Annotated in this window: 50 protein-coding genes and 1 tRNA gene; 20 read left to right on the top strand and 31 right to left on the bottom strand. The window is 60.6% G+C overall.

The window, feature by feature from the left end:
• Positions 1-164: 164 nt before the first annotated feature.
• The 4 genes from VF629_RS21335 to VF629_RS21320 all read right to left on the bottom strand — a co-directional run bounded on the left by VF629_RS21335 (position 165) and on the right by VF629_RS21320 (position 4,428).
• On the bottom strand, positions 165-524 hold the full coding sequence (locus VF629_RS21335) for a PKD domain-containing protein (protein WP_331060534.1): 360 nt from the start codon (positions 522-524) through the stop codon (positions 165-167).
• 6 nt (positions 525-530) lie between these two features.
• On the bottom strand, positions 531-1,136 hold the full coding sequence (locus tag VF629_RS21330; RefSeq protein WP_331060533.1) for a hypothetical protein: 606 nt from the start codon (positions 1,134-1,136) through the stop codon (positions 531-533).
• A gap of 247 nt (positions 1,137-1,383) precedes the next feature.
• Positions 1,384-2,748, bottom strand: a complete 1,365-nt coding sequence (locus VF629_RS21325) for a hypothetical protein (protein ID WP_331060532.1) — start codon at positions 2,746-2,748, stop codon at positions 1,384-1,386.
• Between the two features lie 141 nt (positions 2,749-2,889).
• Positions 2,890-4,428 carry a rhamnogalacturonidase gene (locus tag VF629_RS21320; protein WP_331060531.1) on the bottom strand — a complete coding sequence of 513 codons (1,539 nt, stop codon included), beginning with the start codon at positions 4,426-4,428 and terminating at the stop codon, positions 2,890-2,892.
• A gap of 538 nt (positions 4,429-4,966) precedes the next feature.
• Here VF629_RS21320 and VF629_RS21315 point away from each other — a divergent pair.
• Positions 4,967-5,200: a hypothetical protein gene (locus VF629_RS21315; protein WP_331060530.1), complete on the top strand. Its 234-nt coding sequence runs from the start codon at positions 4,967-4,969 to the stop codon at positions 5,198-5,200.
• Between the two features lie 11 nt (positions 5,201-5,211).
• Here VF629_RS21315 and VF629_RS21310 read toward each other — a convergent pair whose 3' ends face one another.
• The 3 genes from VF629_RS21310 to VF629_RS21300 form a co-directional block, all read right to left on the bottom strand.
• Positions 5,212-5,799, bottom strand: a complete 588-nt coding sequence (locus VF629_RS21310; protein ID WP_331060529.1) for a hypothetical protein — start codon at positions 5,797-5,799, stop codon at positions 5,212-5,214.
• Positions 5,800-6,030: 231 nt separating this feature from the next.
• The gene (locus VF629_RS21305) at positions 6,031-7,041 is read right to left on the bottom strand and encodes a hypothetical protein (RefSeq protein WP_331060528.1); all 1,011 of its coding nucleotides are present in this window, start codon (positions 7,039-7,041) and stop codon (positions 6,031-6,033) included.
• 345 nt (positions 7,042-7,386) lie between these two features.
• Positions 7,387-8,403, bottom strand: coding sequence for a tetratricopeptide repeat protein (locus VF629_RS21300; protein ID WP_331060527.1), 1,017 nt, complete (start codon positions 8,401-8,403; stop codon positions 7,387-7,389).
• Positions 8,404-8,847: 444 nt separating this feature from the next.
• On the opposite strand from VF629_RS21300, the gene VF629_RS21295 reads away from it, so the two are divergent.
• Positions 8,848-9,564 carry a hypothetical protein gene (locus VF629_RS21295; protein WP_331060526.1) on the top strand — a complete coding sequence of 239 codons (717 nt, stop codon included), beginning with the start codon at positions 8,848-8,850 and terminating at the stop codon, positions 9,562-9,564.
• Positions 9,565-10,110: 546 nt separating this feature from the next.
• On the opposite strand, the gene VF629_RS21290 is transcribed toward VF629_RS21295, so the two are convergent.
• On the bottom strand, positions 10,111-10,464 hold the full coding sequence (locus VF629_RS21290; RefSeq protein WP_331060525.1) for a transposase: 354 nt from the start codon (positions 10,462-10,464) through the stop codon (positions 10,111-10,113).
• 443 nt (positions 10,465-10,907) lie between these two features.
• Here VF629_RS21290 and VF629_RS21285 point away from each other — a divergent pair, with 443 nt between their 5' ends.
• The gene (locus VF629_RS21285) at positions 10,908-11,234 is read left to right on the top strand and encodes a hypothetical protein (RefSeq protein ID WP_331060524.1); all 327 of its coding nucleotides are present in this window, start codon (positions 10,908-10,910) and stop codon (positions 11,232-11,234) included.
• Positions 11,235-11,399: 165 nt separating this feature from the next.
• Here the strand turns inward: VF629_RS21285 and VF629_RS21280 are convergent.
• A tRNA-Asp gene (locus VF629_RS21280) sits at positions 11,400-11,473 on the bottom strand.
• A gap of 294 nt (positions 11,474-11,767) precedes the next feature.
• Between VF629_RS21280 and VF629_RS21275 the strand changes: the two genes are divergently transcribed.
• The 5 genes from VF629_RS21275 (at position 11,768) to VF629_RS21255 (ending at position 15,834) form a co-directional block, all read left to right on the top strand.
• Entirely contained in the window at positions 11,768-12,715 is a 948-nt protein-coding gene (locus VF629_RS21275) for an acetyl-CoA carboxylase carboxyltransferase subunit alpha (protein WP_331060523.1), read from the top strand.
• Between the two features lie 106 nt (positions 12,716-12,821).
• On the top strand, positions 12,822-13,670 hold the full coding sequence (locus VF629_RS21270) for an MBL fold metallo-hydrolase (RefSeq protein WP_331060522.1): 849 nt from the start codon (positions 12,822-12,824) through the stop codon (positions 13,668-13,670).
• 58 nt (positions 13,671-13,728) lie between these two features.
• Positions 13,729-14,535: a patatin-like phospholipase family protein gene (locus VF629_RS21265; protein ID WP_331060521.1), complete on the top strand. Its 807-nt coding sequence runs from the start codon at positions 13,729-13,731 to the stop codon at positions 14,533-14,535.
• A gap of 147 nt (positions 14,536-14,682) precedes the next feature.
• Positions 14,683-15,219 (top strand): 1-acyl-sn-glycerol-3-phosphate acyltransferase, encoded by a 537-nt coding sequence (locus tag VF629_RS21260; protein ID WP_331060520.1) that lies wholly within the window; start codon positions 14,683-14,685, stop codon positions 15,217-15,219.
• A 39-nt stretch (positions 15,220-15,258) separates the two neighbouring features.
• Positions 15,259-15,834, top strand: a complete 576-nt coding sequence (locus VF629_RS21255; RefSeq protein WP_331060519.1) for a hypothetical protein — start codon at positions 15,259-15,261, stop codon at positions 15,832-15,834.
• 209 nt (positions 15,835-16,043) lie between these two features.
• Here the strand turns inward: VF629_RS21255 and VF629_RS21250 are convergent, their stop codons facing one another.
• From VF629_RS21250 to VF629_RS21240, 3 genes are all read right to left on the bottom strand, one after another.
• Positions 16,044-16,709 (bottom strand): DUF4159 domain-containing protein, encoded by a 666-nt coding sequence (locus VF629_RS21250; RefSeq protein ID WP_414653919.1) that lies wholly within the window; start codon positions 16,707-16,709, stop codon positions 16,044-16,046.
• Positions 16,710-16,898: 189 nt separating this feature from the next.
• Positions 16,899-17,285, bottom strand: coding sequence for a response regulator (locus tag VF629_RS21245; RefSeq protein WP_331060535.1), 387 nt, complete (start codon positions 17,283-17,285; stop codon positions 16,899-16,901).
• A 6-nt stretch (positions 17,286-17,291) separates the two neighbouring features.
• Complete coding sequence (locus VF629_RS21240) at positions 17,292-19,517, bottom strand: sensor histidine kinase (RefSeq protein ID WP_331060517.1); 2,226 nt, start codon at positions 19,515-19,517, stop codon at positions 17,292-17,294.
• A gap of 178 nt (positions 19,518-19,695) precedes the next feature.
• Between VF629_RS21240 and VF629_RS21235 the strand changes: the two genes are divergently transcribed.
• Positions 19,696-21,228: a sensor histidine kinase gene (locus VF629_RS21235; protein ID WP_331060516.1), complete on the top strand. Its 1,533-nt coding sequence runs from the start codon at positions 19,696-19,698 to the stop codon at positions 21,226-21,228.
• Positions 21,229-21,328: 100 nt separating this feature from the next.
• Positions 21,329-22,042, top strand: coding sequence for a hypothetical protein (locus VF629_RS21230; RefSeq protein ID WP_331060515.1), 714 nt, complete (start codon positions 21,329-21,331; stop codon positions 22,040-22,042).
• Between the two features lie 49 nt (positions 22,043-22,091).
• Here the strand turns inward: VF629_RS21230 and VF629_RS21225 are convergent, their stop codons facing one another.
• Positions 22,092-22,787: a 16S rRNA (uracil(1498)-N(3))-methyltransferase gene (locus VF629_RS21225; protein WP_331060514.1), complete on the bottom strand. Its 696-nt coding sequence runs from the start codon at positions 22,785-22,787 to the stop codon at positions 22,092-22,094.
• Between the two features lie 131 nt (positions 22,788-22,918).
• On the opposite strand from VF629_RS21225, the gene VF629_RS21220 reads away from it, so the two are divergent.
• Together VF629_RS21220 and VF629_RS21215 are read left to right on the top strand one after the other, a co-directional pair.
• Positions 22,919-23,959 (top strand): SDR family oxidoreductase, encoded by a 1,041-nt coding sequence (locus VF629_RS21220; protein WP_331060513.1) that lies wholly within the window; start codon positions 22,919-22,921, stop codon positions 23,957-23,959.
• Positions 23,960-24,302: 343 nt separating this feature from the next.
• A complete protein-coding gene (locus VF629_RS21215) occupies positions 24,303-25,835 on the top strand; it encodes an FAD-dependent oxidoreductase (RefSeq protein ID WP_331060512.1) in 1,533 nt (510 codons plus the stop codon).
• A 99-nt stretch (positions 25,836-25,934) separates the two neighbouring features.
• On the opposite strand, the gene pckA is transcribed toward VF629_RS21215, so the two are convergent.
• Positions 25,935-27,560 carry a phosphoenolpyruvate carboxykinase (ATP) gene (pckA, locus tag VF629_RS21210; protein ID WP_331060511.1) on the bottom strand — a complete coding sequence of 542 codons (1,626 nt, stop codon included), beginning with the start codon at positions 27,558-27,560 and terminating at the stop codon, positions 25,935-25,937.
• Between the two features lie 228 nt (positions 27,561-27,788).
• Here pckA and VF629_RS21205 point away from each other — a divergent pair, with 228 nt between their 5' ends.
• From VF629_RS21205 to VF629_RS21190, 4 genes are all read left to right on the top strand, one after another.
• On the top strand, positions 27,789-28,682 hold the full coding sequence (locus tag VF629_RS21205; RefSeq protein ID WP_331060510.1) for a helix-turn-helix transcriptional regulator: 894 nt from the start codon (positions 27,789-27,791) through the stop codon (positions 28,680-28,682).
• Between the two features lie 144 nt (positions 28,683-28,826).
• Positions 28,827-30,398, top strand: a complete 1,572-nt coding sequence (locus tag VF629_RS21200) for a peptide MFS transporter (protein WP_331060509.1) — start codon at positions 28,827-28,829, stop codon at positions 30,396-30,398.
• Between the two features lie 149 nt (positions 30,399-30,547).
• Positions 30,548-31,144 carry a Crp/Fnr family transcriptional regulator gene (locus VF629_RS21195; RefSeq protein ID WP_331060508.1) on the top strand — a complete coding sequence of 199 codons (597 nt, stop codon included), beginning with the start codon at positions 30,548-30,550 and terminating at the stop codon, positions 31,142-31,144.
• 109 nt (positions 31,145-31,253) lie between these two features.
• Positions 31,254-31,631 carry a DUF4260 domain-containing protein gene (locus VF629_RS21190; protein WP_331060507.1) on the top strand — a complete coding sequence of 126 codons (378 nt, stop codon included), beginning with the start codon at positions 31,254-31,256 and terminating at the stop codon, positions 31,629-31,631.
• A gap of 192 nt (positions 31,632-31,823) precedes the next feature.
• On the opposite strand, the gene groL is transcribed toward VF629_RS21190, so the two are convergent.
• The 16 genes from groL to VF629_RS21110 all read right to left on the bottom strand — a co-directional run bounded on the left by groL (position 31,824) and on the right by VF629_RS21110 (position 48,050).
• Positions 31,824-33,470, bottom strand: a complete 1,647-nt coding sequence (gene groL / locus VF629_RS21185) for a chaperonin GroEL (protein ID WP_331060506.1) — start codon at positions 33,468-33,470, stop codon at positions 31,824-31,826.
• Positions 33,471-33,533: 63 nt separating this feature from the next.
• Complete coding sequence (gene groES / locus VF629_RS21180) at positions 33,534-33,824, bottom strand: co-chaperone GroES (protein WP_035563022.1); 291 nt, start codon at positions 33,822-33,824, stop codon at positions 33,534-33,536.
• Between the two features lie 228 nt (positions 33,825-34,052).
• Positions 34,053-34,514 carry a preprotein translocase subunit SecG gene (gene secG, locus VF629_RS21175; protein ID WP_331060505.1) on the bottom strand — a complete coding sequence of 154 codons (462 nt, stop codon included), beginning with the start codon at positions 34,512-34,514 and terminating at the stop codon, positions 34,053-34,055.
• 200 nt (positions 34,515-34,714) lie between these two features.
• Positions 34,715-35,773, bottom strand: a complete 1,059-nt coding sequence (locus tag VF629_RS21170) for a LacI family DNA-binding transcriptional regulator (protein WP_331060504.1) — start codon at positions 35,771-35,773, stop codon at positions 34,715-34,717.
• A 297-nt stretch (positions 35,774-36,070) separates the two neighbouring features.
• Positions 36,071-37,498: a hypothetical protein gene (locus VF629_RS21165; RefSeq protein WP_331060503.1), complete on the bottom strand. Its 1,428-nt coding sequence runs from the start codon at positions 37,496-37,498 to the stop codon at positions 36,071-36,073.
• Between the two features lie 199 nt (positions 37,499-37,697).
• On the bottom strand, positions 37,698-38,231 hold the full coding sequence (locus VF629_RS21160) for an LptE family protein (protein ID WP_331060502.1): 534 nt from the start codon (positions 38,229-38,231) through the stop codon (positions 37,698-37,700).
• Positions 38,212-39,504 carry a sigma-54 dependent transcriptional regulator gene (locus tag VF629_RS21155; protein ID WP_331060501.1) on the bottom strand — a complete coding sequence of 431 codons (1,293 nt, stop codon included), beginning with the start codon at positions 39,502-39,504 and terminating at the stop codon, positions 38,212-38,214. The genes VF629_RS21160 and VF629_RS21155 overlap by 20 nt, the downstream gene beginning before the upstream one ends.
• Positions 39,505-39,521: 17 nt before the next feature.
• Positions 39,522-39,743 carry a type II toxin-antitoxin system HicB family antitoxin gene (locus VF629_RS21150; protein WP_331060500.1) on the bottom strand — a complete coding sequence of 74 codons (222 nt, stop codon included), beginning with the start codon at positions 39,741-39,743 and terminating at the stop codon, positions 39,522-39,524.
• A 20-nt stretch (positions 39,744-39,763) separates the two neighbouring features.
• Positions 39,764-40,030 carry a hypothetical protein gene (locus VF629_RS21145; protein WP_331060499.1) on the bottom strand — a complete coding sequence of 89 codons (267 nt, stop codon included), beginning with the start codon at positions 40,028-40,030 and terminating at the stop codon, positions 39,764-39,766.
• Positions 40,027-41,463 (bottom strand): tRNA (N6-isopentenyl adenosine(37)-C2)-methylthiotransferase MiaB, encoded by a 1,437-nt coding sequence (miaB, locus tag VF629_RS21140; RefSeq protein WP_331060498.1) that lies wholly within the window; start codon positions 41,461-41,463, stop codon positions 40,027-40,029. The genes VF629_RS21145 and miaB overlap by 4 nt, the downstream gene beginning before the upstream one ends.
• Before the next feature lie 152 nt (positions 41,464-41,615).
• Positions 41,616-42,911: an anthranilate synthase component I family protein gene (locus tag VF629_RS21135; protein WP_331060497.1), complete on the bottom strand. Its 1,296-nt coding sequence runs from the start codon at positions 42,909-42,911 to the stop codon at positions 41,616-41,618.
• A gap of 57 nt (positions 42,912-42,968) precedes the next feature.
• Complete coding sequence (locus VF629_RS21130) at positions 42,969-44,435, bottom strand: DUF3808 domain-containing protein (protein ID WP_331060496.1); 1,467 nt, start codon at positions 44,433-44,435, stop codon at positions 42,969-42,971.
• Between the two features lie 199 nt (positions 44,436-44,634).
• Positions 44,635-45,396 (bottom strand): zinc ribbon domain-containing protein, encoded by a 762-nt coding sequence (locus VF629_RS21125; protein ID WP_331060495.1) that lies wholly within the window; start codon positions 45,394-45,396, stop codon positions 44,635-44,637.
• Positions 45,386-46,513: a Nif3-like dinuclear metal center hexameric protein gene (locus VF629_RS21120; RefSeq protein WP_331060494.1), complete on the bottom strand. Its 1,128-nt coding sequence runs from the start codon at positions 46,511-46,513 to the stop codon at positions 45,386-45,388. The genes VF629_RS21125 and VF629_RS21120 overlap by 11 nt, the downstream gene beginning before the upstream one ends.
• Before the next feature lie 140 nt (positions 46,514-46,653).
• Positions 46,654-47,334, bottom strand: a complete 681-nt coding sequence (locus VF629_RS21115) for a uracil-DNA glycosylase family protein (RefSeq protein ID WP_331060493.1) — start codon at positions 47,332-47,334, stop codon at positions 46,654-46,656.
• Positions 47,335-47,372: 38 nt separating this feature from the next.
• A complete protein-coding gene (locus VF629_RS21110) occupies positions 47,373-48,050 on the bottom strand; it encodes a DUF6992 family protein (protein ID WP_331060492.1) in 678 nt (225 codons plus the stop codon).
• A 116-nt stretch (positions 48,051-48,166) separates the two neighbouring features.
• On the opposite strand from VF629_RS21110, the gene lpxK reads away from it, so the two are divergent.
• The 3 genes from lpxK (at position 48,167) to VF629_RS21095 (ending at position 51,951) form a co-directional block, all read left to right on the top strand.
• Positions 48,167-49,258 carry a tetraacyldisaccharide 4'-kinase gene (gene lpxK, locus VF629_RS21105; protein WP_331060491.1) on the top strand — a complete coding sequence of 364 codons (1,092 nt, stop codon included), beginning with the start codon at positions 48,167-48,169 and terminating at the stop codon, positions 49,256-49,258.
• A 132-nt stretch (positions 49,259-49,390) separates the two neighbouring features.
• Complete coding sequence (locus VF629_RS21100; protein ID WP_331060490.1) at positions 49,391-51,340, top strand: putative porin; 1,950 nt, start codon at positions 49,391-49,393, stop codon at positions 51,338-51,340.
• A 14-nt stretch (positions 51,341-51,354) separates the two neighbouring features.
• Complete coding sequence (locus VF629_RS21095; protein WP_331060489.1) at positions 51,355-51,951, top strand: tRNA-(ms[2]io[6]A)-hydroxylase; 597 nt, start codon at positions 51,355-51,357, stop codon at positions 51,949-51,951.
• 220 nt (positions 51,952-52,171) lie between these two features.
• Here the strand turns inward: VF629_RS21095 and fahA are convergent, their stop codons facing one another.
• Positions 52,172-53,458, bottom strand: coding sequence for a fumarylacetoacetase (gene fahA, locus VF629_RS21090; RefSeq protein ID WP_331060488.1), 1,287 nt, complete (start codon positions 53,456-53,458; stop codon positions 52,172-52,174).
• 122 nt (positions 53,459-53,580) lie between these two features.
• Here fahA and VF629_RS21085 point away from each other — a divergent pair, with 122 nt between their 5' ends.
• Complete coding sequence (locus VF629_RS21085; protein ID WP_331060487.1) at positions 53,581-54,177, top strand: SET domain-containing protein; 597 nt, start codon at positions 53,581-53,583, stop codon at positions 54,175-54,177.
• Positions 54,178-54,205: the final 28 nt, after the last annotated feature.

Raw genomic sequence — 54,205 nt, 5'->3', positions numbered from 1 at the left:
CCGCGCAACTAATCAATGTTAGTGCAGCAGTAGAGATACTTCGGCTGCGCTCAGCATGACCGTTTTTCGGGACTGTTTATTTATTCAGGACTATTTATTCAACTATCTACACAGCTTGGTTTACTCAAGATGCTGGGGCTGGAGAAAGCTGATTTGCCATTTTTTCACTTCACCGCCACGTCCCACACCTTGGCCATGCGGGCCTTGCCGGCCGGGCCTTCCACGTTCAGCACCACGATGTACTTGCCAGCGTCTTTGTAGCGGTGCACCGGGCTTTGCTCGGTGGAGGTGGTGCCGTCGCCAAAGTCCCAGTGCCAGCGCTTGATGGGGCCGCGGCTTTCGTCGAGGAAGGTGACTTGGCGGCGGGCCATATTGGTGACGCTGAAGGACCATTGCGCCGCCAGTTTCGGCAGGTACTTGTCGGCCAGCGGCAGGAGGGTGAAGACGGTGCCCAGGCTGGAATTACCGTACATCTTGTGGTTCTTCGACAGGTTCCAGAAGCCTTTTTTGGTTTCATCTTTCACGTCGTCTTAGTCAATCACGGCCCAGGTGAGGCCGATTTTTTTGCCATCCGTCAGCACCGATTCCACGGCGCGGGCGGGGCCTTCGGTGCCGGCGTAGTCGAAGGGCGTAATCCAGAACTCGGCCGTGAGCTTGCCGCGTTGGCCGGGCCGGAAGTCATAGGAATAGGCGATGTTGGCGTAGGGCAGGCGCTTTATCCAGGGCTGACTGCCCCAGGCCAGAGCCCAATCCTTGCCCTCGGCGGGCATGAAAATGTGGTAGTTCTGCGCGTGCACGCCGTGGAAGGCGAAATAGCGCTCCATCAGCGGCAAGTCCGGATTAGGGTGCTGCTCGGCAATGAGGGGGCCGCCGGAGAGGTCGCCGTCCACGATGATTTCGAAGGTGTCGTTGTGCAGGCCGGGCTGCCTGAAATCCCAGTAGTCGTCGGTGGCTTCGTAGAGAAAATACAGCCGGTTTAGGCCCGCCACCCAGGCCACGCGCACTTTCACGTCGAGGTTGGTGGAATCGGGCTTGGGGTAGCGCTTGGAGTCGTCCCACAGCTGGTTGGTGCCCACCACGTACTCGCGCGGAAAGCTGGCCCAGTCGTCGGCCTTGCCGTCGATGCGCGGAATCATATCGGCCGGGAATTGGTAGACTTTGAAGCCACGGTCTTCCTGGGCGTGAGCGGTGGAGGCTATTGAGATACAAAAGGCGGTTACGCAGAGTGCGGCGAAGCATTTTGCTTGCGCCACCTGACGCAGTGACCTCACCCCCGGCCCTACCAGGTACGACCCCTCTCCCGCGGAGAGGGGTCGTACCTGGTAGGGCCGGGGGTGAGGTTTCGCCCACGAGGGATGTTTCGCTGCGGTCTGCATGACCGTCCTAATACTTACGCTTCAGCCACGCCTCCGGCACCGGGATGATGCAGATGTTCATGCTCTTCCCATCGGTCGAAAGCATGGCCGACTGGATTTCAATCTTCGTTCCGTCGGGGCTCATGGTGGGGTGCGGGTGGTCGGCGGCGGTTTCCTTGTGGCCGGCGGAGAGCAAGAGCATCTCGCGGGTGTGCCGGTCAATCAGGTAAATGTTGCGCGCGAAGTCGTCGCCCACGGCCCAGCGCCCGTCCGGCGAGCCGCTCACGTGCCACAGGCCGCTGCCGCTGGGCGTCTGGCCCACAATAATCATCTCGCGGGTGCGGTGGTTGACGATGCCCAGGCCGGTGGGCTTTTCGCGGGTGCCCGACGGGCCCCAGGCGGCCTCCTGGCCAGGGTTGGGGCCGCTAACGGGCGTGCCGGCGGCTACTTCCTTATTTGAGCCCGGGATTTTGCGGTGGCCCATGATGGCAATGGCCGTTTCGTCTTTGGAGATTACGGCCTCGTGCGTCACCCACTCGGTTTCGGCTTCGGGGTAAAGGGGGCGCAGGCCGGTGCCGTCGGCCAGCACCGTCCAGGTGCGCTGAGGCGACTTGCCGCCGGTTTCCCAGCAAAACACGATTTCGCCGGGCACCCAGGGGTTCGTCTGAATGTGCCCAATCTGAAACGGCACCGACACCACGTGCTTGCTGGCGCTGGTTTTCAAGTTCATGGCCGCGATGCCGGCCGGGCCGGCGCCCATGTTGCGCGGGCCGTAGTTCTGCTCCAGCTTGGTACCGGGGGCCAGGTGGCGGGCGGCTTCCTCGCGGCCCACGCGGAAGTAGGCCCAGGTTTCGTCGCCGTCGAGGGCCATGTCGCCGCCGGCTTGTAGCTCGGGCGGGGTGGTGCCGCACACGCGCTGGTAGGTGCTGGCGGGCTTCATCTTGCCGGCCTTGCTGTCGGCGAAGAGCTGGGCCAGGTCCACTTCCACAATTTGCAGCGAAGCCGGCGGGCCTTGCCGGGGCGCATCGGGGCCGGCCGGGTTGCGCATGAAATACAGCTTCATGGCGTTGCGGGCCACGTTGAGCATGCCGGTGTAGCCGCCTTCGGTTACCTGCACCAGCTCGCCGGTTTTCTCGTTCACGGCCAAGGCCTCGTTCTTCACCCGGTTCGAGCGGAAAATCAGCCATTGCCCGTCCGACGTCCACTGGTTGTGGGTCTGGTAAATTTTATTGTCGCCGACCGGCGTGCTGGTCAGGAACGTGAGCATCGTGCCCGTCACCGGGTCTTTCACCACTTTGCGCTCGGAAGGGAAACGCCGCCCAATCTGGGCCTGGGCGGAACTGACAAGCAGTAAAGCGCCGCCAAGTACGGCTAGCGTGACACGTTTTCTCATGTGTTGGGCGGGGCAGCGTGGCGGTAATGGAAACAACAGGAACGTCATGTCGAGCGCAGCCGAGACATGCGTGCTGAACTAATTGGCTTTCCGAGGCGAGATGTCTCGGCTGCGCTCGACATGACAAAACTCTAGTAGGTGCTACAGAGACTTCGACTTGACTTGTCGAATCTCCTCATTCTTAAGAGGCGCACTGTCCTGCACTCTCAGGTCGCGCACGTCTTGCAGCTTCAGCAGCGGGGCACCGGTGGGGCGCTGGGCTTGCAAGTTGCGGAGGCGGGCGCCCTGCACGTCATCCAGCAGGAGAGCGGTGCGGGTTTCCTGGCCGAGGTAATGAATGTTCACGTCCGTCAATTCGATGTTGCGTACGTGCCGAATAAAAAAGCCGTAAGCGGGCAGCACGCCAAATTTCTGGGGCTCGGGGTAGTCTTTTTCGTGCTCGGGCACCACGGCCTGCACGGCCTGCAGCGAAGCCGCGTCCAGGGGCTTATACCAGATGTTGACGTTGCTCAGGCGCACGTCCTCGATGGGGTGGCCCGGCAGGCCCGCGATGAGCGTGGCAAACCGGGAGTCGGCGTTGTACACGTTCACGTTGCTGATAATCACGCGCCGCAGCGCCCCAATGGGCGTGCCAGCCGGGCCGCGCATCCGGCCGCCCAGGCGCAGGAAAATGGGCGAGTTGATGACGTCGCGCATGGTGATGTTGCTGATGACGATGTCTTCCAGCAGGCCCCCGTCCACGGTTTCCAGCGCCAGCCCGCGGCAGTACTCAAACACGCAGTTGCTGATGGCGATGTTCCGGAAGCCGCCGTTCGACTCGGTGCCGAACTTGATGCGGCCGGTGGGGCCTTCGTGGTCGGGCACCAGGACCGCCTCGTTGCGCAGGTAGGTGCCGTTGAGGAGGGTGCCGCGGTCGTAGCCGCTCACCTGGCAGTTGGCAATGGTCACGTTTTCGGTGGTCCGGGCGTAGCCGAGGGCAAACGAGCTTTTCAGGCAAATGGCGTCGTCCCACGGCGAGTTGACGGTGCAGTTGCTTACCCGCACGTTGCGGCAGCCGTCGATGTCCAGGCCGTCGCGGTTGGTGTCAATCTTCAGGTTGTCGATGGTCAGGTTGTCGACGCCCGTGGCCAGCAGGGCAAAATGGCCTCCGTAGAGCACCGTGAAATCCTTGAGCTGCACGTTGCGGCACAGCTTCAGGGCAATGGCTTTGTTGCCCACGGGCGCGCGGTGGGGCCCTTCCCGCGTCAGGCCCTTGCCGTGGATGGTGCCCGGCCCCAAAATGGAAATATCAACCAGGTTCTCGCCCCAAATCAAGCTGTTGTGCCAATGGCTGTGCCCGAAATCCTGGTATTTGTTGTCGGCCCCCGGCTCGGGCGCGTCGTAGCCCGTGTCGCCCACCGGGGCCGCGGCCAGCAACACGGCGCCCTGGTCGAGGTACAAGGAAATGTGGCTTTGCAGCCGGATGGAGTAGCTCAGGTACTGGCCGGCCGGAAAGTACACCGTGCCGCCGCCCGCCTTGGCCGCCGCCGCAATGGCCCGGTTGATGGCTGGGCCGTCGAGGTTGCTGCTGTCGCCTTTGGCCCCAAAGTCCCGAACGTTAAAACCGGCCGTTGGCGGGGCCGCAACCGCCGGGTGCAAGCGGCCGAGCAAGACAAGAAACAGAAATGCGTATCGAAGCATTGTGGCTGGGAAAAATAACGCCCGCGGCTGCCTCGGCGGCGGGCTGCGCTTCTGCGCGCCGGCCCGGCCGGCAGCCGCTTGGCGGCGCAAGGACCGTCGGCCTTCCGCCTTCACTCTCCTGTACTCTGCTGAAGGTGCCGCGGTATTTTCCGCCCGATTAAGAAACCCGGGCGCCCGCGAGGGGCAGTCAGTCTCAACGGGGCATTTCCCTCGTACATCAGTAGGCACTTACTGCGGTCAGCGGTCGAGGTACAGCGCCGTTTTCAGGTCGTCACTCGTTGCCAAGCCCAAGCGTAAGCCCTTGACTGTATGAACGAAAACTAAGTGAACCCGTACGAGGCAAATGGCACGGTCAGTGCTTGATGCCCTCGACCGTTGCTGGTTAAATTAGTGCAGTATACGATATAATTAAGCCAACCGTAGGCCCTCACAACCGCTCCATAGCAGCCGCGTGAGGCCCACAAAGCAACGGGAACAAGCTATTGAGTAGCAGCGCAGAGCGTCAGAGTTTATCTCCTATCCAAGTACTACTGAATCGATGAACACGCTAGATAATTTCCACCAAACCGCCGACTCCTCCCCGCTGGAGTTAGGCACGCGAATCTTAGAATCGAAAGCCTGGGTAGTTTTTCGGCAAGACGACGACCAGGCCCACCTGCACATGAGCGACGAGTCGGCCATGCTGCTGATTGGCGATTTATTTATTGCCTATCCGCAAATCGAGGCGCGCGTCCGGGAGTACGTCCGCGGCAGCCTGACGGGCAAAACCTAACGTAGCAACGCTCACTCAACCAGGTCGAACACCTCCCCGCTGGCCAGCTCGTAGCGCAGCAGGCCGGCCTGCGGGTCCCAGTACGCGGCCCGCAGCTGGCTGCCCCGCAAGTAGATGGCATTGGCCCCGTTGCGAATGGCGTAGGCGCCGGGATAGCGGCGGCCGCTGGCCAGCGTCAGCGGCGCCGGCAGCAGCTTGAACACGGGGCCGCCCGGCACGTCGCTCAGGTTGCCGAGCAGGCCAGCCAAATCGAACAACAGCGTGGCGGGCCGGGTAGGCGACGTTTTGTACACCACCAGGGAAAAGCTTTGGTGGTCGCCCCCGCCGTGGTCAACGGCCGACGTAAGCGCCACGATGGTGCGAAGGGGCTGATTTTTGCCCGACTCCATCCAGTTGCAGTCCTGGTTTTCGTAAAACTCTTTGCGGGGCAGCGCCGTCAGCACATTGCTGGCGCCCCGGTTGCTGCGAAACCGAACCTGCTGGCCCGCCTCGTAGACACTGGCCCAAACCTTCTCCGCGGGAGTCAGGACAACAGGAGTGCAGTTGATGCAGCCAGTGAGCGCGAGTAGGGGCGAGAGGAGCAGCAAGAGCCTGTGCATAAACCAGTAAAAAACAGTGAAGCAGGCACGCAATACCCGCGGTTAACGGCTGGGCGGTGGCCGCGTTGCCGCGCCGGCGCCCATTAGGCCATTCACTGAGTCAAAACACCCCTTGTTACTGCTCTTGAAGCAGGCCGTGGAAACCAATTGTGCGCACACGGGAAAGGCGAAGAAGTGGGTAAACGAGGTAAAAAACGACCGTTTCGCTGAATGCTGGTTCCTGACGGGGCCTTACAGCGGCCACTGCTGGCGCAGCTGCTGGTAGCCGGCGTGGCCCTCGAGCCCGGCAATCGACTCGAACATGCTCAGGAACGTGCGCACCAGCTCCGGGTCGGCCGTGTGCATGGCCCGGGCGTCGGACAGGCGGTTGAGGTTGTACTGCCCCACGAAAATGACCAAGGCGCGGAACGGCTCCGCCGCTTCCGCGTCGACGCGGAGAAAGAGTTGCAGCGGCAGCGCCGAGAGGGGTAGGAGTGGCTCGACCCCCGCCGCTTTCTGCGCCGCGTGGTCCGAAAACAGCGCAAAGGTTTCCTGCACCTGGCGCAGCGTGGCGCCGTGCCGGCGGCGGTGCTCTTCCCAGGTCGGCTCGGGCAGCGGCTCGCCGGGCCGCAGGTGCTGCCACGCGGGCTGGACAAACTGTGCGAAGAGGCGGTTGCCCTCCCGAGCGCCGTCGGGCTCGCCCTCGTCCGCCAAGCACGCGAGGTAAAACTCCCGGGAGTCCCGCACCCGCTCGAGCAGCAGCGCGTGGATGCGGTCGGTGAGGGCGTGCAGCTCGCGGGGGGCGGGGCCGGGCTGGCAGGCGAGAAAAAACGTGCCGATGGCGGCCGTGTCCGTCAGGACGGCCAGGTACTCGCTGCCGGCCGCTTTTTGCAAGAACTCGGCCACCTCGGCCAACACCGGCCGGTAGCCTTTGTGCAGCTCGCGGGTCGCGTCGCTGATGGTGGCGACGGCCTGCCGGATTTGCTGGTCAATCAGGTGGTTGGAATGGGCCAACGCCTGGGTTTCGCGGGTCATTTGCTGCATCTGGTTCAGGGCCTGGTCGGCGTTGCGCGAGGCCTCGTGCGCCGCTTTCCAGCTTTGGAAGGCCGTGAACAAGCCCAGGAAGGACGCCACGCTGCCGATGACGGCGTAATGCGCGTCGAAGGCGTGGTCGACGAACAGGGCGGCGGTGACGAGGGCAATGAAAAGCAGCAGGTAGAAAAGGCCGCTGCGGTCGGGGTCGAGAAGGAATCGGCGAAGCATGGCCGGTATACGCGAGGCGAAGCTCGACGTCGACCAACCCCGCACTTGGTGGGCAGCCAGGTGCTGCAGCGCCGGGCGAGTTTACGAAACTCGTCTCCGATTCAAGGTTTACTAAACGTGCTGAGGGGAACGGATTTTGTAAACTCTCAAGCCGAGCCGTGCGAGAGGCGATGCGGCGCTGGCGGGAGGTAGCGTATGGAATCTGCTGGCGTAGATATTTTGCCCGGGCATAGGGCATCCGGTGCGGTCTCGGCGCGGGGCTTGCGCGGCAAGCTTGCGTAAAGGGGCACGCGTTAAAATTCAATGAAAGGTTTAGGAAAACGGTCGGAATGGCAAGAGGAGCGTTTACCGGCAGGCGCTTTTCATCAGGCGCTTGATGTCTTTTTCCGCAGCGGGAGTATAGCTCCATTCCAGGGCTTGCCGCAACGCCTCACACGCCCCATGGGAGTCGTTGGTTTTTAGGTGGGCCTGCGCGAGGAGGTAGTAAAAGGGGCCTTTGTCGCGGGAGGGCACAAGCTTGAGGCATTGTAGCAAGTCTGCAATGGCCGCCGCGTGGTTACCGGCATCGGTGTGGGCCACGGCCCGGTTGGCGTAGGCGCTGAGGTAGTGCGCGTTGATGCGAATCGCCTGCGTGAAATCCGCCACGGCCTGGGGGTACTGCTTTTGCCCGTAGCGCAACCAGCCCCGATTCAGGTAGGAGACGGAATCCTGTGGGTTCAGCTGCACGGCGCGGCTCAGGTATTGGCCGGCGCGGGCCGTGTCCTGCTGCAGGAGGCACCAATAGCCGGTTCTCCCGTGCGCAAACGCATTGTCAGGAGCCAGCGCCAGCAGTTGTTCGTTCGTCGCAATGGCCCCGGCGTAATCCCGTCGCAACGACTGGTGGTAGGCTTGGCTGGCGTAGTATTTCAGCAAGGCTGCGTTGCCTGTGTCGAGGCGCTTGCCGATTTGCATAAACCGTTCGGCTTCCTCCGGCTGGCCTTGTTGCTGCAGGTAGGCACTGAAGCCGTAGTACACGTCGGCCGCCGTGGAATCGAGTAGCCAGGCTTGATTGAAGCGCTTGATGGCCGTGGGCGCGTGGTCCGTGGCCAAGTAGTGCCACCCGAAGTTGACGTGGGCCTGCATGGCGGCGTGGGCAGTGCCGTACTGGCGCAGGCTCTGCGCAAGAAACTGTGCGTCGGCTTCGAGTTGCGCCGCCGTCTTGGTCAGCCCACCGTAGCGCGGCCGCTCGTTGATTCGGTCTTTGGCCCGTAGCGCATCCGATTGGAGATATTTAGGAGTGGAGCGGGTAGTATTCTGCGCTTTTGCAGCCAGTTGCATCCCCAGCAAGGCGAGTACGGCCCCTATTACGATTCGGAACATCATGGTGTGCGAGAATCCCAACGGTGGAACCGTCGCAACCGCGACGTGCTGAAGGGAGCCCAAACCTACTTCCGCGCCCCTGCCGGCGCAATTAAATAAAGAGCGCTGCCAGACTTTTCACCGGTTCAAATCATTCATTAAACAACTGGAAACCAATTGCATACTTGCATGGCATGAGACATTGGTTACTTGGCTAGATGTAAAGTAATTAAGTTTAACAAAACGGTAGAATTGACGGGCATCAGTCTCTTTAGCAACCAACGCACCCGCAAGCATCTGCACGCCGCCCTTCCCCAAGAGCACGGCTGCCCCAAAGGGCTTAGCGCGGTCCTCTTTGTTGCCGCGGCGGTGCAACTAAGTGCCGCACCAACCGGTCAGGGCCACAGGAAGCGGTGGCCGGCTTCCCTGCTGCCTTCGCCTGGTTTCACCTTTAACCGTCGTACCCCGATGCAAAAACTTTTCCCCCACCTGCTCAGCTTTTTGCTCCTGACGCTGTTCTCCTGCACCCGCCCCGAAGAGCCGCAGCCTGAAGACGCCTACTATGACGCTTTCACCCCGCGGCTGGTGTCCCGCGCCGTGCTCGAGGCGTGGGTGCAGGCCCTGCCGCCCCGGGCCCTGCACGCCGCCGGCAAGATTTACCTGCAAGGTCAGTACCTGTTTGTCAATGAACCCTACGAAGGCATCCACGTCATCGACAACCGCAACCCGGCGCGGCCTCGGCCGGTGAGTTTCCTGCGCATTCCGGGCAATATCGACCTGGCCTTGAAAGGCAGCCTGCTCTACGCCGACAACGGCCCCGACCTGGTCACCCTCGACGTGAGCAACCCCGGGGCAGCCGTGGTAAAAAGCCGCGTGCGCGATGCGTTCCGGGAACTGCCCATGCCGGAATGGGGACCGTTGGCCCCATCGGCCACGCCGGATAAACGCCCGGCGAATACCGTGGTCGTGGGCTGGAAGAAGATAAAAGTAGCCTATCCCGCAGGTAACAATCCCAGCGGCTGGGGGGGTGGAGGGGTGGGAACCTGCCCATGGCGTTTGCCAACACGTCGTCGGCGAGCCCGGGCACGGGCGCGGCGGGCAAGGGCGGCTCGCTGGCGCGGTTCGCGGTCCTGGGCGACCACCTCTATACGGTCGACACCAACAGCCTGCGCCTGTTCAGCCTGACCAATCCGACCACGCCCACGGCGGGCCCCAAGCTGGGCTTGATGTTTGGCGTCGAAACGATTTTTCCGAAAGACCATTACCTGTTCCTGGGCACCCAGCGCGGCATGTACATCTTCGACGTGGCCCAGGCCGCGGCGCCGCGGCAGGTCGCCTACTACCAGCACGTCGTGAGCTGCGACCCGGTAGTGGTCGACGACCAGTATGCCTACGTGACGCTGCGCGCGGGCCAAAGCTGCGGCGGCGGCGTCAACCAACTCCAGGTCATCGACCTGACCACCCTGAGCGCCCCGCGCCTGGCAAAGTCCTACCCCATGACCGGCCCCCGTGGCCTGGGCGTCGACGGCCACACGCTTTTCGTGTGCGACAAGGGCGGCCTGAAGGTGTTCAACACCGCGCAGTCGCCCGCGCTGACGCAGACGCAAGTGTTTCCCGTGAAGGTGTTTGACGTGATTCCAAACAACGGCACGTTGCTGGCCGTTGGCGCCGCCGGCCTCCACCAATTCGCTTACACCGGCACCACGCTCCAACCGCTGAGTCTGCTGCCCATCACGCCCACGCCGCGGCGATGAAGCCCGTCGGTTCTTTCGCGGGGCGTCGCGCGTGGCGGTTGGCCACGGCGGGCGCTCCCACGGACAGAAGATGCCTGTCCGCCGGGCGCTGGTGGTGAAGGTGCTGCCGGCGTGCCTCGTTGAGGCGCAACACCTGGCGCAAATCGTCGGTCAGGGCTTCAAAGACGCGGGAGTCGCGCCAACGCGCCCGCTGCTGGTAGCACGCGGCCCAGGGCGGCAAATCGTGGGGCAGGTAGCGCCCGGTGCAGCCCATGCGCACCACGTAGCGTAAGGCGTCAAACAACTCACGCAGCGGATATTGCCGCTGGCTGGCATCTTCTCGTACCAGCAAGTAGGTACAGCAGTAAAAACGCCCATTCCTCGTCCGTGACGTCGCTTAGGTAAGCGCGGCGGGTAACTTCCCTACCCGTTAATTTCGCTCACAAGTCCATGACACTCTGTATGTATAGGGCCTCAGCTTTGAACGCCTCATCTTGTCCACTTAAGAACGAAATAATTGAAGCAGAATAAGTGATGTCACAATCGTTCAATTGTTTCTGCTTTGTACTAAGATGAACAATTATCTGATGGTCAAACGAACAGATGAATTGCTGAGGCTTGGTCTTCAGACACAGTGCAATTAATATTATTCTTTATGGCAAATAAAATTAGATTATTTACAAAGCCAGATGTCCGCTTTTATCTCTTTTTGTCCTTTTTACCAAACTTTTAGCTTACGTTATTTGCGCTGTACTCACTGACCTGAGTATCTATTTCCACCTTTTCTTTACTCCTATGAAAAAAGTTAATGTAGTATTCTCCCTGGCGGTGTTGCTAGCGGGCGGACTTTCCCTAGATGCCAATGCGGTAAAAGCTAGCATGGCGTCCGCTACTTCTGCGAAAGCCCTGTACCCGGACAATGACTTCTTCTTCTACGGTTTAGCAGATGGTCGCGCTTTCGGAGAAGCTGCCGCTGCTCAATACGGTTACAGAACACCAAATTTTAATGCGATAATGGCCGCAGAAATCGAGCAGGCGCAAGCAAACGCGCAGGCCTCGACCGACGCCGATGACCAATACTACTGGTACGGTTATAAAACAGGCCTTCAGCAAAGACGATAGTTGTAGTATGCTCTTTGGCAACACTCTCGAGTTTTGATAGCCGTGCTCTAGCCGTAGGTTTTTTGCCCAGTAATTAATACTAATTCACTTACCCAAGTGAATTAGGGAGAGTTAACGAAAAAAGCCTCCCGTTTCTGGGAGGCTTTTTTCGTTTGCAAACGATAGCGGTCTGGACGGGACTCGAACCCGCGACCTCCGCCGTGACAGGGCGGCATTCTAACCAACTGAACTACCAAACCGTTTGCCGAGTGGAAAACTGTGTGTTTTCCGTTTTGGTGCTGCAAAGGTAGGGGAGAAAAATTGCGGGCTGCAAGCAATGGCTGAAGTTTTTTCTGGAAACAGCGCCCTTCTGAAGCTTGCGGGTTGTTTTTCAGGGGGATTAATTTTTCGCTAAGGCCGCAACGGTGGATGTTTTACCTTTGCCACCCGCTTTCGTGGCGGCAGGAGCGGCGCAGGTCGCGGGTTCGAGTCCCGTCTTGCCCGATGCCCTGGTATTTTCGCCTTTCCACTCCCGCAAATTCCCTCCGCAGCCCATGCTCCTTGATTTTGAACAACCCATTGCTTCCCTCGAAGGCAAGCTCATCGAAATGCAAAAGCTGGCCGCCGAGAGCGACGTCGACGTGCGCGAAGCCGTGGCGGCTCTCGAAGCCAGAATCAAGGCCCTCAAAAAAGAAACCTACGCCAATCTCACCCGCTGGCAGCGGGTGCAGCTGTCGCGTCACCCCGACCGGCCCTACACCCTGGACTACATCGAGGGCATGGCCTCCACATTTGTGGAGCTGCACGGCGACCGCACCGTGGGCGACGACAAAGCCATGGTAGGCGGTTTTGGCGAAATAGCCGGCCAGACCGTCATGTTTGTGGGCCAGCAAAAGGGGCACAACACCAAGCAGCGCCAGTACCGCAACTTCGGCATGCCCAACCCCGAGGGCTACCGCAAGGCCCTGCGTCTGATGAAGCTGGCCGAGAAGTTCAACGTGCCGGTGGTGACGCTCATCGACACGCCCGGCGCCTTTCCGGGGCTGGAAGCCGAGGAGCGGGGCCAGGGCGAAGCCATTGCCCGCAACCTGAAGGAGATGTTTATGCTGAAGGTGCCCGTGATTTGCGTCATCATCGGCGAGGGCGCCAGCGGCGGGGCCCTGGGCATTGCCATTGGCGACCGGGTGCTGATGCTGGAAAACACGTGGTATTCGGTGATTTCGCCGGAGTCGTGCAGCAGCATTCTGTGGCGCTCCTGGGATTACAAGGAGCAGGCTGCCGAGGCCCTCAAGCTCACCGCCACCGACATGCACAAAGCCGGCCTCGTGGATGGCATCGTGAAAGAACCGCTGGGTGGCGCCCACACCGCGCCCGAGCAAATGATTGAAACCCTGAAAAACACGCTGGTTAAAACGCTGAAAGAGCTGTCTGCCATTTCAGCCGAAGACCGCATCAGCCAGCGCATCGACAAGTTTTCGGCCATGGGCGTGGTGGTGGAATAGTATAGGGTATGAGGGCATGGGGGTAGGAGGGTTTGAGTTTTCGCGATGCCCTCTTTAAGCCTGCGTATGGCCGCCGTACACCCTCATGCCCTCTTACCCTAAAAAGATGACTCTTCACACCATCGATACCGGCTTGTTCAAACTTGACGGCGGCGCCATGTTTGGCGTGGTGCCGAAAAGCATGTGGCAGAAGCTGAATCCGCCCGATGCCAACAACATGTGCACTTGGGCCATGCGCTGTCTGCTGATTGAAGACGGCGGCCGCCTGCTGCTCATCGACAATGGCATTGGCGAAAAGCAGGACGAGAAGTTTCGGGGCCATTTTTACTTGCACGGCGACGACACCCTGGAAAAGTCGCTGCGGAAACTGGGCTTCTCGAGCGCCGACATCACCGACGTGTTTCTGACCCACCTGCACTTCGACCACTGCGGGGGCTCGGTGCAGCGCCGGCCCGATGGCGTGCTGGAAGTGGCCTTCCCCAACGCCACGTACTGGAGCAACGAGGCACACTGGAACTGGGCCGTAACGCCCAACCCGCGCGAAAAAGCGAGTTTTTTGAAAGAGAACATTCTGCCCATTCAGGAAAGCGGGCGCTTGCGGTTCGTGGGGTTGCAAGGTGGCGTGCCCGAGGCGCTGCCGCAGTTCCGCGAAATCATCATGGCCGACGGGCACACCGAGAAGATGATGGTGCCGGTGCTGGAGTACAAGGGCCGCACGTTGGCGTTTATGGCCGATTTGCTGCCCAGCGCGGGGCACATTCCGTTGCCTTACGTGATGGGCTACGACATGCGCCCGCTCGTGACCATGAGTGAAAAAGAAGCCGTGTTGCGCCGCGCGGCCGACGAAAACTGGGTGCTGCTGCTTGAGCACGACCCCATCCACGAAGCCTGCACCGTGCAGCACACCGACAAGGGCGTGCGCCTGAGCGAAACGCTGCAACTGGTGGATTTGTGAGGTAGTGAGGTGGCGGAATAGGTAGAAACTGTAAGAGCTTAAATTCGGTACAAGCAGCGTGCAGCCCTCACCTCAATCCACCAGCCCACCCATCCGCCAACCCGCCAAATTGGGATTGGCCTTGTCCGGGGGAGGAGCGCGCGGCATTGCGCACCTCGGCGTGTTGGCTGCCTTGGACGAATTGGAGCTGCCCGTGGCCCAACTGGCGGGGGTGAGCTCGGGGGCCATTGCGGGCGTGTTTTACGCCGCCGGCTTTCCGCCGCGGGAAATCCTGCAGCTGCTGACCACCACCAACCTGTTTCGGCTCACGCGGCCCGCATTCAGCCGCTTCGGGCTGCTGCACTTCGACGCGGTGGAGGCCCTGATAGCGCGGCACCTGGGGGCCAAGCTCACGTTCGAGGACCTGCGCTGCCCGCTCACGCTGGTGGCCACCGACCTGATGGCCGGCGAGTCGGTGTACTTCAAGACCGGGCCGCTGCTGCCGCCGCTGCTGGCCTCGTCGGCGGTGCCCATTGTGTACCGGCCGGTGGAGTACCAGGGGCGCCAGTTGGTGGACGGCGGCCTGCTCAACAACCTGCCCGTGGAGCCCCTGCTGGGCCAGAACGACTTGCGCGTGGTGGGCGTGCACTGCAACCCCGTGAACCGGGAGGCCCGCGTGTCCAACATGCGCCGCCTCGTGGAGCGCACCTTGCACCTGGCCATCAACGCCAACACGGCCTCGCGCAAGGCCCTGTGCCACCTGCTGCTGGAGCCGCCCGACCTCTGCCACTACCGCCCCCTGAGCTACAAGCGCGCCCCGGAACTGTTTGAGATTGGCTACCGCTACACCCTGAGCCAGGCCGCCGAATTGCGGGCGCTGCTCTAGCCGCCGCGGCGCATACTTTGCCCTAAAAGGCCATCTTTGTACCGCGGCCCGAACAGGAGATGGCCGGTTTTCACAGCACATCCGCACATTCTTTCATCAATTCATTACTCAATGCCCGCCCGTAAAAACTCTACTTTCTGGTATTACATGGCCAAATTCGTTTTCTGGGTTGCCGGCTGGAAATTGGGCGAAATCCACAACCCGGAAATCAAGAAAAGCATGATGATTGCGGCCCCGCACACCAGCAACTGGGACCTCATCCTGGCCCGGGCCGCCTTCTACCTCATGGACGTGGACGTGCGCTTCACCGTGAAAAAAGAGTGGACCGAGCACTGGCTGCTGGGCGGCATGGTGCGTACCGTGGGCGGCCTGCCCGTGGACCGCAGCAAGAACAACAGCCTCGTCGACGGCATGGTGAAGCTGTTCGACCAGCACGAGGAGCTGGTCATCCTCATCACCCCGGAAGGCACGCGCGCCTACCAGCCGCGCTGGCGCAAGGGCTACTACTTTGCGGCCCTGAGCGCCCACGTGCCCATTCGACTGGGGTACCTGGACTACCGCCTCAAGGAAGCCGGCATCGGCGAGGCCGTGTTCCCCACGGGCGATTACGAGGCGGACGAGGCCAAAATCAAGGCGTTTTACCGCACCAAAACCGGCCGCTTTCCGGAAAAGGGCGTCCGCTAGTTCACCCGAATCTTCGGCTCAAATCCTTACCTTACGCCCATGGAAAAGGTCGTTACCCTGCTCTGGGTGCTCGTGGCCGTTGGCGCGTTCATCTTCCGCATTGTCATGAAGATGCGCGACACCGTGGCCCGCGAAAGCCAGGAACGGCCCGCGCGCCCCGATGCGAACGTGCCCGGCCTGCCCACGGCTACCTTCCAGGAGATGCTGCGGCAGATGCAATCCCGCAACGCCCAGCCCGAGGGCGTCCCCGCTCAGCCGGGTCCGGCCCCCGCACCGCCCGCAGTGGTGCCCGGGCCTCGCACCCTGGGCGGGCGTCCCATGCCGCGGGAAGTGGCACGGCCTGCCCGCTCGCAGGAGCGTACCACCGTGCGGCAAACCTCGCTGGAGGCCCCTGCCACGGCCAGGGCCCGCTATGCGCCCGCCCTGCCAGCCCGCCGCTCATCCACCTTGCCCCGTGCTTCTTTTGAAGCGCCCACGCCGGTTCTGCACCCCACGCCTGGCAAGCAAGTTGATTCGGCGGCGCCCACCAGCGACTCCCTGCGCCGCTTGCTCAGCAACCCCGAGAGCATGCGAGTGGCCTTTGTGCTAAGCGAGGTGCTCCAGCGCAAGTATTAAGCAGGTAAGAATGTAGCGCGAACTTTGTGGTTCGCGTCCCCGGCGGACACCCGAACGATGCTAACGGCGCGGGGACGCGAACTACAAAGTTCGCGCTACTGTCCGCACTGGTACATCAATCTCAGAGCAAGGACCCGTAAAAAGCTACTGTGCCTAAGAGGCACTCAGCCCGCCGTTCTGCATGCAATTCGATTATTTGCCCGCCTAAGCTAATCTTGGGTGAGGGCGTAGGCCACCAGGTTGGCGCCCATGCGCAGGGCGGCGTCGTGGGTGGCGGGGGTGTCTTCGGGGTAGGTGCCGAGGTCCTCCCAGCCGTTGCCCAGGTCGCACTCGAAGCTGTAGAAGCACACCAACCGGCCTTTGTAGACCAGGCCGAAGCCCTGGGCGCGCTTGGCGTCGTGCTCGTGCACCTTGGGCAAGCCGCGCGGAAATTGGTATTTCTGATGGTAAATGGGGTGGGTAAAGGGCAACTCCACAAACTCCAGCTCGGGAAATACCTTTTTCATTTCGGGCCGGATGAATTTGTCGAGGCCGTAGTTGTCGTCGATGTGGAGGAAGCCGCCGCCCGTGAGGTAGCGGCGCAGGTTTTTGGCCTCCGCGGCGGTGAAGCTCACGTTGCCGTGGCCGGTCATGTGCACGAAGGGGTAGGTGAGGAGCTCGGGCGCGTCGAGCTCCACGGTGGCTTCGTCGGGCGCGATGTTGGTTTTCAGCGCCTGGTTGCAGAACTGAATCAGGTTGGGCAGCGAGGTTTTGTTGGCGTACCAGTCGCCGCCGCCGCCGTAGTGCAGCTTGGCAATTTTGAAGCTGTAGGTGGAAGGTGCCGCCGCGGTGAGCGACAGCAGCAGGCAGAAACTCAGCAGCAGGTGTTTGAGCATGGCAGCGTAGGGCATAAGAGCTTAGCAGATGACCCGATAAGCCCGTGGAGAAGGGTAAAGTTCGACAGAAAACGAATTCAGAGGTACAGGCACCATGCCACGGTCGCCAGTGCGTGGCGGCGGGTTGCGTAGCGTGCCGGACTTATCGCAAGCATGGCGGCACGGAGCAAGCCACGTCCATTTCACGGCTCAGCCCTCGTTCAAGGGCAAAAGCTTCTGCTTGAGCTTGGGAAAGTCGATGGGCTTCACCAGGAAGTCGCTGGCCCCGAGCTGCATGGCTTTGGCGTAGCTTTTTTCGTCGCCGTAAGCCGTAATCATCATCACGGCGGGTGGTGGGTTGGGGTGGTCCTGCTTGATGCGGCTGAGCAGCTCCAGGCCGCTCATGCCGGGCATGTTGATGTCGGAGAGAATGAGCACGACCTCCGAGTAGTGGTGCTCCTGGGTGAGGTAATTCAGGGCCTCCTCGCCCGAGAAAGCGAATGTGAAGGAAAACAGCCCGGCGCGGATTTCACGCCGAAAACGCTGCTCAAACAGCAGGCGCACGTCTGCTTCGTCGTCGACAACCAGAATTTTCATCATGATTTACACGGAGTAAGTAAGGACCTGCGGCTTGTCGTCGGTCACGGGCAGGCAAACCGTGAACTCGGTATACGCGCCTTCCCGGGTGTCGACGGTGAGCGTGCCGCCGTGGCCCTTGGTCACGATGTCGTAGCTGAGGGACAGGCCCAGGCCGGTGCCTTCGCCCACGGGCTTGGTGGTGAAGAAGGGCTGGAAGATTTTCTGGCGCACCGCCTCCGGAATGCCCCGGCCGTTGTCGCGCACCCGAATGGCCACCTGCCCGTAGCCGGTGCGTTGCGTCGAGACGCTGACTTCGGGCTGGTAGCCGGGCTCGCCCAGCTGCTGGCGCTCGTGCACGGCGTAAAAGGCGTTGTTGAAGAGGTTGAGCAGCACCCGGCCCAGGTCCTGCGGCACCACGTCCACGGGCTTTAGCCGCTCGTCAAGGTCGGCGTGGAAACGGGCGTTGAAGGATTTGTCTTTGGCCCGCAGGCCGTGGTAGGAGAGGCGCAGGTACTCGTCGCACAGGGGATTGAGGTTGGTGAGCTGGCGTTCGCCCGACTTGGCCCGCGAGTGCTCCAGCATGCTTTTCACGATGCCGTCGGCGCGCTGGCCGTGGTGGGTGATTTTTTCGAGGTCCTGGGTGATTTCGCCCACCAGCTCGTCGGCGTCTTCCCGCTTGTCCATGGGCAGCGCCCGCAGCGGCCCTTCCACGAGCTCGGCCAGCAGCTCGACGGCCACGCTGGCGAAGTTGTTGACGAAGTTGAGCGGGTTCTGGATTTCGTGGGCAATGCCGGCGGTGAGCTCGCCCAGCGACGCCATCTTTTCTTTCTGAATGAGCTGCTGCTGGGTTTCCTGCAGGTTGGTGAGGGTGTGTTGCAGGGCGGCGGTGCGCTGCTGCACCAGCCGCTCCAGAGTTTCGTTTTGCTGGGCCAACAGCTGCTGCTTTTCCCGCTGCTGGGTGAGCATTTGGGTGGAGAGGCGGCGCACTTCGGCCAGCTTGATGGCCAGCAGGCGGCTGGAGATGGCAAAGCGCCGCGTCAGAAACAACGAAATGGCCAACACGGGGCTCAAAAAAGCCGGGAAGGTGAGCAGCGTGTGCAGCGGAATGTAAAGCACCTCCACTTGCAGCAGCGCGGGGTAGTACTTGGCCATGAAGGCAAACAAAAGCAGCAGCCCCAGCGCCACCCCGAAGCCCGCCGCCACAATGCCCGCGCCTTGCTTGGTGCGGCGCAGCGCCCCCAGCGTGAGGCGCAGCTGCTCGGCCGTGACCAGCACCATGAAGGCCACCGTGGGGTACCAGCTCAGCCCCTGGCCAAACGTGAGCAGCAGCAAGCTGGCGGCATTGGCCACCCACAGGCCAACGTAGGTGGGCCCCACGCGCACGCTAAACAGGCTGTAGAGCGCGCGCACCGCCAGGACGCTGCCCGTGTGCAGGCACACGTAGGAAAGCACGTCCACGCCCAGGCGCCAGCCCGAGTGGCCGACTTCGTCCAGAAAGCCGGTGCAGCAAAAACTGCCTGCTTGCAGCAGCGTGTATAGGGCGAAGTAACGGTTGGCACGCTGGGCGGCGTTGTACACATAAAACGCCAAATGCAGCAGGCTAAGCAACAAAAACGCCCCGAACAGCAGCATGTCGGCGGTTTTGTAGGTGGCCTCGTGCCGCTGGTTTTGCAGCAGCTGCGGCAGCCCGTCGAGGCGGGTTTCCAGAAAAACGGGCACAAAAAAGTCGCTGAACCCCTCGAATGGTGCCCAGTGGGCGTAGCGCACGGCCAGCACCTGCTCGCCCGTGCCCGTGATGGGCAGTTCGATGGGCTCGCCGTCGGGCCAGTGCGGCACCACCCGTGCGGGGTCGGTGCTCAGGGTGCCGTAGCGCCGCAGCAGGCGGCCGTTGAGGTAGATTTCCGAGGCGGCGTATTGGAAAACGCCCAGCGCCAGGGCCTGGTGCTGCAGGGCCGGACTCACCCGGAAACGCAGCCGCAGCCAACCCACGCCGGCTTGGCGCACCTGCGGGAGCTGGCGTGGGCTTTGGGCGGGGTCGATGGGTTGCCACGGCCCTTCGTCCACGGTGGGCAGGGCCCAGGCGGGGTCGTCGCCGGCCCGGAACGTCCAGCCCCGCTTCAACACCAGGCCCGTGGATGGCATGGCTTCCACCGTGACTACCGGAGGCGGCCCGGCGGGCGGAGCCGCCCACGCCTGCGCCGACCATGCCACGAGCATCAACCAGAGCACTATCGGCAGAGCGGACGACATGGCAGTTCCATCGCAGTGGTTGGAAAGAACAGCTGGCTAGCCCGTTAGCAACTTCCAGTCTCCGCATCATCGGAGCCACGCAATGCCACGGCAAACGCACCGTTCACTATATGCAATGTTAACATAAATGGAATAACTTTAACTAATTGTTTAAAATAGGTTACCGCTTCTTCCCGTCATGGCCCACTTTCACCCCGCTGCCCTCGAAACGCACCCGGCCCCCGCCACCTCCCGGCTGATGCAGGTGGTGCGGCAACTTTGGCGGATGCTGGTGAACATTGGGGTGGAGGACCGGCTCACGGTGTGGCAGCGCAAGCGGGTGCGGCTGCTCAATGGCATTTGCTTCGTGACCATTGCCATTTACGTGGGTTACGTGCTGGTTTTTATGAACTCGCCCGACTGGCTCACGTTTCGCATTTGCCTAGTGGGGGTGTTCGTCAACCTGCCGCCGTTCTTCTTCAACTACCACCGCCGCTACGACGCGGCGGCCTACTACAGCGTGCTCAGCGTCACGGCCCTGTGCTCGTTTATTGCCGTGGCCCGCAAGTACGACGGCGTGGAGTACTATCTGATTTCCAACAGCATCGTGCCCATGCTGTTCTTCCGGAATATCTGGAAAATCGTCGGGCTGTTTTTGCTCAACGTGGCCGCCTATTTCGCCGTGCGCGAGGCCATGGGGGTGGTGCGGCCCTTCCTTTACGTGGCCGACAGCCAGTACTTCTACAACGTCAATGTACTGCTGTTTTTCCTGACGCTGTTTGTGGTGGTGTATTTTTTTCGGTCGGAAAACTTCCGGCAGGAGCGGCTGCTCACCCACCAAAACGAGTCGCTGGCCGAGTCCATCGAGCACCTGCAAACCACCCAGACGCAACTGGTGCAGCAGGAGAAACTGGCCTCGCTGGGCGCCCTCACGGCCGGCATTGCCCACGAGATTCAAAACCCGCTCAACTTTGTCGGCAACTTCGCCGAGCTCGGCGTGGAGCTGCTGCAAGAGTTGCGGGAAACCCTGGCGAACGAACCGCTTCCGGAGAGCACAAAACAGGCCTTGTCGCATTTGCTGGACGACCTGACCCAGAGCCAGCAAAAGGTGCACGAGCACGCCAACCGGGCCTCTCGCATCGTGAAAAGCATGCTGCAGCACACCCGCGCCAGCAGCGGCGAGCGCCAACCCACCGACCTCAATGCCCTCTGCTACGAGTACTTGCGCCTGGCGTATCACGGGCTGCGGGCCAAGCACAAAGACTTCACCGCCACCCTCACCACCGACTTCAATCAGCGCCTCGGCCCAGTGCCGGTGGTGGCCGAAGACCTGGGCCGGGTGCTGCTCAACCTCTTCAACAACGCCTTTTACGCCGTGCAAAAGCAGCTGGCTTGTCGGCCAAGCGGCACCTACAGGCCGGCGGTTTCGGTGTCGACTCAGCGCGTGGCCAATGGCGTCGTCATCCGGGTGCGCGACAACGGCACGGGCATTCCGGCCGACATTCAGGACCAGATATTTCACCCGTTTTTTACCACCAAGCCACCCGGCGAAGGCACGGGCCTGGGGCTCTCCCTCAGCCACGATATTGTGGTGCGCGGGCACGGCGGCACGCTCGCGGTGGCGTCGGTCGAAGGCGAGTACACCGAGTTCACGGTGTGGCTGCCGCGTGCGACAGACAATAAATCGGCCCCGCAACAAGCCACCGCTGCTTTGGCACATAGCGGAGCCTGACAAGATTGGAAGCGTGCTAAACAAAACCACTATTGTGGCGGCCATCAAAAGTGAAAGCGCGGCTTTCTTTGCGGTATGCGAATAGCGTTGAACATCCAGCATGAGCAGAAAGCTTGAGAAACTCATCGCCTATTACGAGGCGGAACGCAACGTCCTGACTACGCAATTAGCTGAGTGCATGGCCGAGGATGACTACGCCTCAGCGCGTCGCTTCTCGAAAGGGATAAGGCTTGTTAATCAACAGCTGCAAACCCTCCTCAACCTGCAGGACGGCCGGCACGATGAGAGGGAACGGGCCGTGCGGCTAATACAAATGTTCGAGAAGATGAAGGGGGCTCAGGCTGCCGGAATCAGCGCGCAACTCTACGCCGAGCATATTTCAGCAGCCCAAAAACGACTTGCTGAGCTGGGAAGTCGCCCGGTCATGCCGCCCACTGCTTCGAAGCCGACCGTTTTGCAAGCCGTCTTGCTTAAGCTGCTGAATAAACATATTGACTCCTTCACCTTCGTTTTTAGCACGACTAACCGACTTAGTTGCGTGGTGAAATTGGTTAGAAGGACTTCAATGATTACGTTGCTGGAAGTGCAGCGCCTCCGAGAAGAATGCTTGCTGGAAAAAAAGCAAATAAGAAGTCTCAAAACTTTGGGCTTCAAACTTTATGACAACGGTGACAAGCTTATAGTGTTCTTGCCCTACACCACCGCGGCTGATGTAAGTGCACTGCAGTACCTCTTGGTTAAGATGGCATTTGAAGTTTTTTATTTCAAGGAATTTACTGGGCAATCCTGCATCAAATACTGGGAAATAGGTTAGGAGGTGCTCAAGGATTCGGGTTTCTCAATGCAGCAGTTTAATAAAGGGGCTATCGAACCAAGTGCACGGTAAACACCGCGGCCAGCGCCGCCGTTTCGGTGCGCAGCCGTGAGGCGCCCAGCGTCACCGGCCGAATACCTTTTCCCAGCGCCAGCGCAATTTCAGCCGGCGTAAAATCCCCCTCCGGCCCGATGAGGACGCAGCAGCCCGGCCCGGCTGCGGCCACCTGCGCCAGCGCTGTGCGCTCGCCCTCCTCCAGGTGCGCGATGAAGGTAGTTTCGGGCGTCACGCTAGTTACGAAGGCAGCGTAATCTGTCAGTTCATCCAGTTGCGGCAGCCAGGCCTGGCCCGACTGCTTGAGGGCGCTGATGGCAATTTTCTCCAGTCGCTCCAGCTTCAGTTCGCGGCGCTCGGAGCGGGCGCAACGCAGGAAGCTGATGCGTTCGACGCCAATTTCGACGGCTTTTTCTACGAACCACTCCATGCGGTCGAGGTTCTTGGTGGGCGCCACGGCCACGTGGGTGAAATAGGGGCGAGGCGGGGCGGTTTCGTGGTGGGTGATGCGCAACTGGCAGCGCTTGGGGTTGGCATCGGCCACGGCGGCGGCATAGCGCCCCCCCCGGCCGTCGAGCAATTCCACTTCGTCGCCGGCTGCCAGGCGCAGCACCCGCACGGCGTGTTTGCTTTCGTCTTCGGGCAGGGTGTAAGTGGCGCCGGCTAGGTCGGGGGCAAAGAAGGTGTGCATGCGCGCAAAGAACGGCTACTGCAGCCGAAGGGCCCGTTTGGGCTCCATTCAGCGCCAGCCAATCATAACCGATGAGCCGATGCGGCGTAAGGAAAAGGACCAACTCCACATTTCCCCATCCTTTCCCTTTCATGAAAACCAACCTGAAAAAGCTTTCCAACCAAGTCATTGTGCTCACCGGCGCCTCGTCGGGCATTGGCTTGGTCACCGCGCGGATGGCCGCCAAAAAAGGCGCCAAACTGGTGCTCGCCTCCCGCAGCGAAGACGCGTTGCGCCAGCTCTGCGACGAAATCAACGATAACGGCGGCGAGGCTATTTACGTGGTGGCCGACGTCAGCCAGCAAGCCGACGTGCAGCGCGTGTCGCAGGCGGCCCAGCAGCGTTTCGGCGGTTTCGATACCTGGATAAACAATGCCGGCGTGTCCATCTATGGCAAGCTGGAGCAAGTGCCCATCGAAGACATGCGCAAGCTGTTCGAAATCAACTTCTGGGGCTTGGTTTATGGCTCGATGGAAGCGGCCAATCACCTGAAAGGAAAAGGTGGTGCCATTATCAACCTGGGCAGCATCCTGTCGGATGTAACGGCCATTTTGCAAACCATTTACTCGGCCAGCAAGCACGCCGTGAAGGGCTTCACCGACGGCCTGCGCATGGAATTGGAGATGGACGGCGCGCCGATTTCCGTCACGCTTATTCAGCCCGCGGCTATTGACACGCCCTACCCGCTGCACGCCAAAAACTACATGGAGCGCGAAGCGAAGCACGCCCCGCCGGCCTACGCGCCCGACACCGTGGCCCGGGCCATCATTCATTGCTGCAGCACGCCCGAACGCTCGGTGGTGGTGGGCGGCGGCGGCCGCGCCTTCATCGGCATGGAAAACTGGACACCCGGCCTGCTCGACAAGTTTATGGAAAAGGCCTTCTCCAAGCAGGAAAAAGCTGATTATCCGCCCCGGCCCATCTCTGAAAACGGCCTCGACCGCGCCGCCGGCTCCCTGCAAGAGCGGGGCAATTACCCCGGCCATACCCGCGAAACCAGCTTCTACACGGCGGCCGTAACGGCCGGCAGCCCGGCCATCCGCACCGCGGCAGTTGTTGGTGCGGGAGTGGCGTTGGCAGCTTGGCTCAGCTGGCCAGCTGTGAAGAAAAACAAGAACGGCAAGGCTGCTTAGACTTCATTCATAATTGTCATCAACGCCGTGCGACGGCAGGGCCCATTGCTCCGCTTTCGCACGGCGTTTTTTTGTTGCATACGCCACTCGTACACGGGACCAGAGTAGTCTAATTCGGCTTGCCATCAACAAATATTTTGCCTCTGCTTCCTGATTTTACTCGCCTTTAGCGCCCCAAAACCGCATCATTAATCCTCCAAGTGTGAGCTTGTTGCTAAGGCTTTACACATATTTCGCCTTTTTATAAACTCGTCATTGTTAACTGGTTGCACTATAAACTGCACAGGAACCCAAAGCTAATTATTTACGAAAGTCCAGTATCACGCACCTAACCCCAAACAGGATGGCAACTGGGCACATTACCGAAGCGCTGTGGAGCGCAACCACCGATTTCAAATCTTATCCGCAACTCCCCGGCGACATTGAGGTCGACGTGGCCGTCGTGGGCGCGGGCATCACCGGCATCAGCGCGGCTTATGCGCTCATGCGCGCTGGCAAACGGGTGGCCGTGCTTGAAGCCCTAGTGGTGGGCTCTGGCACCACCGGCTCATCTACCGGCAACCTCTACGCTCCGGTTGATGAGCGCCTGTTCACCATCGAGACCAAGCATAACGAGGAAACGCTGCAGGCGGTGGTTGATTCGCGTAATGCGGCAATTGACTTCATCGAGCAGCGGGTGCAGGAGTTCAACATCGATTGCGAATTCCAGCGGGTGCCGTGGTACCTGTTTGCCGAGCCCGGCAACGACATAATGCAACAAGTGGAGCGCGAGCGAAAGGCGGCCGCAAAAGCCGGCTTACCCGTGACCGACCAAGTGCCGGAGGGCTTCCCGTTTGAAGTTGCGTCGATGACCAACATTGCCAACCAAGCGCAGTTCAACCCGCTGAAGTACGTGCAAGGCCTGGCCGCCGCCATCGAGGGCGAGAACTGTCGGATTTACGAAGGCACGAAAGTGCTGGACGTGGACGACGGCGACCCCTGCGTGGTAAAAACCCAGCAGGGCACCGTGCGGGCCCAGCAAGTGGTGATGGCCACACACTCGCCCAAGGGCGTCTACGCCGTGCACACGGCCATGGAGCCCTACCGCGAATATGCCATGGCCGTCCGCCTCAAGGGCGACGCCGTGCCCGCCTGGGGCGTGTACTGGCACGTGCAGCAGATGCAGCACCATTCCATTCGGCCCTACAGCAACGAGCAGGGCAACTACCTGCTCATCCTCGGCGAGTCGCACAAAGTGGGCCACAAAGAGCACAACGAAGAGGCTTTTAAAGTGATGGAACACTACTTGACCCAGCGTTTTGACGTGGACAACATTGCCTTCAAATGGGCGGCCCAAAACTACAAAGCGGCCGATTCGCTCCCGTACATTGGCACCAGTCTCACCCAGCACAACACTTACATCGCCACCGGCTTTGCCGCCGACGGCCTCACCTACGGCACGCTTTCGGGCATCATCATCGCCGACCTGATTAGCGGCAGAGACAACCCGTGGGCCCGGTTCTTCGACCCCAAGCGGTTTACGCCGCTGGCTTCGGCGCCCAAATTCATCAAAGAAAACGTGGACGTAGCCTTTAACTTGGCCAACGATTACCTGTTCTACGGCGAGATAGACGAGTTCAAGGAAATCAAAGTAGGCGAGGGCAAAACCTTTGAGTTTGACAACGAAAAGCTGGCCGCTTACCGCGACGAAACGGGAAGGCTGCACGTGGTTTCCTCCATTTGCACGCACATGGGCTGCATCGTGCACTTCAACAACGCCGAAACCAGTTGGGACTGTCCCTGCCACGGCAGCCGCTTCTCCATAGAAGGCGAAGTGCTGGAGGGCCCGGCGTACTACAACCTGGCCAAGCCGAACACCACTAAAAACGACGAGTAGGAGGGGTGCTAATCATCCTTGGCTCCAACCCGACAAACACAAAAGCCCCGTCGGCTGCAACCGACGGGGCTTATCTGGCGAGTGAACTGCTCGAAAAGCTTAAGCTTCCACCGCCACTTTTGGCGCTCCGGCCAAAATCTCATCGTTCGCGAATTCGGCGTATTTCTTAAAGTTCTCCACGAACTTTTCGGCCAGGTCCGAGGCGGTTCTGTCGTAGGCGTCTTTGTCGGCCCAGGTGTTGCGGGGGTCCAGGATTTCGCTGGGCACGCCGGGTACGGCGCCGGGCACGGCCACCCCGAAGATGGAGTGCTTATTGAATTTAACCTGGTCGAGTTGGCCGTTGAGGGCGGCCGTAATCATGGCGCGGGTGTAGCCCAGCTTCATGCGGTGGCCGGTGCCGTAGGAGCCACCCGTCCAGCCCGTGTTGATGAGCCACACGTTGATGTCGGGGTTCTCGTCCATTTTCTGGCCCAGCATCTCGGCGTATTTGGTGGGGTGCAGCGGCAGAAACACGGCGCCGAAGCAGGCCGAGAACGTGGTTTGCGGCTCGGTCACGCCCATTTCGGTGCCGGCAACCTTGGCGGTGTAGCCCGACATGAACAGGTACATGGCGTGACTCTTGTCAAGCTTGCTGATGGGAGGCAGCACGCCGAAAGCATCGGCCGTGAGGAAGAAAATGTTCTTGGGCGCGTCGGCCACCGACGGCTCGATGGCGTTGTCGATGAAGTTGATGGGGTAGGCGGTGCGGGTGTTTTCCGTCACCGACTTGTTGGTGTAGTCTACGGTATGCGTGCCGGGGATGAAGCGGGTATTCTCTACAATGGAGCCGAAGCGGATGGCGTCCCAAATCTGGGGCTCCTTTTCGCGGCTCAGGTCAATTACCTTGGCGTAGCAGCCGCCTTCAAAGTTGAAGATGCCAGCTTCGGGCGTCCAGCCGTGTTCGTCGTCGCCGATGAGGCCGCGGTTGGGGTCGGCTGACAGGGTGGTTTTGCCGGTGCCGGAGAGGCCGAAGAAAATGGCCGTGTCGCCTTTTTCGCCCACGTTGGCCGAGCAGTGCATGGGCAGCGTGCCCATTTCGTGGGGCAGCAAGTAGTTCAATACTCCGAAAATGCCCTTTTTCATTTCGCCGGCGTAGCCCGTGCCGCCAATCAGAATCATCTTCTTGGTGAAGTTGATGATGGCGAAGTTGGGCTGGCGGGTGCCGTCCACGGCCGGGTCGGCTTCGAAGCCGGGGGCGCAGATGATGCTGAAGTCGGGCGTCCAGCTGGTGTCGGCGCCTTCGGCGGGGCGCAGGAACATGTTGTAGCAAAACAGGTTGTGCCAGGCCTGCTCGTTCACGACGCGCAGCTTGAGCTGGTAGTCGGGGTTGGCGCCGGCGTAGGCTTCGCGCACGTACAGCTCTTTGTCGGCCAGGTAAGCCACCATCTTCTGGTGCAGCTGGTCGAATTTGTCTTCGGCGAACGGAATGTTGATGTCGCCCCACCACACGCTGTCTTCGGTGTTGGCGTCTTTTACCACGAACCGGTCTTTGGGCGAGCGGCCCGTGAACTTGCCGGTGTCGGCCATGAGCGCGCCGGTGTCGGTGAGGTAGCCCTCGCCGTTGCGCAATGCGTGCTCAATGAGCTCAGCAGGCGTCAAATTGAGGTGGACGGTGCTCGTTTTGTCGAAGCCAAGCGGCTGCAAACGATTGGGGGAAGAATTCGCAAGGTTGGAGGCTTCTTGCATGGCGGGAATGGTGTTGGGTGGGAGTTTGTACCGGTGAGACCACAAAGGTAGAGCCGCGCCGCTCGTGGCCAGTGAAACAATTTCTTGCTTTACTGGGACAAATCAAACCTTGTTCGTGCCGTTCAGTACTTTTGGTACTTCTGGCTGGCCCTGCGTTGCGATGCGGGCGGGGTGCTTTAACTCCAATTGCGGAAAATGGTTTCCTTTGTCCCTGCCAGTTTCGACCTCATGACTACCAACATAGCGCGCTACAACGGGATTTACGGCGACACCCGCGCCCAGATTTCTCACGACTATGTGCAGAGCCAACTCATTGTTCCCCGGCAGCGTCTCACCGATTGGGGCCTCAAGCCGCACCTGCACGAAAACCTCTTCCAACTCTTCTTCCTGGAAGCCGGCCGGGCGTCCTTCGAAGCCACCACCGAGGTCGAACTCACCACGCCCTGCCTGGTCATCATCCCGGCCAATACCGTGCACGGCTTCACCTTCAGCCCGCAAGTGAAGGGCCGTACCCTCACGCTGGCCGAAACCTTGCTCGATACCATCTTGCAGGCCACGCCGGGCGTGTTGGTCGAGTTGAACGCGGTGCACATCCTGTCGGACTTCAACTCGGAGGTGTCGTTCGCTGATTTACTGGCGCTGGAACAGCAAATACACGGGGAGATATTTTCGGAATTGCCCGGCAAGCAACTTGCCCTAAACGGCTACTTCAAGCTGCTTTTTGTGAAGATATTTCGGCTGCTGCACCACAACCGCCGCAAAGAAGACAGCCCTAACCGGGCTCTGCATTATTTCCGCGAGTTTCAAAAGGCCATCGAGCGCACCGCGCCTTTTGAAAAGAAAATTGCCCAGTTTGCCCAAGAACTCAAGATAACACCAGTCCACCTGAACCGCATTTGCCAGGCGGTAAAGGGCAAAACCGCGCAGCAGATAGTGCAAGCACATACCATCCGCAAGGCGCACAACTACCTGCTCTATACCTCGCTTTCGGTGGCCGAAATTGCCTACGAGCTGCAATTCGTCGACCCCGGCTATTTCACCCGGTTTTTCCGCAAGCAAACCGGCCTCTCGCCAGGTGCCTATCGCGCCAAAGCGTACCGCACCGACGTGTCGGGCAAGTAGCGCGAACTACCAAGTTCGCGCTACTGTCCATACGGCCTTAATAGTGCGGAAACTTTCCTAGATTTACCGTGCCCGCATTGCATTAATTGCAAAGCTGGCCCTTCTCAACCGCTTGCCCACTCATTTCTCACCCTAAGTTCTTCTATGCAAACTGTTCCTGCTCAGACCGAGCAACCGCTGTCGGCGGCGTCCTCCAGCCACCCCAGCGGCCTATACCTGCTGTTCGCCACCGAAATGTGGGAGCGGTTCAGCTACTACGGCATGCGCGCCGTGCTCGTGCTGTTCCTGACCAAGGCCATGATGATGGACAAGGCCTTCGCGTCCAAGTTCTACGGCGGCTACACCAGCCTGGTGTACCTCACGCCACTCATCGGCGGTTTCATCTCCGATAGGTACTGGGGCAACCGGCGCTCCATTATTACCGGCGGCTTGCTCATGGCGCTGGGTCAATTCACGCTGTTTTTCTGTGCTTCAAACTACGGTCCCGCCGAATCTCACGCCATGAGCCATTGGCTGCTCTACCTGGGCTTGGGCGTGATGATTGTAGGCAACGGCTTCTTCAAGCCCAATATTTCCTCGATGGTGGGCTCGCTCTATTCGGCGACGGATTCGCGCAAGGACGCGGCTTACACCATCTTCTACATGGGCATCAACATGGGCTCATTCATCGGCAACACCACTACCAGCCTTATCGGTGACACCGGCAACCCAGCTGATTTCCGTTGGGCTTTCCTGGCCTGCGGTTTCGCCATGCTGCTGGGCACGGTGGTGTTCAACTGGGGCAAAGACAAGTACTTGCACACGCCCACCGGCGAACAAGTGGGCCTCACCCCGGTAAAGTCGGGCGGCATCATGGGCGTGTACGCCTTGCTGCCTGTATTGCTCGCCTTAATTCTTGGCATCCTGTGGCTCGATTCGGCCAAATTCCCGACCATTGCTCCGCTGCTGGGCGTGGCGGTACTTGGTATTGGCTTCATGATTTTCAGCGATAAATCACTGAGCGGCGCCGACATCAAAGGCATTATGGTCATTTTCATCGTGTCGTTCTTCGTGGTGTTCTTCTGGGCGGCGTTCGAGCAGGCCCCGGCTTCGCTCACCTTCTTCGCCGATGAGCAAATGGACCGCACCATCTTTGGCTACACGCTGCCGGCCAGTATTTTCCAAAACCTGAACGCCATTTTTGTAGTGTTTGGCGCTCCGCTCATGGCGATGGTTTGGACGGCCCTGGGCCGCCGCGGTGCCGAGCCGCCGTCCCCGCTTAAAATGGCCATTGGCTTGGCGCTGCTGGCCGCTGGCTACTTGGTGATGTGCTTCGGCGTCACCAACCTGCAGCCCGGCGTGAAGGTGAGCATGTTCTTCCTGGTAGCGCTCTACTTCCTGCACTCCGTGGGTGAGCTTTGCTTGTCGCCCATCGGCCTGTCGCTGGTGAACAAGCTGGCGCCGGTGAAATTTGCCTCCTTGCTAATGGCCGTGTGGTTCCTCGCCAACGCCGCCGCCAACTACTTGGCTGGCTACATGAGCAGCCTTTATCCTGACCCAAAATCGACTGGTCCGGCGCCCCAAATTCTGGGCTTCCAAATCACGAACCTCTATGATTTCTTCATGGTGTTCGTGGTATCGGCGGCCGTCGCCGCGGGCCTGTTGTTCCTCATCAGCGGCAAACTGGCCAAAATGATGGACGCCCGCAACTACCCCGCACCCGCTGCGCAAGCGTAAGGCTGCGGAGCTTCCCATTGCATAAAGGAGCCCTCGATGCGCATGCGTCGGGGGCTTTTTGTTGGCCTAATGAACTGATTTCCTGTTACAGCCTAACACCCTACTTTTAGGTAGAATTACGGCACTGTGGCTTTTAATTCTCTGCTTCTATGCACCCACTACGCGCCTATTTGCACCGCTTCGTGCCGTCCATGACCGATGCCGACTGGCAACCCCTGGCCGAGGCCCTGCGCCCGCGCCACTTGAAACGTGGCGAGCATTTCGTGAAAGAGGGCGAGAATGTCCCAACGTTGGCATTGCTGCTCAACGGTTCTTGCCGCCTCTACTACTCCCGCTCCGACGGCGAGGAGTTCACCACGTATTTCTTTTTTGAAAACCATCTGCTCGGAGACTACCCCGGTTGCCTGACGGGCCAGCCCAGTCAGCTCAATATTCAGGCGCTTACCGATACTGAGCTGGTCGTCTTCGACTACGCCGTGCTGCGCCGGCTCTACGACGAGCGGCCGGTGTACGAGCGGTTCGCCCGCTTAGTGGCCGAATACCACCTGCTCGGCACCGATGCCCGTTTGGTCGAGCAACTGCTGCTCTCTCCCGAAGAGCGCTACCGCGCGCTGCTGACCAGTGGCAAAACCAAGATTCTGGAACGCATCCCCCAGCATCTGGTCGCCAATTACCTCGGCATCAAGCCTGTCTCGCTGAGCCGCATCCGGGGGCGGGTGGCGCGAAACGGGAGCAACCAAACGTAGCGGCGAAACAGCTGCCCTCTGTGCGGTCCATTTCTTATCTTTTGTTATCGTTATAAGGGGCCGAGCAAGGGGAATTTTGAGGCAGTCATTTGCACCAACTCAGTTCCTCATGAAAACCCTGCTGAAAACCGAAGAACTCGCCGAAGCCCTGTTTGCCCTGGCCGTCTTTGCCTACTTGCCCTATGCATGGTGGGTACTCCCAGCCACTTTCCTGCTGCCCGACCTAAGCATGGCCGGCTACTTGGCCAGTCCTCGCGTGGGCGCTTTTTGCTACAACTTCGCGCACCACAAAGCGGTGGCCATCGCGGTGGGGCTGGCAGGCTGGTGGTTGGGCCAGCCACTATTGCTACTTGCCGGAACGGTGCTTCTTTTCCACAGCGCTTTCGACCGGCTGCTTGGCTACGGCCTCAAGTACACCACCGGCTTCCGAGACACGCACCTGGGCCGCGTCGGAGCGGAGCCACAGCCGCGCCTATCAGCCCACTAAGGCCTATCTGCGTCCAAGATTGGAAACGGTAGCGTGGCGCTCGCACCAACGTAGGGTTATTCTTGTCACGTAAGGCCTTGATGAGAAAAAATCGTTAAGCACAAGTAAGGAGTAACCAATAAACACGAAAAAGCCCCGCCGGCACTGCCAGCGGGGCTTTCATTCTTATAGCGAAGCTACAAGCGGCTCGACTTACATCATGCCGCCCATGCCACCCATGCCGCCCATGCCACCATCGCCGTGGCTATGGCCGTTGTCCTTGGGCTCGGGCTCGTCCGAAATTACGGCTTCGGTCGTCAGCAGCAGGCCGGCGATAGAAGCGGCGTTTTCGAGGGCCAAACGGGTCACCTTGGTGGGGTCGATGATGCCAGCGGCTACCAGGTTCTCGTAACGGTCCTCACGGGCGTTGTAACCGAAGTCACCGCTGCCTTCGCGCACTTTCTGCACCACTACCGAGCCTTCGCCACCGGCGTTCTGCACGATGCAGCGCAGGGGCGACTCCAGAGCGGTACGGATGATGTTTACGCCGGTGCGCTCGTCAGCATTGTGCGTATCAACCGCAGCCAAAGCCTCGATAGCACGCACCAGGGCCACGCCGCCGCCGGGTACCACGCCTTCCTCAACGGCGGCGCGGGTGGCGTGCAGGGCATCGTCAACCCGGTCTTTCTTCTCTTTCATCTCCACTTCAGTCGAAGCACCGATGTAGAGAATGGCCACACCGCCGCTCAACTTGGCGAGGCGCTCCTGCAGTTTCTCTTTGTCGTAGTCCGACGTCGTGGTCTCCATCTGCGCCTTAATCTGGGCGATGCGGCCGGTGATGGCTTCTTTCGAGCCCTTGCCGTTCACGATGGTCGTGTTGTCTTTGTCGATGATGATTTTCTCAGCCGTGCCCAACATCTCCAACGTGGTGTTTTCGAGTTTGGAACCCTGCTCTTCGCTGATAACGATACCACCCGTCAGGGTAGCAATGTCTTCCAGCATGGCCTTGCGGCGGTCGCCGAAGCCAGGAGCCTTCACGGCCGCAATTTTCAGCGAGCCGCGCAGCTTGTTAACCACCAGCGTAGCAAGGGCTTCGCCGTCAACGTCTTCCGAGATGATGACGAGGGGCTTGCCGGTCTGAAGCACCTGCTCCAGCACGGGCAGCAGCTCCTTCATGGTGCTCACCTTCTTGTCGTAGATGAGAACGTAAGGTGAATCGAACTCAACCTCCATTTTCTCGGGGTTGGTCACGAAGTAAGGGGAGAGGTAGCCGCGGTCGAACTGCATGCCTTCCACCGTTTTTACCTCGGTCTCGGTGCCACGAGCTTCTTCAACCGTGATAACGCCTTCTTTGCCCACTTTCTCCATGGCATCGGCAATCATCTGGCCGATTTCGGCGTCGTTGTTAGCCGAAATAGTGCCCACCTGAGCAATTTCAGCCGAGTTTTCAATCTTCTTCGATTGCGACTTCAGGTTAGCAACAACGGCAATAACTGCCTTGTCGATGCCACGCTTCAGGTCCATCGGGTTGGCACCGGCAGCCACGTTTTTCGAGCCGGCCGTGTAGATGGCCTGGGCCAATACCGTAGCGGTGGTGGTACCGTCGCCAGCCTGGTCGGCCGTCTTCGAAGCCACTTCTTTCACGAGCTGGGCGCCCATGTTCTCGATGGGGTCGCGCAGCTCAATTTCTTTGGCTACCGTCACACCGTCCTTGGTGATGGAGGGAGCGCCGAATTTTTTGTCGATGATGACGTTGCGGCCTTTCGGGCCCAGGGTCACCTTCACGGCGTTCGCCAGTTTGTTCACACCGGCCTGCAAACGGGCACGGCCTTCGGTGTCGAATTGGATGTTCTTAGCCATTGCTGGGTAATGAGGGTATGAGGGAATGAGTTAATGAGGTGTTTCGCGGGTTAAGCCCAAGGCTTAGAGCACTGCGAAAATGTCCGACTCGCGCATAATGAGCAGGTCTTCGCCGTCGACGGTGATTTCCGTGCCGGCGTACTTGCCGTAGAGCACTTGGTCACCTACCTGCACTTGTGGCTTGATGAGCGAGCCGCTGTCAGCGGTTTTGCCTTCGCCTACGGCCACAACCTCGCCGCGCTGGGGCTTCTCCTTGGCGGTGTCGGGGATGATGATACCGGATTTGGTTTTCTCCTCGGCGGCGGCGGCGCGAACGATTACGCGGTCGGCCAGCGGTTTCATGCTAAGTGCCATTCTGTGTGTGTTTGGTTGATTAAGGTGGAAAATCTTCGTGTGCCGCCCTGCCTCATTTCCCGTGCCAGGGCCATAAACCTGACAAAATGGGCAGCGCTCAGCCGCAGTTAATGGCAGAAGTGACGAAACGTTCCCGGCAGCCCGCAAAAATTTCAGCCACAAAAAAAGCCGGTGCTTCTCATTAGAAGCACCGGCTTTTCACTTGCGATGGGATGAGACTCGCGACTATTAATTGTTGCGGTCGGCGCCAGAGCCTGCGTCGGCGGGCTGGGGCGGAGTAGTTGGGGCTGTGGCAGGCGCCGTCGTGGCAGGCGCGTTGGTAGCTGGGGCAGTGTTCGTGCCAGCCGGAGCCGTGGTGCCAGGGGCTGTACCGGCCGGGGCCGGAGCAACGGGGGCCGGAGCGGCCGGGAGGCGGGTTTCGAGTGCGCGTTGCTGCGCGGCGCTGCGCACGGGGCCGGCCGTAGTGCCGGTGAGCATGTGGGTGCCGAGCGACAATACCACCAAGCCGATGGCAAAACCCCAGGTAAGTTTTTCGAGCAAGTCGCCAGTGCGCTTCACGCCCATCATGCTGGCAGCGCCGCCTGCGCTAAACTGGCTAGAAAGCCCGCCGCCCTTGGGGTTTTGGGCCAGCACCACGAGGGCCAGCAAGAAACACACAACCAAAATTAAAATGATGACAGCGTAGTACATGAGCAGCGAAAAAACGAAATATGACGGGCGTAAAACTTGATTGCCCATCATTTTGAGGAACGGGCGTCGACAAAGTTAACGGTAAAAATTTGTTGCCGACGAACTGAGGCCGCAAATACAGCCGTAAACGGGTCGGAAAGTGACCTTAGCCAGAAGGCTAATTGCCAGCCGTAGGAAGTCGAGGCGAAATTCAATCCATATCAGCGTTGCGGCACAATGCTCTCCTGCGAGAGGTGCAGCGACGAATTCCGGATAATTAGCTCGGGTTTCAGAATCAGGTGGGGCGGCGAGTAGGCCGGGCCGCGCTTGAGCAATTGAAGGAAGAGCCGGACGGCGGTTTCGCCCATTTGCTCGGGCCGCTGGTCGATGACGGTGAGTTGGGGCTGGGTCATGGCGGTGAAAGGGTCGTTGCTGAAGCAGGCAATGGCCATGTCCTGCGGCACGCGCAGTGACTGTTCGCGCAGGACTTCCAGCGCCCCTACCGTCGGGATGGCATAGGCCGCAAACACGCCGTCGAGCTGGTCGTCGCAGGCCAGCAGGTGCTGCATTCCCAGGCGGCCCGCCTCATTCGTCAGCGTGGGCAGCGAGTACATCCAGTTTTCGTCGAAGGCAATGCCGTGGGCCCGCAAGGCCTCCAGGTAGCCCAGGCAGCGGTTGCGGCTGGTGTTGAGGTGCTGCGGGCCGGCGAGGTGGGCAATGCGCTTGCACCCCTGCGCAATGAGGTGCGACACGGCCTGGTAAGCGCCCTGGAAATCGTCGAGCACCACGGCCATGCTTTGCGGCAGCTCGGGCACGCGGTCGAAGAAAACCAGCGGAATGCCTTGCCGCCGCACTTGCTCGAAGTGCTGCGTTTCGGGGTGCGTGGTGGCCGACACGGACATGAGAATGCCTTCGACCTGCGCGTCGAGGAAGGTTTCGATGTTGCGCTGCTCGCGGCGCAGGTCTTCGTTCGACTGGCACATCATCACGTTGAAGCCTTCGCGGGTGGCCACTTTCTCGATGCCGTTCATCACGGCCGGGAAGAAGTAGCCCTTGATGTGGGGCACAATAACGCCCAGGGTCTGGCTGTGGCCTTTGCGCAGCGCGGCGGCCAGCTGGTTGGGCCGGTAGCTGAGTTCCTGCGCCAGTTGGCGCACCCGCTGCTTGGTGCCCTCGCTGATGTCTTTGTGGTCGGCTAGCGCCCGCGAAACCGTCGAAATGGACAGATTGAGTTGCTGTGCTAAGTCGCGAATGGAAGTTTGCTGCTTTCTGGCTGCCATGAGTCAGTGCGTTGAGAATAGTAAGGAGTTTTAGCTGGGACTTTGGTGCGCCCCATTGGGTCGGCGCACAAATCCGGGCTGCCCGCTGAGTTTAGCACCCGGGTTGTTGGCAATTATCCCCGTAAAGTAGCACGCGAAGGCCGAAAATCCGGCAATGAGCAACTGTAGGCCGGGGGCTTCACAATAGGATAACGTAACCGTGCCCGAGCCCGCGGGCTTTCGCCCGTCACAGTTACCCCGAACGTTCCGGACAACTGGCCAACATTGCCAGGCGTTGCCGCGCTGCGTAAGGGCTGCTTACCCAGGCAGCTGCAGTATTTGAATTTGCGTGGCGAAGTGGGCCGCTTTTTCCGGGTGCTTCTCCATTAGCTTCTCGTAGATTTCAATGGCCCGCGCGTTTTTTCCCTGACGGACCAAGATGCGGGCCAGGCTCTCCGATACCAAATCGGGCTCGGCGCGGGTGCTGCGCACGCTCAGGTCGGCTTGCACGGCCGGCGAAGGCGGCAGCATGGCCGGCCGGGAAAGGCGGGGCTGGCGGCGCAGAAAGTTGTTGATGAGGTCCAGCGAAGTGGGCTGGGCGGGGGGCGGCGGGCAGTGCTCGGCCCAGTGGTGTAGCAAGAGCGGGTCGGGCTCGAAAAAGGCCCCGACCGGCGGAAGGGCAGCGGCCGGCGGTTGGGCCGCGGCCGAAAAGGGAGAAGCGGTTTCAGTTGCCTCGGCCGACTGCTCAAGCAACGCCAGCAGCTGCATGGAGAAGCCCAAGCGGCTGCTTTCGCCAAAGCCGTAGCCCACGGCCGGGTCGCCGGTGAAGGCTGCCGGGGTAAACACGGGCGCTTCCGGAGGGTGCACTGCAGCCGCAACACTCCGAAAATCGTCCTCGGCCAGCGGCTCACGGCTGCCCAAGCTGAGCGTAACTGCTGCGGCGGCCCATTCGTCCACCAGGCCGGGCAACTCATAAGTCGGTGCCGGCGGGGGCGGCGTTTCGGCCAAGCCGAACTCAAACCGGGCCTCGCCAACCTCAACCGGCGGCCGAATGGCGGGGGCCTGGGCGGGCAAGGCATCTTCTTCCAGCGAAGTCTCGGGAATAAACTCTGGCAGTACCTCCGTGGCCGGAATGTCAACGCCTTCTTTATCCAACAACACCGAGGCGTCGGGCTCAATTATCGCCTCAGCAGTCATTTCCGAAGCCACTTCAACTACTTCAGGGGCCTTTTCTGCAGTCAGAGGTTCTTCTTCCTGAAAGGAGCCAGGTGCCAGAGCCTCTTCTGCTTCCGCTTGTACTTCCTCTATCTCTGGTTCTGGCAGCTGGGCCATTTCGGCGGGTTCATCCAGTTGCGCAGGCGTTTCTGCCACGACTGGCTCTGGCACACTGATGGGTTCAGGCTCAGTTGAAACGCTCGCCGGCTCAACGTATATTTCTTCTGGGGCCGCCGGTGCTGGCGCTAGGGCGCTCACTGGTTCTTCTGGTACGGCCGGCGCTTGGGTTATTTCTGGCTCAACTTCTTCGATGAGGCGGCGCAGCAAGGTGCGGTCGGCGGCGTAGGTGGCGGCCCGGCGCAAGCGCTGGCCGGCGAGCATGGTGCCGTGGTCGTGGGCAGCCTTGGCCAGGAGCAGGTGCGCCGTCTGGCAGTAGGGGAAAGCCTGCGCCAATTGTTCCAATTCGCGCACATCGGCCTGGTTGAGGGCAGCAGGGCGGGCAAGAACGTGCAGAAGCGTGGCGCGGGTCACGGCAAGGCGAGAAAGAAGCGAGAAGAAAGCAGCAGTAAAGAATTAACCGGCCTACACGGCGAGTTAACGGGGCGCAACATTACGCTAATTTACGCAAACAGCCCCGTGGCTACCGCCCAGCTTCGGCGGTATTTCACAGCTTTCCTGCCAGTAGGCGCAGCGTAAACGCAAGTCTCGGCCGCAGCAACGGCTTCATCGACTACCAGTTAGCAACCGATTTATTGAAAATATCGGTGATTATTTTGTTTGTCGTCGTCCGCACCGCCCCGGGGTCGTTGTTGATGGTGGCGATGTTGCGGTCGGCCGAGTAGTCGTCAAAGTTCTGGAATATCTGCTCGAAGCTCTGCTTGTCGTCCTTGGTGTTCGTAAAGCGGATTTTCACCTGAATGGTGAGGCGGTTGGAGCCCGCCTGGTCCACGCCGTCAACCTTTTGGATGGAAGCCGGCGCGAAATCAAACGCCACGATGGAGCCATCAAACTGCAGGTCGCCGTCGCGCGGCACCAACTGCAGGTTGGTGTTGCGCTGGAAGTAGTCTTTCAGGTCCTCGGTGAAGCGCTGCGTGAGGAAAGCCGGGCCCGTGGGCGCGCTGTTTTGGATGGTGCCAATGGAAATGGTGCGCACTGCTGGGTCGATGTTGGTGCCGTTGAACGAGTAGATGCCGCAGCCACTCAGCACCAAGACAAAGGGCAACAGCCACACCCACGCCGCTGCCTTACACTTGCTCCAGGTCATATTGCTTCAGTTTACGGTATAAGGTGCGCTCCGAAATGCCCAAATCATGGGCCGCATACTTGCGCTTGTTGTTATGCTTTTTCAACGCCTTGAGTATCATTTCGCGTTCCTTCACGTCCAGCGAAAGGGTTTCTTCCTCGGTTTCGTGCGGAATGTCCTCTACCGGGGCTTCCTCGTCGTAACCGCTGGTGGGCTCGTTGTTGTAGGTGCTGGGCGCGGGCGGCAGGAAGTATTCGGCGCCCGCCCCGCTTTCAAACGCGCCGGCCGGGCCGGTATTGTTGAACAAGTGGCTATTCTGCCGCAGCAATTCCTGGGCCTCGTGCGGGCGCTGGCCGGTGGCCATTTCCAGCACCATTTTCTTCAGGTCCGTCATGTCGCGCCGCATGTCGAACAGGATTTTATAGAGCAGGTCGCGCTCTGAGTAGCCGGCCGTCGTGCCCTCAGGGGCGCCTGGGCCCAGCAGCATGGGCAGGCGGCTGGTCTGGTCCTGCGGCAGGTAGGGCGCCAGGCGGCGGGCGTCCAGCTCGCGCTCGGTTTCCAACACGGAAATCTGCTCGGCGATATTCTTGAGTTGGCGGATGTTGCCGGGAAAGCGAAAACGCGTCAGCGCCTGCACCGCGTCGGGCATGAGCGTGATGGGCCGGGTCCGGTAGCGCTCAGCCGAGTCGGAAGCAAACTTGCGGAACAGTAAGTAGATATCCTCGCCGCGCTCACGCAGCGGTGGAACCGTAATGGGCACCGTGTTGAGGCGGTAGTACAGGTCCTCGCGGAAAGTGCCGGCCTGCACGCGGTCAAGCAAATTCACGTTGGTAGCGGCCACCACGCGCACATCGGTCTTCTGGACTTTGGAGGAACCCACGCGAATGAACTCGCCATTCTCCAACACGCGCAACAGGCGCGCCTGGGTGCCCAGCGGCATCTCGCCGATTTCGTCCAGGAAGATGGTGCCGCCGTTGGTCACTTCGAAATAGCCCTTGCGGGCCTCGTTGGCGCCGGTGAAGGAGCCTTTCTCGTGGCCGAACAGTTCCGAGTCGATGGTGCCTTCGGGAATGGCGCCGCAGTTGATGGCAATAAATTGCCCGTGCTTGCGCGGCGACAAGGCGTGGATAATCTTGGAAAACGACTCCTTGCCCGACCCGCTTTCGCCGGTGATGAGCACCGTCATGTCAGTGGGCGCGACTTGTGCGGCCACCTGGATGGCGTAGTTCAGCGCCGGGGCGTTGCCGATGATGCCAAACCGGAGCTTGATGGATTGAATTTCAGAAGGTGTCAAGGTCAGCGTATTTTATATTAAGCGGCCACCTGCAAGTGCGCCCGGGGCGCAGGAATGTCCCGGCCTAGCTCAGTGGCAAAGTCCATCCATTCCTGAATAACAACAAGGGCATTCGCTAACGCTTCCCGTTGGGTGGGGCCGTCGGCCATGCAGCCCGGCAAATCCGGCACTTCCACGATGAATGCCTGGTCATCGGCACTCCAATAAAGAATCACCGGGTATTGATGAGGAGCGAACATATAACTGGCTGGAAGGGGAGTTAAAGGCTGTCGAATTCAAATGCTGCGGCATTGTCAAGCAACATTTTACGCACTTGTTTGGCTTGGTAAGGCTTGACTTTGTTGCCGGTGGTTGGTTGAAGGTTGAGTAAATCAGCGACGCTGGTTTTTCCGAACAGATGATGGCTGCCCTTAATTCGCTGCGTGAACCCGAGTAGTTTCAGCAACACGCACAGCGCGGCAAAATCGATATCATTGTCGTGCTGACCGGAGAGTAGCCGCGCCAGAAACTTTTGCCGTTGGCTCATACCGCCTCGCCCAGCAGCGCCGCGCCGGTCGTGCTGGTAGCCAGCACATCCACGTAGTCGCCTTTCTTGAAGTTTTGCTTTGGGAAGATGACAACTTGGTTCTGGCTGTTGCGGCCGCTCAGGTGCTCAGCCGAGCGTTTGGAGGGGCCCTCCACCAGCACGCGGTGCACCTTGCCCACCATGCGAGCGTAGCGGGCGCGGGCGTGCACCTGCTGCCGGTCGATAACTTCCTGCAGGCGGCGCTTCTTTGTTTCCAAGGGAATGTCGTCTTCCAGCTTGCGGGCGGCCAGCGTACCGGGGCGCTCCGAGTAGAAGAAATTGTAGCCCATGTCGTACTGCGCGAAGTCGATGAGCGTGAGCGTGTCCTGGTGCTCCTCCTCGGTTTCGGAGCAAAAGCCCGAAATCATGTCGGTAGAAATGGCGCACTCCTCGCCCAAAATGCGACGGATGGCCTGCACCCGCTCCTCGTACCAGGGCCGGTCGTAGGTACGGTTCATCAGGGCCAGCACGCGGGAGTTACCGCTTTGGGCGGGCAGGTGGATGTATTTGCAGATGTTCTCGTGGCGCGCCATGGTGTGCAGCACCTCGTCGGTGATGTCCTTGGGGTGCGAGGTGGAGAAGCGCACCCGCAGCGCGGGGCTGATGAGGGCGACGCGCTCCAGCAGTTGGGCGAAATTGACGTGCTCCAGCCCATCGGCGCTGGCCCACTTGTAAGAGTCCACGTTTTGGCCCAGCAGGGTTACTTCCCGGTAGCCAGCGTCCAGCAGCGACTGGGCTTCCTGGACGATGCTGTGGGCGTCGCGGCTGCGCTCGCGGCCGCGGGTGAAGGGCACCACGCAGAACGAGCACATGTTGTCGCAGCCGCGCATGATGCTGATAAAAGCCGAAACGCCGTTGGAGTTGAGGCGCACCGGCGTGATGTCGGCGTAGGTTTCTTCACGGCTGAGGAGCACGTTCACGCCTTTCTGGCCGCCGTCTACCTGGCTGATGAGCCCGGGCAGGTCGCGGTAGGCGTCGGGGCCCACCACGAGGTCCACGATTTTCTCTTCCTCCAGAAACTTGCTTTTCAGACGCTCGGCCATGCAGCCGAGCACGCCCACCAGCATGTCGGGCTTGCGCTTCTTGTGTGAGTTGATTTGCGAAAGGCGCATGCGCACGGTCTGCTCGGCCTTCTCGCGGATGGAGCAAGTGTTGAGCAGCACGAGGTCGGCATTGGCGAGGTCGTCGGTGGTGTCGAAGCCTTCGTCGAACAAGATGCTCGATACGATTTCGGAGTCCGAGAAATTCATCTGGCAGCCGTAGCTCTCAATGTAGAGCTTGCGCTGGCGACCGGTGCGGGTAGCCGCCGTCACGCGCACTTCGCCGCTGGGCGTAGCCTCGGCGGTCGGGGCGGCTTTGTCTAAAAAATCAAGGGTTAACAGGGCTTGGGGCATAACTAAAGCGCGTTTCGGCGGAGGACAAAGATACGCCCGCCAAAGCTAAAATGACAGAATGGCAGGGATTAATGGTTAATGATTAGCGGTTAGTGATTAACGACTATTGGTAGAAATTTGAGTCACTACCATTACTCATTAACCGCTCACCGTTAGTCACTAATCACCGTCTCAAGCACTTGTAGCAAAGCTTTGGCTTTCAACAAACATTCCTCGTATTCGCGTTCGGGGTCGGAATCGTAGGTGATGGCTGAGCCTACTTGAAAGCTAAGGTAACCGGTGTCGGCCCGGTATTGTAGGCTGCGGATGACGACGTTTAGTTCGAAGTTGCCCGTGGGCTCCACGTAACCGATGCTGCCGCTGTAGAGGCCGCGGCGGCTGTTTTCGTAGTGCTCAATCAGCTGCATGGCCCGGACTTTGGGCGCGCCCGTCATGGAGCCCATGGGGAAGGTTGCGCGCAGCACGTCCGGTAAACCGGTGTTGGGGGCGAGGTCGGCTTCTACCGTCGAAATCATTTGCCAGAGGTGGCGGAAGGGGTAGAGGCCGAACAACTCGGGCACGCGCACGGTGCCGGTCAGGGCCACGCGGGCCAGGTCGTTGCGCACCAGGTCCACTATCATCAGGTTTTCGGCGCGCTCTTTTTCGTCGTGGAGCAGCCGGTCGCGTTGTTGCTCGTCTTCGGCCGGCGTGGTGCCGCGCCGGATGGTGCCCTTGATGGGTTGGGAAATAATCTGACCGCCGCGCCGGGACAGAAACCGCTCCGGGGAGGCGCACAGCAAGTAGTGCTCGTGCCAGCGCACGAAACCGGCGAAGGGGGCAGGCGAGGCCTCCATCAACCGCCAAAACACCTCAAGCGGGTCAAGGTCCACGTTTTCGGCGTAAAATTCGTGACAGAGGTTGAGTTCGTACACCTCACCGTTGAGAATGTCTTCGCGAATGTCCTGCACGGCCCGCAGGTAATCAGCTTTTGGCAGGCGGGGGCGCAGGGCCGGAACTTGCGGCGGGCCGGTCACGGCCACCGACTGACCCAGGATTTGCGCGAGCACCCCGCCGGTTTGACCATGAATTTCCACCGCATCATCGGTCCACCGCAGCCAGGTTTGTGGGGTGAAAAAGTGCAGCCGGGGCCAGGCAAACCCCGCAAAATTCTCGCTAGTCAACGCCTCTATCTCGTTCTTGACGTCATAGGTTACAAAGCCGAACTGCGGGCTTGCAGGCGGGTTTGGCGAGGCCTCAGGGGCCTGTAAATCAGCCAGTGAATGCACGGCTGGGGCATCGGCATGGGCCACGGCCAGCAGGCGCTCGAAGGTACCGTGCGGGTAGGCGAGCCCGTTGGGCTCGAAGTAGGCGCAGTGTGCAAAACCCGCCGCCCAGCGCAACGCCTGCTCCCGAAAGGTGGCGGGCAGCTCAGTTAGCGCAACGGTAAGGACGGGAGGGGAAGTAGACACAGATGGGGTAAATGAGTGGGGCAACGGAAGCGAAACAAACTGCGCCGCCAGTTAGCCTTATTTCAGCTCCCGAAGGGCCAGGCTGGCTTTGGCGTCGGTGCTGTTTTTGTATTCGTGCCAGGGGTAACGCAGCGCCTTTTCAAAATAGAACCGGGCCTGGGCTTTTTTTCCGGCTTGCTGCGCCATGTAGCCTTGTTGCAAGGCGGCTTGCGGCGCGAAGTAGTACGGCGCCTTGGGGCCGGCAATGGTCTGAGTGCGCTCGAAATAAAACCAGGCCGAATCGAGCCGGCCCAGGCCCTGGTAGGCGCGGGCGCGCCGGTAGGGTTCTTCAATGCGGTCGCGCCAGAGCGTGGCGGGCGTCACCTGGAAGCGCCGCAGCGTAGCCAGCGCCTCCTGGTTGTAGCCGCCGTCAATCTGGAGCCGGGCGCGGGTCAGAACGGGGTGGAGGGCTTGGGCCTCGTCGTAATAATGCTGGGCGTAATTGTCCTCTTCCACATCCGCAGGGCCAGACGTGTTGATTTGCGCCCGGTAATGGGCCATGCACGCAGCCGGCTGGCCGCCCAGCCACGCGGCCAAATAGAGCTTAAAAGCTGCATCCTTGCGGTAATGCTGGCCCTTGTAGTCGCGCAAAAAGGCCAGGTTCTCGCGTTCCGAAGCGGCGTAGTCGTCCTGGTAAAGCAGCAGGTCGGCGGCCATGTGGCGCAGGTAAGGCACCGGTAAGTAGCCCGGCCCCGTAGGCCGTGCCCGGAAGGCGGCCAGCGCGGCCTCGCCGCGGTGCTGGCGCTTGTGGACGCTGATGAGCAGGTAATAATAAAGCAGGTTGCCAGGCTGTTGCGCCACCAAGTGCTCGGTGAGGCGCAAGGCTTCTTCGGGTTTCTTGTAATAGCTTTCCCGAATCAGGGCCTGGTAAATCTGGCTTTCGGTTTGGAAGTCGTTGGGCTGGGCGGCGGCTGACGCCAGGTTCTTAAGGCCGGTTTCGACGTTGGCCGACAAACCCAGCAGGCGCAGCAGCCAGTGGTAACCCTGCGGCAAAGAGCCCACCGCGAATTCGCAGACGCCCAACGTTTTGCGGGCGGGGAGAAACGACGGGTAGCGCTTCACCACCGCCTGCATCTGGTGGAAGCCACTGCGCAGGTGGTAGCCGCCCACCATTAAGTGTTTGAATAGCAATTCGCTCAGGCCTAGGTGCAGGGTGATTTCGGCGCGGGCATAGTCTCGCAGCGCACTGGCGGGCGCCTTTTCCAACGCTGCCAAATGAGATTCCTGCGCTTCAACGAGCGTTTCGTAGCGGCTTTCGTCCTGGGTGATGACGAGTTCGAGAAAGTCGGCATAGTTGGCCACCAGCAGGGGCGCCGGCGCCGAGGGAGTTTTCACCAGTTCTTGCCGCAGCAGTTCTCGCGCCGGCTGCAAACGCAGCTTGAACACCTCGGCGTAGGCCGCTCGGCTTGTGGCCGTGAGCTGCTCGGTGCCCTTCTCGGCCACGGTCGAGAGCTCGGCGGCTTGGGGTGGCGGCGTGGCGGCCATTAACCCGCCTGCCAACAGCCCAAGGGCCCCCAACCGCCACCCCAACAGCGCAGCCAGCCTTGGCCGCGCAACACGCATACGTTGGAGAACTCGGGCCAAAATTGCCATGGGGGTTAACAAAAAAGGAACGACACCAAGCCGTTCCTTTTTTACGAATTACTTCACGTAGTCAGATTTTTGGGTAGTCCAAAAGTCCAGCTTAGACGGCGCGGGCTTCCACGTCGGCCAGGATGCGGCCGCAGTGCTCGCACACGATGATTTTCTTGTGGGAGATGATGTCGGCCTGGCGCTGGGGCGGCACCGTGTTGAAGCAGCCGCCGCAGGCGTCGCGGCGCACCAGCACCACGGCCAAGCCGTTGCGCACGTTGCCGCGAATGCGGGTGTAGGCCGTCAGCAGGCGCTCTTCCACGGGCTTCGTGGCCTCTTCGCGCTGGGCCATGATGCCGCGCTCTTCTTCCTCGTTCTCGCCCACGATGGTGTCGAGCTCGGATTTCTTGTTGTCCAGGTCTTTGCGACGCTCTTCCAGCTTTTGCTTCGTGCCGCTGATTTCCGCGTTTTTCACGTCAATCTGGTACTGCGACTCTTTGATTTTCTTGTCGGCAATCTGGATTTCCAGACGCTGCAGCTCAATTTCCTTGGCAATGGCTTCGAACTCGCGGTTGTTGCGCACGTTCTGCTGCTGCTCGTCGTACTTCTTGATGAGCGACTCGGCGTCTTTGCTGGCCTGCTTGCGGCTCTTGATGAAGTCGTTCAGGGCCTGAATTTCTTCGTCAAACTTCTTGACGCGCACTTCGTAGCCGGCAATTTCGTCTTCCAAATCCCGCACTTCCTCGGGCAAATCGCCGCGCACGCGCCGGATTTCATCGAGCTGCGAGTCGAGGTGCTGCAGGGTGAGCAGGGCTTCGAGCTTGGCGGCTACGGGAACGTCGGCGGGGGCCACGGCGGCACTTTTAGCAGTCATACTGAACGGGGTTCGTAGGGGTTTCGGCGATTAAGACCGCAAAAGTACGTCCAAATCCGGCCGTTAGCAAATCCCGAAACACCTCGCTGGTGAACTGTTCGCTCTCAAAATGGCCCACGTCGCACAGCATAAGCTGCCCTTCCGCCCCGAAAAACTCGTGGTACTTCACGTCGCCGGTCACGTAGGCATCGGCCCCGGCCGCCCGCGCCGCCCCAATGAGAAAAGCCCCCGCGCCGCCGCAGAGGGCCACGGTTCTTATCTCCTTCTCAAACGCGGTATGGCGCACCACGGGCACCAGCAACTGCTGCTTCAGCAATTGCCGAAAAGCGGCCGGCGCCAGCGGGGCCGGCAGTTCGCCCACCAGGCCAGCGCCCACTTCCTGGTGCACGTTTTCGAGCTTAATCAGTTCGTAGGCCACTTCCTCGTAGGGATGCGCCGCCCGCAGGGCCCGCAACACCGCCCCCTGACGATGCAGCGGCAGCAGCACCTCTATTCGCAGCTCGGGCACGGTTTCGGGCTGGTGGCGCGCGCCAATGGCCGGCTGCGCGCCCGCGCCGGGCGTGAACGTGCCGGTGCCTTCGGTCCGAAAGCTGCACTCGGCGTACTGGCCCACTTGGCCGGCGCCGGCGGCGTACAGGGCCGTGAGCACGCGGGTGGCCACGTCGGCTCGCTGGTTTTCGGGGCGGTTGGGCACGTAGGTGATGAGGCGGGCCAGGGTGCCGCGCTGCGGGGCCAGCACCCGGGGCTGACGCAGGCCCAGTTTTTCGGCCAGCTTGTCGTTGACGCCGCCGCGCACGTTGTCGAGGTTGGTGTGGGCGGCGTAGATGGCCACGTCGTTTTTGAGGGCCGCAATGATGGTTTGTTCGACTTCATTGGCCCCGGTCAGGCGTTTCAGCGGCCGGAAGATGACGGGGTGATGCGCCACCACCACGTTGCAGCCGCGGCGCACGGCCTCGGCCACCACGGCCGGGGTGCAGTCGAGGGCAATGAGGACGCCCGTGATTTGGGCATGGGGGTGGCCGCATTGCAGGCCGGCGTTGTCGTAGCTTTCCTGGTAGGCGAGGGGCGCAGCGGCTTCCAGCAGGGTGGCCAGTTCTTGAACGGTGGGGGATTTCATTTAACAAGTAGCAGTTATCATTTGACAGTTTGCTGGGGCATGATTGGCCAGCGGGTTCTCATCAGGAGTCCAAAGGTGACCCTGACGAATTATTAAATGTTGCTTGATACCTGTTAAATGTCGAAGCAGCCGGTTAAATGTCAAAGCAGCCGGCCCAGTGTTGCTACGTATTGCGCCACGTTTTCGGCCACGGCACGCCGCTGATACTGCATGAGGTAGCGGGGGTGGTCGAGGACGATAATTTCCTTGAAGAGCTTCAATTCATCGTTCAGGCGTTGAAAGAAAATGCCGTTGCGTTTGCCCAGGCTTACGGCCACGTCGGTGCGCAGGCCCAGGTGTTGAACCTGCTGGCTCACGGAGGCTTGCATGTCGGGCCACAGCGCTTTGGTCAGGGCCGGCGAGTCGTAGTAATTGTAATTCAACCCCTCGCGCAGCAACACCAGCGGGTACACCGAGCCCAGGTAGAAATGCTCGTAGAAAGCCGCCGGCCCGCCCAGCTCGGCAATGACCCGGTAGATGAACTGGCTGGATATTTCGGGGCGCTGTGGAGGCAGCGTATGGCTGATGCCGCAGTGCTGGTGCAGGGCGGCTGGGTCGGTGAAGGCGAGGCCGGTGCGGCCCATGCCGAGGCGTCCGGGGTTGATGCCCAGCACGGCTACCCGGGGCTTCGAGCCCACGTAATATTTCTCTGAAAACTGACGCAGCAGCTCATGCACTGCGGGCTCGCGAAAAGGACTTTGGGCCTCTACGCCGGTGGGCAACCCCGTGGGCAGCGGAAATGTGGAGAGGAACCGCAGGAGTTGTTCGGAGAAGGTAGACACTGCTTGATGATGGAATAGACGTTTTCAACCCCTTGTTTTCACTTAGTACGGGCCAGCAGCTGGCTGGTGCTGCGGAACTGGCCCAGCGGCAACACCACCGCTACCGCCCCCGGACCCACCGAGACGCGGCTGAGCAGCGGATACAAGTCCCGGCGGCCGTGCCGATGGTGCGCTGCGAACTGGAAGCCGTCGAAAAGCAGCAGGAAGCCGCCTTGTAGCAGCAAGGAGTTGCCGTAGCCCCGCCAGCGCGCCGACGAGCCAGACGCGGTTGGGTTGCGGCCCTTTTCCCGCAGGTACAGGCCCGTGGCCATGTAAGCCACATCGAGGCCGGCGTTGAGCAGGTAGAGATTTTCCAGGCGGAGCTGGCTGCGCACGGCGCCGGCGCGGTTGGGTGGGGGCTGGCGAGCGGCGCGGCGAGCGGCGAGCAGGCCCGTGCCGGCCAGCGCCAGGTTCACGGCCCCCCAGCCCACATTCATCTGGTGGAAATAATGGGCCGAGCCGTCGGTGGAGCCTAAGGATGCGCCGCTTACCAGCAAATTGCCCGCGGCCCAGGCACCCAACACCGTCAAGCCGCGCCGGTCCAGGCGAGCCTGTTCGGAGGCGAAAGCAGCTGGCCCAGCGGCCGAACGGCTGAGGGAATCTGGTGCCGGCTGCTGCGCCAACAACGGCAGCGGCAAAGCCAGCAGGACGCCAGCGAGGGTGGTTAGAAAGCGCATAACGGAGGAGTTTACGGCAAGGCCGGTGGCTACCAACCGGCCCGAGGCAACTTTGTGTAGCCAGCCCAACCGCGGCCGTACTTTTGCAGTCTTTTCCCGCGGCTTTTCTTTTGCGCATGCGCTCTGTGTTGGTTTTTTTGCTGTTGCCGTTTTCCTGGGTGTATGCCGGGGCGATGGCCTTGCGCAACTGGCTGTACGACGCGGGCTGGAAAACCTCGGCCACGTTTGCCGTGCCCCTGCTCAACGTGGGCAACCTGCGCGTGGGCGGAACCGGCAAAACCCCGCACGTGGCGTGGTTGGTCGAAGAATTGTTGCGGCAGGGGCACCGCCCTGCCATTCTCAGCCGGGGCTATGGCCGGCGCACCCGCGGCCCCCGCGTGGCCACCCCCGCCGACTCGGCCGCCACGGTGGGCGACGAACCGTGGCAGTACTGCCAGCAGTTCTCGGGGGCTCACGTGCCCGTGGCCGTGGCCGAATCCCGCCGGCGGGGCCTGCAGCTACTGCTGCAGGCGCACCCCGAAACCACGGTCGTGGTGCTCGACGATGCCTACCAGCATCGGGCCGTGCGCCCCACCCTCAACGTGTTGCTGACGGAATGGGCCAGGCCTTTTGACAAGGACCACGTGCTGCCGGCCGGCCGCTTGCGCGAGAGCCGCCGCGGAGCCAGCCGCGCCGACGTCGTCATTCTGACCAAATGCCCTGTTGATTTGCCCGCCGCCGCCCAGGCCGCCGCGGTGGAGCGCCTGCGTCCCTACCTGCGCGCCCGGACCCCCGTGTTTTTTTCGGCTTATGCCTACGGCGAGCCCCGGGCCATAGCCGCAACGTCGGAGCCTTTGGTTGCAGCCCCTTCGGCCTCGTTGGCAACGCCGCCTGGCGGGGCGCCGGCCCTGCTGCTCACGGGCATTGCCCAGCCGGGACCGCTGCGCGAATACCTCGAGGGGCAAGGCTACGCCATCCGGTTCCACGCTCGGTTTCCCGACCATCACGCCTTTCTGCCCACCGACTTGGCGGCCTTGCGCGGGCATTGGCAGCCGGGCTGGCCTATTTTTACCACCGAAAAGGATGCCACGCGCCTGCAAGGTGCCGACATTCGGCCTGTGCTGACGGGGTTGCCGCTCTACACTATTCCGGTGCAGGTGGCGTTCCTGGGCAAGGGAGCCGCGTTGCTGCGCCAATTCCTGCCCGACGCGCCCCGGCCGCGTTCCTGAAATTTACCCTGACATTGCCGACGCTCCCGCGGGTGTTTCGGCGTATTAGTTATCTGTTTGAAGGCATTACGCAACGGATTCTTGCCACCTGTATCCCGCTTCTGGCTCGCTGCCTGGCTATTGTTTGTATTGATGCTCTTGGGGCCCGCCAGCGGCTGGGCCCAAGTGGTCGACGATTCCACCAAGGTGTTGTACGGCCCCAAAACCACGCGCGTCATCTACGAAGCCGAGGTGCTGCGCGACTCCACCTCGGGCACGCCCCTCGACACCACCCTGACGCGCTGGCCCCAGGAACGGTTCTGGATGCACGACACCACCTTTCAACAGGACCTGGGGGCCGTGGGCACGGCGTCGCGCCCGCTGCTGTACCAACCCAACTTTCAGTTGGGGGCCCGCTTCGGGCGCAACGTGTTCGACAAATACGCCCGCGATGCCTCTTCGGTGGCGTACTACGACTCCCGGTCACCCTATTCGTTCTTTCGGGTGGTGCAATCGGGGGCCGGCGAACAAGTGTTTGAAATCAGCTACAGCCGCAGCCTAAAGAAAAATTTCAGCATCGGCCTGGCGTATGAGCGCATTGCTTCAAACAAAATACTGGGCGTGCTCCGCAACCGCGATGGCCTGGTGGAGCATTCTAACCTGCTCTTGTTTGGGCGCTACCAGAACGACGACGAGCGTTACCACCTGCTCTTCAACGTGAGCAACGTGAGGCACCGGGCCATCGAGCAGGGCGGCATCTGGCCCATTACCACCACCACGCGCCTGCCTTCGGGAGAAGACAGCATCATCGGCCAAACCCGCCCGCGGGACCTGTTTAACTACGACCAGGAGCGCGTCTACCTCACGCAAGCGGCCAACAACGAGGACCGCGACGAGCTGTATTTCACCCAGACTTATCGGCTGTTGGACCGAGGTCTCACCCTGTACCACACCTTCGACGCCAAGCGGCAGTACAACAACTACTCCGACCAAGCCCTGCGCCCGCGTGAAGACCCCGGCTTCTTTTACCCCCGGGTGTTGCGCAGCGAGACCAATACCCTCGACCGAGCCGAATTCAGGCAAGTAGAAAACACGCTGGGGGTACTGGGCCGCACCAAGTCTGTGGAATACCGGCTGTATGCCCGGGACCGAATTGCCAGTCTCACCAGTCAAACATTGGAGCAAGGCGCTACCGCCGCGAACCTCCGCTTGACCCGGATACCGACTCGTAACTTCAACGAGGTGTTTTTTGGGGGCACGGCGGCCTTTAACTACCGCACCATTTATGCGGTGGAAACGTCTGGCGAAATTCACCCTTTATCCTTCACCGACGACTCTTATTCCAGCCCCGAGTATTGGCTGCGGGGTTCCATCCGAACCGGGCCCTTTTCGGTGGAAGCAATCAGCAACTCGTACGTGCCAACGCTGACGCAGCAGGAGTTTGTGGGTAACCACTATGAGTGGCACCATTTGCCCGGCACCAATAACGAATTCAGGAACACCAACACCAATCAACTAATGGGGCGGGTGCAACTGAAACTGTCCGATTTTGGTGTATTCACTAATCAACGGTTCGAAGCCAGCGGGGGTGTGGTAAACATCATCGACCTGGTGTATTACAACACTGCGGGGGAGCCTGAGCAAATTTCTGATGCTCGCAACCTCGTCATTGGCTTTGCCCGTCACCAGGTCAAAATAGGCCGGGTTAGTTTTGATAATCAGGCTACCTACACCCGTGGCGGAGACGTAAATGGCATTCGTATTCCGAGCCTGGTCACCAATTCGCGGGTGTATTACGAAAGCTACATTTTCAAAAAAGCGTTGTTTAGCCAAGTAGGCGCCGAGGTTTATTTTCAGTCCCGATACAAAGCCTTCGATTACAGCCCCAGCACCCAGCAGTTTTATCAGCAAAACCATTTCACTATCCGCAGTTACCCGGTGGCCAACGTGTTTTTTGTGGCCGATATCAAAGCCGTTTCGGTGTTCCTGAAAATGGCTTATGTCAACCAAGGCATTCACCGCGATGGCTATTTTACCACGCCCTATTACACGGGTTATCCGCGGCGGTTTCAACTGGGTGTGAAGTGGAATTTCTTTAATTAATTAATTATTAGGTGATGAAAGAGAAAACCATCCTTAAGTTAAAGCTCAATACCGACCCGCGTTGGGTAAACATCGCCGAGAAAAACATCGAAGAAATTCTGGTTGACCACGCGTGGTGCGAGCAGAAAGCCGCCAGCACCGGCATCAGCATGATTATCCATTACCCCGAGAAAACCCGACTCGTCGACGAGCTCACCGACCTGGTAGCCGAGGAGTGGAGCCACTTCGAAAGAGTGCTCCAAGAGCTGCGCAAACGCGGGTATCAGCTGGGCCGGCCGCGCAAAGACGAGTACGTGGTGCAGCTGCTGGCGCACGTGCGCAAAGGCGGCGCCCGCGAGCGTCAGCTCATGGACCAACTATTAGTTTCGGCCCTGATTGAAGCGCGTAGCTGCGAACGATTCAAATTGCTCTGGCAACACATCGCCGACCAGGAATTGAGCAAATTCTACTACGAATTAATGGTGTCGGAAGCGGCGCATTTCGTGAGCTACGTAGACTTGGCCAAAGAATATTGCGACCCAAAATTGGTAGACGAACGGCTGCAGGAATTATTAAAAATAGAAGGCGAAATAATTACGAACCTGCCTGTGCGTGACGACCGAATGCACTAATGCCTGCGGTGTAGTGAGGAGTTGTCATTGCGAGGCGCAGCCGTGGCAATCCTTCCTCGCTTAGCGACCAGCGTAATAATGTGAAAAGCCCCGGCGCTGCATAGTGCCGGGGCTTTCTTATTGAAGTTTATCACACTTCTAAGTTGGTCGCACGGAGAGGACGGATTGCCACGGCTGCGCCTCGCAATGACAACTCCTCATTCCTATTTCTTCCACCTCATCAAACCGCGGGCAGCACGGTGCCTCTAACCTCGCCAAAGCCAATGCGCACGCCTTCGCGCTCGGCGTAGCCGCGCATGGTCACGGTGTCGCCATCGAGCAGGAATTTGCGCTCCGTGCCGTCGGGCAATTGCACCGGACGGGTACCGCGCCACGCCAGCTCCAACATGGAACCCAGGGAATCGGGCGTGGGGCCGCTGATGGTGCCGGAGGCGTACAGGTCGCCGGCCTCAAGGTTGCAGCCGTTGGAGGCGTGGTGGGTGAGCTGCTGGGCCATGCTCCAGTACATCAGGCCGAAATTGGTGCGGCTGAGGGTGGTTTCAGCGCCATCGGCCGGCGTGAGGGCTACTTCGAGGTGGATGTCGAAGTTGTGCGCGCCGCTGTGGTTCAAATAGGGCAGGGGCGTGGGTTCTTGGACCGGGCCCGCCACGCGGAACGGCTCCAGGGCATCGAGCGTCACGACCCACGGCGCCACGCTGCTGCCGAAGTTTTTGCCCAAGAACGGCCCTAGCGGCACGTATTCCCAGCTTTGCAAGTCGCGGGCGCTCCAGTCGTTGAACAGGCACAGGCCAAAGATGTGGTCCTCGGCATCGTCGATGGCCACGGGGCTGCCGAGCGCGGTGCCGGTGCCCACCACAAAGGCCATTTCCAGCTCAAAATCGAGCTGGCGGCTGGGGCCGAAAGTCGGAGTGGCTTCGTCGGGGGCTTTGCGCTGGCCGTTGGGGCGGCGGAGGGCGGTGCCCGACACCACGATGCTGCTGGTGCGGCCGTGGTAGCCAATGGGCAGGTGGCGCCAGTTGGGCAGCAGCGCGTTGGCGGGGTCCCGGAACATGGTGCCCACGTTGGTGGCGTGCTCGATGCTGCTGTAAAAATCGGTGTAGTTGGCCGGCTTCACGGGGCGCAGCATGCGCACCTCGGTTTGGCGGAGCAGGCAAGCGCGCACGGCTTCCTCGTTGTCGCGCAGGCGGGGTTCGTCGTGGCGCAGCAGTTCGCTTACGCGCTGGCGTACGGCCCGCCAAGCGGGGCGGCCCAGGCGCAAAAACGCGTTGAGGGAGCGGCGGCGAAATACCTTGGGCAGGGCCTCGCCCAGTTCGGTTAAGTCCTCAAAAAAGCCGAATTGGCTGGCGGCGTACAGGTCCAGGACGTAGCCGCCGATGGCAATGCCCAGGTGCGGGCCCCGCTCGTCGGTTTCGAACACGCCGAAGGGCAGGTTTTGGATGGGGAAGTCGCTTTCGGGCCGAATGTCAATCCAGGAGTGGAGGGTGGGCGAGGTGGGCGTGATGGCCATGCGGAAGCTGAAGTAGAAAGTATGAGCGCAAAAGTAGGCGCAGCGGCCGCTTGCATGGTTCTGCTTGATTCGATGGCCGTTTATACCAACATTGCGTCCCTATCCTTTCCACCCTTTTCCGTATGATTCATCCCGACACCGAGCTGCGGTTTATCAGCACCGAAATCGGCTTTGGCGTGGTCGCCACCAAACTTATTCCCAAAGGCACCATCACCTGGGCGTTCGACACGCTCGACCAAATCATCACCCCGCACGCCCTGGAGCAGATGCACGCCTTGCAAAAAGTGTATCTGGAAAAGTATTGTTACCGCGACCACAACGGCGACTACGTGCTGTGCGGCGACCATTCGCGGTTCGTGAACCACAGCTTTCGGTCGAGCTGCATCAGCACGGCTTACAACTGCGAACTGGCCGTGCGCGACATCCACCCCGGCGAAGAGCTGACTGATGACTACGGCTACCTCAACCCCTCCGAGCCCTTCGACTGTCTGCCCGAGCCCGGCAGCACCCGCACCCAAGTGCTGCCCGACGACCTCCTGAATTTCCACGCCGAATGGGACGCGCAGCTGCTGGAAGCCTTCAAAGAATTCAACCACGTGGAACAGCCCTTGCTGGACTTGCTAGAGCCCGAGCAGCGCGACCAAGTACTGGCCGTAGCCGATGGCAAGGCGCCCATGGAGTCCATCCTGACCTGCTATTACCGCGAAACGGTTGGGTAAGCCTCGTTGAGCTAAGCAGTAGCGCGAA

Origin of the sequence: Hymenobacter sp., assembly GCF_036388155.1 — a bacterium.
Lineage (GTDB): Bacteria > Bacteroidota > Bacteroidia > Cytophagales > Hymenobacteraceae > Hymenobacter.
This window is presented reverse-complemented; position numbering and strand designations above follow the sequence as displayed.

Bases quoted from the DNA above. Each gene is read 5' to 3' on its own strand.
- VF629_RS21330 (WP_331060533.1), bottom strand. From the start codon at position 1,136: ATGATTCCGCGCATCGACGGCAAGGCCGACGACTGGGCCAGCTTTCCG.
- VF629_RS21325 (WP_331060532.1), bottom strand. From the start codon at position 2,748: ATGAGAAAACGTGTCACGCTAGCCGTACTTGGCGGCGCTTTACTGCTT.
- VF629_RS21320 (WP_331060531.1), bottom strand. From the start codon at position 4,428: ATGCTTCGATACGCATTTCTGTTTCTTGTCTTGCTCGGCCGCTTGCAC.
- VF629_RS21315 (WP_331060530.1), top strand. From the start codon at position 4,967: ATGAACACGCTAGATAATTTCCACCAAACCGCCGACTCCTCCCCGCTG.
- VF629_RS21310 (WP_331060529.1), bottom strand. From the start codon at position 5,799: ATGCACAGGCTCTTGCTGCTCCTCTCGCCCCTACTCGCGCTCACTGGC.
- VF629_RS21305 (WP_331060528.1), bottom strand. From the start codon at position 7,041: ATGCTTCGCCGATTCCTTCTCGACCCCGACCGCAGCGGCCTTTTCTAC.
- VF629_RS21300 (WP_331060527.1), bottom strand. From the start codon at position 8,403: ATGATGTTCCGAATCGTAATAGGGGCCGTACTCGCCTTGCTGGGGATG.
- VF629_RS21295 (WP_331060526.1), top strand. From the start codon at position 8,848: ATGCAAAAACTTTTCCCCCACCTGCTCAGCTTTTTGCTCCTGACGCTG.
- VF629_RS21285 (WP_331060524.1), top strand. From the start codon at position 10,908: ATGAAAAAAGTTAATGTAGTATTCTCCCTGGCGGTGTTGCTAGCGGGC.
- VF629_RS21275 (WP_331060523.1), top strand. From the start codon at position 11,768: ATGCTCCTTGATTTTGAACAACCCATTGCTTCCCTCGAAGGCAAGCTC.
- VF629_RS21270 (WP_331060522.1), top strand. From the start codon at position 12,822: ATGACTCTTCACACCATCGATACCGGCTTGTTCAAACTTGACGGCGGC.
- VF629_RS21260 (WP_331060520.1), top strand. From the start codon at position 14,683: ATGGCCAAATTCGTTTTCTGGGTTGCCGGCTGGAAATTGGGCGAAATC.
- VF629_RS21255 (WP_331060519.1), top strand. From the start codon at position 15,259: ATGGAAAAGGTCGTTACCCTGCTCTGGGTGCTCGTGGCCGTTGGCGCG.
- VF629_RS21250 (WP_414653919.1), bottom strand. From the start codon at position 16,709: ATGCTCAAACACCTGCTGCTGAGTTTCTGCCTGCTGCTGTCGCTCACC.
- VF629_RS21245 (WP_331060535.1), bottom strand. From the start codon at position 17,285: ATGAAAATTCTGGTTGTCGACGACGAAGCAGACGTGCGCCTGCTGTTT.
- VF629_RS21240 (WP_331060517.1), bottom strand. From the start codon at position 19,517: ATGTCGTCCGCTCTGCCGATAGTGCTCTGGTTGATGCTCGTGGCATGG.
- VF629_RS21235 (WP_331060516.1), top strand. From the start codon at position 19,696: ATGGCCCACTTTCACCCCGCTGCCCTCGAAACGCACCCGGCCCCCGCC.
- VF629_RS21230 (WP_331060515.1), top strand. From the start codon at position 21,329: ATGAGCAGAAAGCTTGAGAAACTCATCGCCTATTACGAGGCGGAACGC.
- VF629_RS21225 (WP_331060514.1), bottom strand. From the start codon at position 22,787: ATGCACACCTTCTTTGCCCCCGACCTAGCCGGCGCCACTTACACCCTG.
- VF629_RS21220 (WP_331060513.1), top strand. From the start codon at position 22,919: ATGAAAACCAACCTGAAAAAGCTTTCCAACCAAGTCATTGTGCTCACC.
- VF629_RS21215 (WP_331060512.1), top strand. From the start codon at position 24,303: ATGGCAACTGGGCACATTACCGAAGCGCTGTGGAGCGCAACCACCGAT.
- pckA (WP_331060511.1), bottom strand. From the start codon at position 27,560: ATGCAAGAAGCCTCCAACCTTGCGAATTCTTCCCCCAATCGTTTGCAG.
- VF629_RS21205 (WP_331060510.1), top strand. From the start codon at position 27,789: ATGACTACCAACATAGCGCGCTACAACGGGATTTACGGCGACACCCGC.
- VF629_RS21200 (WP_331060509.1), top strand. From the start codon at position 28,827: ATGCAAACTGTTCCTGCTCAGACCGAGCAACCGCTGTCGGCGGCGTCC.
- VF629_RS21195 (WP_331060508.1), top strand. From the start codon at position 30,548: ATGCACCCACTACGCGCCTATTTGCACCGCTTCGTGCCGTCCATGACC.
- VF629_RS21190 (WP_331060507.1), top strand. From the start codon at position 31,254: ATGAAAACCCTGCTGAAAACCGAAGAACTCGCCGAAGCCCTGTTTGCC.
- groL (WP_331060506.1), bottom strand. From the start codon at position 33,470: ATGGCTAAGAACATCCAATTCGACACCGAAGGCCGTGCCCGTTTGCAG.
- groES (WP_035563022.1), bottom strand. From the start codon at position 33,824: ATGGCACTTAGCATGAAACCGCTGGCCGACCGCGTAATCGTTCGCGCC.
- secG (WP_331060505.1), bottom strand. From the start codon at position 34,514: ATGTACTACGCTGTCATCATTTTAATTTTGGTTGTGTGTTTCTTGCTG.
- VF629_RS21170 (WP_331060504.1), bottom strand. From the start codon at position 35,773: ATGGCAGCCAGAAAGCAGCAAACTTCCATTCGCGACTTAGCACAGCAA.
- VF629_RS21160 (WP_331060502.1), bottom strand. From the start codon at position 38,231: ATGACCTGGAGCAAGTGTAAGGCAGCGGCGTGGGTGTGGCTGTTGCCC.
- VF629_RS21150 (WP_331060500.1), bottom strand. From the start codon at position 39,743: ATGTTCGCTCCTCATCAATACCCGGTGATTCTTTATTGGAGTGCCGAT.
- VF629_RS21145 (WP_331060499.1), bottom strand. From the start codon at position 40,030: ATGAGCCAACGGCAAAAGTTTCTGGCGCGGCTACTCTCCGGTCAGCAC.
- miaB (WP_331060498.1), bottom strand. From the start codon at position 41,463: ATGCCCCAAGCCCTGTTAACCCTTGATTTTTTAGACAAAGCCGCCCCG.
- VF629_RS21130 (WP_331060496.1), bottom strand. From the start codon at position 44,435: ATGGCCGCCACGCCGCCACCCCAAGCCGCCGAGCTCTCGACCGTGGCC.
- VF629_RS21125 (WP_331060495.1), bottom strand. From the start codon at position 45,396: ATGACTGCTAAAAGTGCCGCCGTGGCCCCCGCCGACGTTCCCGTAGCC.
- VF629_RS21120 (WP_331060494.1), bottom strand. From the start codon at position 46,513: ATGAAATCCCCCACCGTTCAAGAACTGGCCACCCTGCTGGAAGCCGCT.
- VF629_RS21110 (WP_331060492.1), bottom strand. From the start codon at position 48,050: ATGCGCTTTCTAACCACCCTCGCTGGCGTCCTGCTGGCTTTGCCGCTG.
- lpxK (WP_331060491.1), top strand. From the start codon at position 48,167: ATGCGCTCTGTGTTGGTTTTTTTGCTGTTGCCGTTTTCCTGGGTGTAT.
- VF629_RS21100 (WP_331060490.1), top strand. From the start codon at position 49,391: ATGCTCTTGGGGCCCGCCAGCGGCTGGGCCCAAGTGGTCGACGATTCC.
- VF629_RS21095 (WP_331060489.1), top strand. From the start codon at position 51,355: ATGAAAGAGAAAACCATCCTTAAGTTAAAGCTCAATACCGACCCGCGT.
- fahA (WP_331060488.1), bottom strand. From the start codon at position 53,458: ATGGCCATCACGCCCACCTCGCCCACCCTCCACTCCTGGATTGACATT.
- VF629_RS21085 (WP_331060487.1), top strand. From the start codon at position 53,581: ATGATTCATCCCGACACCGAGCTGCGGTTTATCAGCACCGAAATCGGC.